Source organism: Mesorhizobium sp. Arg314 (assembly GCF_053714275.1).
Map to the genome: position 1 here is coordinate 1 of NZ_JBSKBP010000012.1, position 55,017 is coordinate 55,017.

53 protein-coding genes and 4 pseudogenes are annotated in these 55,017 nt (G+C 63.7%); 18 read left to right on the forward strand and 39 right to left on the reverse strand.

What is annotated here, in order from left to right; genetic code table 11:
- Window positions 1–123: 123 nt before the first annotated feature.
- From ACWGS9_RS14830 to ACWGS9_RS14870, 9 genes and pseudogenes are all read right to left on the reverse strand, one after another.
- The gene (locus ACWGS9_RS14830; protein WP_454505961.1) at window positions 124–831 is read right to left on the reverse strand and encodes a GntR family transcriptional regulator; all 708 of its coding nucleotides are present in this window, start codon (window positions 829–831) and stop codon (window positions 124–126) included.
- Between the two features lie 134 nt (window positions 832–965).
- Window positions 966–1,709, reverse strand: coding sequence for an aspartate/glutamate racemase family protein (locus tag ACWGS9_RS14835; protein ID WP_454505962.1), 744 nt, complete (start codon window positions 1,707–1,709; stop codon window positions 966–968).
- An 11-nt stretch (window positions 1,710–1,720) separates the two neighbouring features.
- Entirely contained in the window at window positions 1,721–2,443 is a 723-nt protein-coding gene (locus tag ACWGS9_RS14840; protein WP_454505963.1) for an ABC transporter ATP-binding protein, read from the reverse strand.
- Window positions 2,440–3,219: an ABC transporter ATP-binding protein gene (locus ACWGS9_RS14845; protein ID WP_454505964.1), complete on the reverse strand. Its 780-nt coding sequence runs from the start codon at window positions 3,217–3,219 to the stop codon at window positions 2,440–2,442. The genes ACWGS9_RS14840 and ACWGS9_RS14845 overlap by 4 nt, the downstream gene beginning before the upstream one ends.
- A 3-nt stretch (window positions 3,220–3,222) precedes the next feature.
- Entirely contained in the window at window positions 3,223–4,203 is a 981-nt protein-coding gene (locus tag ACWGS9_RS14850; RefSeq protein ID WP_454505965.1) for a branched-chain amino acid ABC transporter permease, read from the reverse strand.
- Between the two features lie 7 nt (window positions 4,204–4,210).
- On the reverse strand, window positions 4,211–5,077 hold the full coding sequence (locus ACWGS9_RS14855; RefSeq protein ID WP_454505966.1) for a branched-chain amino acid ABC transporter permease: 867 nt from the start codon (window positions 5,075–5,077) through the stop codon (window positions 4,211–4,213).
- 82 nt (window positions 5,078–5,159) lie between these two features.
- Window positions 5,160–6,362, reverse strand: coding sequence for an ABC transporter substrate-binding protein (locus ACWGS9_RS14860; protein WP_454505967.1), 1,203 nt, complete (start codon window positions 6,360–6,362; stop codon window positions 5,160–5,162).
- Between the two features lie 256 nt (window positions 6,363–6,618).
- Window positions 6,619–6,909 carry a hypothetical protein gene (locus tag ACWGS9_RS14865; RefSeq protein ID WP_454505968.1) on the reverse strand — a complete coding sequence of 97 codons (291 nt, stop codon included), beginning with the start codon at window positions 6,907–6,909 and terminating at the stop codon, window positions 6,619–6,621.
- Between the two features lie 89 nt (window positions 6,910–6,998).
- Window positions 6,999–7,163 (reverse strand): annotated as a pseudogene (locus ACWGS9_RS14870) (RNA polymerase sigma factor SigJ); the annotation flags it as partial.
- 143 nt (window positions 7,164–7,306) lie between these two features.
- Here ACWGS9_RS14870 and ACWGS9_RS14875 point away from each other — a divergent pair.
- Window positions 7,307–8,803, forward strand: a complete 1,497-nt coding sequence (locus tag ACWGS9_RS14875; RefSeq protein ID WP_454505969.1) for an HAL/PAL/TAL family ammonia-lyase — start codon at window positions 7,307–7,309, stop codon at window positions 8,801–8,803.
- Between the two features lie 69 nt (window positions 8,804–8,872).
- Here the strand turns inward: ACWGS9_RS14875 and ACWGS9_RS14880 are convergent, their stop codons facing one another.
- The 3 genes and pseudogenes from ACWGS9_RS14880 to ACWGS9_RS14890 all read right to left on the reverse strand — a co-directional run bounded on the left by ACWGS9_RS14880 (window position 8,873) and on the right by ACWGS9_RS14890 (window position 10,225).
- Window positions 8,873–9,067, reverse strand: coding sequence for an SDR family oxidoreductase (locus tag ACWGS9_RS14880; RefSeq protein WP_454506116.1), 195 nt, complete (start codon window positions 9,065–9,067; stop codon window positions 8,873–8,875).
- An 18-nt stretch (window positions 9,068–9,085) separates the two neighbouring features.
- Window positions 9,086–9,208, reverse strand: a pseudogene (locus ACWGS9_RS14885) (SDR family NAD(P)-dependent oxidoreductase); the annotation flags it as partial.
- Window positions 9,209–9,283: 75 nt separating this feature from the next.
- A complete protein-coding gene (locus ACWGS9_RS14890; RefSeq protein ID WP_454505970.1) occupies window positions 9,284–10,225 on the reverse strand; it encodes a LysR family transcriptional regulator in 942 nt (313 codons plus the stop codon).
- A 285-nt stretch (window positions 10,226–10,510) separates the two neighbouring features.
- Between ACWGS9_RS14890 and ACWGS9_RS14895 the strand changes: the two genes are divergently transcribed.
- Together ACWGS9_RS14895 and ACWGS9_RS14900 are read left to right on the forward strand one after the other, a co-directional pair.
- Entirely contained in the window at window positions 10,511–11,245 is a 735-nt protein-coding gene (locus tag ACWGS9_RS14895; RefSeq protein WP_454505971.1) for an SDR family NAD(P)-dependent oxidoreductase, read from the forward strand.
- Window positions 11,246–11,403: 158 nt separating this feature from the next.
- Window positions 11,404–12,003, forward strand: coding sequence for an NADPH-dependent F420 reductase (locus tag ACWGS9_RS14900; RefSeq protein ID WP_454505972.1), 600 nt, complete (start codon window positions 11,404–11,406; stop codon window positions 12,001–12,003).
- 142 nt (window positions 12,004–12,145) lie between these two features.
- Here the strand turns inward: ACWGS9_RS14900 and ACWGS9_RS14905 are convergent.
- From ACWGS9_RS14905 to ACWGS9_RS14935, 7 genes and pseudogenes are all read right to left on the reverse strand, one after another.
- Window positions 12,146–12,256, reverse strand: a pseudogene (locus ACWGS9_RS14905) (nucleotidyl transferase AbiEii/AbiGii toxin family protein); the annotation flags it as partial.
- 137 nt (window positions 12,257–12,393) lie between these two features.
- Window positions 12,394–12,741: a MurR/RpiR family transcriptional regulator gene (locus ACWGS9_RS14910; RefSeq protein ID WP_454505973.1), complete on the reverse strand. Its 348-nt coding sequence runs from the start codon at window positions 12,739–12,741 to the stop codon at window positions 12,394–12,396.
- A 23-nt stretch (window positions 12,742–12,764) separates the two neighbouring features.
- Window positions 12,765–13,787: a Gfo/Idh/MocA family oxidoreductase gene (locus tag ACWGS9_RS14915; RefSeq protein ID WP_454505974.1), complete on the reverse strand. Its 1,023-nt coding sequence runs from the start codon at window positions 13,785–13,787 to the stop codon at window positions 12,765–12,767.
- A gap of 39 nt (window positions 13,788–13,826) precedes the next feature.
- The gene (locus ACWGS9_RS14920) at window positions 13,827–14,627 is read right to left on the reverse strand and encodes a TIM barrel protein (protein WP_454505975.1); all 801 of its coding nucleotides are present in this window, start codon (window positions 14,625–14,627) and stop codon (window positions 13,827–13,829) included.
- 21 nt (window positions 14,628–14,648) lie between these two features.
- Entirely contained in the window at window positions 14,649–15,449 is an 801-nt protein-coding gene (locus ACWGS9_RS14925; protein WP_454505976.1) for an ATP-binding cassette domain-containing protein, read from the reverse strand.
- 2 nt (window positions 15,450–15,451) lie between these two features.
- The gene (locus ACWGS9_RS14930; protein ID WP_454505977.1) at window positions 15,452–16,573 is read right to left on the reverse strand and encodes an ABC transporter permease; all 1,122 of its coding nucleotides are present in this window, start codon (window positions 16,571–16,573) and stop codon (window positions 15,452–15,454) included.
- A gap of 131 nt (window positions 16,574–16,704) precedes the next feature.
- Window positions 16,705–17,652, reverse strand: a complete 948-nt coding sequence (locus ACWGS9_RS14935) for a sugar ABC transporter substrate-binding protein (RefSeq protein WP_454505978.1) — start codon at window positions 17,650–17,652, stop codon at window positions 16,705–16,707.
- Window positions 17,653–17,871: 219 nt separating this feature from the next.
- On the opposite strand from ACWGS9_RS14935, the gene ACWGS9_RS14940 reads away from it, so the two are divergent.
- The gene (locus ACWGS9_RS14940; protein WP_454505979.1) at window positions 17,872–18,864 is read left to right on the forward strand and encodes a LacI family DNA-binding transcriptional regulator; all 993 of its coding nucleotides are present in this window, start codon (window positions 17,872–17,874) and stop codon (window positions 18,862–18,864) included.
- A gap of 521 nt (window positions 18,865–19,385) precedes the next feature.
- Window positions 19,386–19,628: pseudogene (locus ACWGS9_RS14945) on the forward strand (transposase); the annotation flags it as partial.
- Between the two features lie 584 nt (window positions 19,629–20,212).
- Here the strand turns inward: ACWGS9_RS14945 and guaA are convergent.
- The 4 genes from guaA to ACWGS9_RS14965 all read right to left on the reverse strand — a co-directional run bounded on the left by guaA (window position 20,213) and on the right by ACWGS9_RS14965 (window position 24,493).
- A complete protein-coding gene (gene guaA / locus ACWGS9_RS14950) occupies window positions 20,213–21,787 on the reverse strand; it encodes a glutamine-hydrolyzing GMP synthase (protein WP_454505980.1) in 1,575 nt (524 codons plus the stop codon).
- Between the two features lie 72 nt (window positions 21,788–21,859).
- Window positions 21,860–22,501, reverse strand: a complete 642-nt coding sequence (locus tag ACWGS9_RS14955) for a 5'-methylthioadenosine/S-adenosylhomocysteine nucleosidase (protein WP_454505981.1) — start codon at window positions 22,499–22,501, stop codon at window positions 21,860–21,862.
- 146 nt (window positions 22,502–22,647) lie between these two features.
- Window positions 22,648–23,109, reverse strand: a complete 462-nt coding sequence (locus ACWGS9_RS14960) for a PaaI family thioesterase (protein WP_454505982.1) — start codon at window positions 23,107–23,109, stop codon at window positions 22,648–22,650.
- Between the two features lie 94 nt (window positions 23,110–23,203).
- Window positions 23,204–24,493, reverse strand: a complete 1,290-nt coding sequence (locus ACWGS9_RS14965; protein WP_454505983.1) for an RsmB/NOP family class I SAM-dependent RNA methyltransferase — start codon at window positions 24,491–24,493, stop codon at window positions 23,204–23,206.
- Between the two features lie 331 nt (window positions 24,494–24,824).
- On the opposite strand from ACWGS9_RS14965, the gene ACWGS9_RS14970 reads away from it, so the two are divergent.
- Window positions 24,825–25,502: an MIP family channel protein gene (locus ACWGS9_RS14970; RefSeq protein ID WP_027164332.1), complete on the forward strand. Its 678-nt coding sequence runs from the start codon at window positions 24,825–24,827 to the stop codon at window positions 25,500–25,502.
- A gap of 69 nt (window positions 25,503–25,571) precedes the next feature.
- On the opposite strand, the gene katG is transcribed toward ACWGS9_RS14970, so the two are convergent.
- Entirely contained in the window at window positions 25,572–27,782 is a 2,211-nt protein-coding gene (katG, locus tag ACWGS9_RS14975) for a catalase/peroxidase HPI (RefSeq protein ID WP_454505984.1), read from the reverse strand.
- Between the two features lie 166 nt (window positions 27,783–27,948).
- On the opposite strand from katG, the gene ACWGS9_RS14980 reads away from it, so the two are divergent.
- Window positions 27,949–28,857, forward strand: coding sequence for a hydrogen peroxide-inducible genes activator (locus tag ACWGS9_RS14980; RefSeq protein WP_454505985.1), 909 nt, complete (start codon window positions 27,949–27,951; stop codon window positions 28,855–28,857).
- A 174-nt stretch (window positions 28,858–29,031) separates the two neighbouring features.
- On the opposite strand, the gene ACWGS9_RS14985 is transcribed toward ACWGS9_RS14980, so the two are convergent.
- The 6 genes from ACWGS9_RS14985 to ACWGS9_RS15010 all read right to left on the reverse strand — a co-directional run bounded on the left by ACWGS9_RS14985 (window position 29,032) and on the right by ACWGS9_RS15010 (window position 35,939).
- Complete coding sequence (locus tag ACWGS9_RS14985) at window positions 29,032–29,655, reverse strand: poly-gamma-glutamate hydrolase family protein (protein WP_454505986.1); 624 nt, start codon at window positions 29,653–29,655, stop codon at window positions 29,032–29,034.
- 82 nt (window positions 29,656–29,737) lie between these two features.
- Window positions 29,738–31,504, reverse strand: a complete 1,767-nt coding sequence (locus tag ACWGS9_RS14990) for an AMP-binding protein (RefSeq protein ID WP_454505987.1) — start codon at window positions 31,502–31,504, stop codon at window positions 29,738–29,740.
- Between the two features lie 74 nt (window positions 31,505–31,578).
- On the reverse strand, window positions 31,579–32,280 hold the full coding sequence (gene hisG / locus ACWGS9_RS14995; protein ID WP_454505988.1) for an ATP phosphoribosyltransferase: 702 nt from the start codon (window positions 32,278–32,280) through the stop codon (window positions 31,579–31,581).
- Window positions 32,277–33,395, reverse strand: a complete 1,119-nt coding sequence (locus tag ACWGS9_RS15000; protein WP_454505989.1) for an ATP phosphoribosyltransferase regulatory subunit — start codon at window positions 33,393–33,395, stop codon at window positions 32,277–32,279. The genes hisG and ACWGS9_RS15000 overlap by 4 nt, the downstream gene beginning before the upstream one ends.
- Window positions 33,396–33,573: 178 nt before the next feature.
- Window positions 33,574–35,070: a histidine--tRNA ligase gene (gene hisS / locus ACWGS9_RS15005; protein ID WP_454505990.1), complete on the reverse strand. Its 1,497-nt coding sequence runs from the start codon at window positions 35,068–35,070 to the stop codon at window positions 33,574–33,576.
- 230 nt (window positions 35,071–35,300) lie between these two features.
- Complete coding sequence (locus tag ACWGS9_RS15010) at window positions 35,301–35,939, reverse strand: DNA-3-methyladenine glycosylase I (protein ID WP_454505991.1); 639 nt, start codon at window positions 35,937–35,939, stop codon at window positions 35,301–35,303.
- 217 nt (window positions 35,940–36,156) lie between these two features.
- Here ACWGS9_RS15010 and ACWGS9_RS15015 point away from each other — a divergent pair, with 217 nt between their 5' ends.
- Both ACWGS9_RS15015 and ACWGS9_RS15020 read left to right on the forward strand, forming a co-directional pair.
- Entirely contained in the window at window positions 36,157–36,897 is a 741-nt protein-coding gene (locus ACWGS9_RS15015) for a L,D-transpeptidase (protein ID WP_454505992.1), read from the forward strand.
- 372 nt (window positions 36,898–37,269) lie between these two features.
- Window positions 37,270–38,190: a bifunctional 5,10-methylenetetrahydrofolate dehydrogenase/5,10-methenyltetrahydrofolate cyclohydrolase gene (locus ACWGS9_RS15020; protein WP_454505993.1), complete on the forward strand. Its 921-nt coding sequence runs from the start codon at window positions 37,270–37,272 to the stop codon at window positions 38,188–38,190.
- A 312-nt stretch (window positions 38,191–38,502) separates the two neighbouring features.
- On the opposite strand, the gene glcF is transcribed toward ACWGS9_RS15020, so the two are convergent.
- The 5 genes from glcF to ACWGS9_RS15045 form a co-directional block, all read right to left on the reverse strand.
- Window positions 38,503–39,831 (reverse strand): glycolate oxidase subunit GlcF, encoded by a 1,329-nt coding sequence (glcF, locus tag ACWGS9_RS15025; RefSeq protein WP_454505994.1) that lies wholly within the window; start codon window positions 39,829–39,831, stop codon window positions 38,503–38,505.
- 9 nt (window positions 39,832–39,840) lie between these two features.
- Window positions 39,841–40,218 (reverse strand): DUF4870 family protein, encoded by a 378-nt coding sequence (locus ACWGS9_RS15030; RefSeq protein WP_454505995.1) that lies wholly within the window; start codon window positions 40,216–40,218, stop codon window positions 39,841–39,843.
- Window positions 40,215–41,471 (reverse strand): glycolate oxidase subunit GlcE, encoded by a 1,257-nt coding sequence (gene glcE, locus ACWGS9_RS15035; RefSeq protein WP_454505996.1) that lies wholly within the window; start codon window positions 41,469–41,471, stop codon window positions 40,215–40,217. The genes ACWGS9_RS15030 and glcE overlap by 4 nt, the downstream gene beginning before the upstream one ends.
- 257 nt (window positions 41,472–41,728) lie before the next feature.
- Window positions 41,729–43,225, reverse strand: a complete 1,497-nt coding sequence (locus ACWGS9_RS15040) for an FAD-linked oxidase C-terminal domain-containing protein (protein ID WP_454505997.1) — start codon at window positions 43,223–43,225, stop codon at window positions 41,729–41,731.
- A 300-nt stretch (window positions 43,226–43,525) separates the two neighbouring features.
- Window positions 43,526–44,848, reverse strand: coding sequence for a DUF3422 family protein (locus tag ACWGS9_RS15045; RefSeq protein ID WP_454505998.1), 1,323 nt, complete (start codon window positions 44,846–44,848; stop codon window positions 43,526–43,528).
- Window positions 44,849–45,056: 208 nt separating this feature from the next.
- Here ACWGS9_RS15045 and ACWGS9_RS15050 point away from each other — a divergent pair, with 208 nt between their 5' ends.
- The 3 genes from ACWGS9_RS15050 to ACWGS9_RS15060 all read left to right on the forward strand — a co-directional run bounded on the left by ACWGS9_RS15050 (window position 45,057) and on the right by ACWGS9_RS15060 (window position 48,016).
- Window positions 45,057–45,860: a FadR/GntR family transcriptional regulator gene (locus ACWGS9_RS15050; protein WP_454505999.1), complete on the forward strand. Its 804-nt coding sequence runs from the start codon at window positions 45,057–45,059 to the stop codon at window positions 45,858–45,860.
- Between the two features lie 20 nt (window positions 45,861–45,880).
- On the forward strand, window positions 45,881–47,017 hold the full coding sequence (locus ACWGS9_RS15055; RefSeq protein ID WP_454506000.1) for an alpha-hydroxy acid oxidase: 1,137 nt from the start codon (window positions 45,881–45,883) through the stop codon (window positions 47,015–47,017).
- A gap of 231 nt (window positions 47,018–47,248) precedes the next feature.
- Window positions 47,249–48,016, forward strand: a complete 768-nt coding sequence (locus tag ACWGS9_RS15060) for a metallophosphoesterase (RefSeq protein WP_454506001.1) — start codon at window positions 47,249–47,251, stop codon at window positions 48,014–48,016.
- 44 nt (window positions 48,017–48,060) lie between these two features.
- On the opposite strand, the gene ACWGS9_RS15065 is transcribed toward ACWGS9_RS15060, so the two are convergent.
- Both ACWGS9_RS15065 and ACWGS9_RS15070 read right to left on the reverse strand, forming a co-directional pair.
- Window positions 48,061–48,192 (reverse strand): hypothetical protein, encoded by a 132-nt coding sequence (locus tag ACWGS9_RS15065; RefSeq protein ID WP_263498119.1) that lies wholly within the window; start codon window positions 48,190–48,192, stop codon window positions 48,061–48,063.
- A 356-nt stretch (window positions 48,193–48,548) separates the two neighbouring features.
- A complete protein-coding gene (locus tag ACWGS9_RS15070) occupies window positions 48,549–49,247 on the reverse strand; it encodes a type 1 glutamine amidotransferase (RefSeq protein WP_454506002.1) in 699 nt (232 codons plus the stop codon).
- Window positions 49,248–49,333: 86 nt separating this feature from the next.
- Here ACWGS9_RS15070 and ACWGS9_RS15075 point away from each other — a divergent pair, with 86 nt between their 5' ends.
- Window positions 49,334–49,969, forward strand: coding sequence for a hypothetical protein (locus ACWGS9_RS15075; RefSeq protein WP_454506003.1), 636 nt, complete (start codon window positions 49,334–49,336; stop codon window positions 49,967–49,969).
- Between the two features lie 6 nt (window positions 49,970–49,975).
- On the opposite strand, the gene ACWGS9_RS15080 is transcribed toward ACWGS9_RS15075, so the two are convergent.
- Window positions 49,976–50,371: a GFA family protein gene (locus tag ACWGS9_RS15080; protein ID WP_454506004.1), complete on the reverse strand. Its 396-nt coding sequence runs from the start codon at window positions 50,369–50,371 to the stop codon at window positions 49,976–49,978.
- Window positions 50,372–50,510: 139 nt separating this feature from the next.
- Here ACWGS9_RS15080 and ACWGS9_RS15085 point away from each other — a divergent pair, with 139 nt between their 5' ends.
- The 5 genes from ACWGS9_RS15085 (at window position 50,511) to ACWGS9_RS15105 (ending at window position 54,505) form a co-directional block, all read left to right on the forward strand.
- Window positions 50,511–51,245 (forward strand): 16S rRNA (uracil(1498)-N(3))-methyltransferase, encoded by a 735-nt coding sequence (locus tag ACWGS9_RS15085; RefSeq protein ID WP_454506117.1) that lies wholly within the window; start codon window positions 50,511–50,513, stop codon window positions 51,243–51,245.
- Between the two features lie 205 nt (window positions 51,246–51,450).
- Window positions 51,451–52,824 (forward strand): glutamate--cysteine ligase, encoded by a 1,374-nt coding sequence (locus ACWGS9_RS15090; RefSeq protein WP_454506005.1) that lies wholly within the window; start codon window positions 51,451–51,453, stop codon window positions 52,822–52,824.
- A gap of 161 nt (window positions 52,825–52,985) precedes the next feature.
- Complete coding sequence (locus ACWGS9_RS15095) at window positions 52,986–54,017, forward strand: DUF937 domain-containing protein (RefSeq protein WP_454506006.1); 1,032 nt, start codon at window positions 52,986–52,988, stop codon at window positions 54,015–54,017.
- Between the two features lie 28 nt (window positions 54,018–54,045).
- Window positions 54,046–54,297: a type II toxin-antitoxin system HicA family toxin gene (locus ACWGS9_RS15100; protein ID WP_454506007.1), complete on the forward strand. Its 252-nt coding sequence runs from the start codon at window positions 54,046–54,048 to the stop codon at window positions 54,295–54,297.
- Entirely contained in the window at window positions 54,281–54,505 is a 225-nt protein-coding gene (locus ACWGS9_RS15105; protein ID WP_095819825.1) for a type II toxin-antitoxin system HicB family antitoxin, read from the forward strand. The genes ACWGS9_RS15100 and ACWGS9_RS15105 overlap by 17 nt, the downstream gene beginning before the upstream one ends.
- A 176-nt stretch (window positions 54,506–54,681) precedes the next feature.
- On the opposite strand, the gene ACWGS9_RS15110 is transcribed toward ACWGS9_RS15105, so the two are convergent.
- On the reverse strand, window positions 54,682–54,972 hold the full coding sequence (locus tag ACWGS9_RS15110; protein WP_454506008.1) for a DUF1127 domain-containing protein: 291 nt from the start codon (window positions 54,970–54,972) through the stop codon (window positions 54,682–54,684).
- Window positions 54,973–55,017: the final 45 nt, after the last annotated feature.

The following is a 55,017-nucleotide window of genomic DNA, read 5'->3' on the forward strand; positions in this document are numbered from 1 at the left end:
CGACGCGCTTTTAAGTCCTTGTTTTTATGCATGTCGTTGTCCCAGAACCGCGTACACTTCTGGGCGACATGCATTAGCCGGCTTCCACGGCGGCTCGGCAATCAGTTGAACCGCCTCATCTTCCTAGGCGCGAAGCAGATCCGCCAGGCTGTCGGACTTCTCGACCTTGTCGGTGAGATCCAGTCCTGACAGCAGGTCGACCAGGTGGCTGTTCATCAGGGCGGCGGCGTTGGCGCTGTCGCCGGCCTCGATGGCGTCGACCAGGGCGTGATGGGCGTGCTTCTCACAGGTCGCGTCACGGCGCTTCCAGTAGAGCGCGATGATCAGCGAAGAGTGCGAAACGAGATCGCGGACAAAATTGGTGAACACCGAATGCGCCGCGATCTCGGCGATGCCGACATGGAAGCGCGCCGACAGCATGATGGCATCGCTGTCGCGGCCGTCATGCAGCGCCTCGTGCTCCTTTTCGAGATGCTGGCGCAATTGCACGATGTCGGACGGCACCGCTACTTTGGCGGCGAGCGCGGCGACCTTCGGCTCGATCAGGGCGCGCGCCTCGAACACCTCGCGGGCCTCGATCTTCGACGGCTGAGCGACAAAGGCGCCGCGATTGGGCTCCAGCCGCGCCAGCCGGTCGTGCGCCAGCGCCTGCAGCGCTGCACGAATGACGGTGCGGCTTACCGAATAGATCGACGCCAGTTCGTCTTCCGGCAGCTTGGTGCCCGGGGCGAGGCGGTGGCTGACGATGGCGTCCCTCAGCCCAAAATAGATCGGCGACCAGCGCGCCGCCGGCTTGTCGTCTCGATCTTCTTCCCTGAGTACCGTCAACATACTTTTCGATGCGCGGGCCCCGAAATGGCCCGATCTGCCCCAAATCGCCAGCAGCCCGCCCAATCTAGTATCGCTCGCGCAGCGGTCAATCCCACCTGTCCGGGCGCCGGCCGGTCGTCGGGCAGCAAAGCCGCCTAAACGATCTCGGCTTCCGTGGGCGACAGCGGCGCGAACATGCCGGCGAACCGCTTGCCGCGCGGAGCCGCATAACCGCCGATCTTCGATGTCTTCAAGCCGACCTTGAACAGGCTCTCAGCCAGCGTGACGGCACAGACGACGCCGTCCAGTACCGGAACGCCATGTTCTTCGGACAGACTATGCGCGAGGTCGGCCATGCCGGCACAACCGAGCACGATCGCCTCGGCCTTGTCCTCGCTGATGGCGCGAGCGATCTCATCCGAAATCCGATGTCTCGCATTCGAGCCTGGACGTTCGAGCTCGAGCACGGCGACTTCCGACGAGCGCACCTTGGCGCAGCGCGACGCGAGGCCGTATTTCGCCAGATTGTGCTCGATAGCCGGAACCGAGCGGGCAAGCGTGGTGACGACGCTGAACTTGCCGGCGACAAGGCTCGCCATGTGGAACGCCGCCTCGCCGATGCCGATGACGGGAGCCTCGGTGGCGCAGCGGGCGGCGTCCAGCCCGGTGTCGTCGAAGCAGGCGATCACATAGGCATCGGCCGCCGGCGCCTTGCCCATCTCCGCGATGATGCCGGGTATGGCGAAGACCTCGTCGAAATAGCCCTCGATGCTCGGCGGGCCGTCTGCCGGATTGACGGCGATGATCCGGGTCGCAGCGGAGGCGACGCTTGCCGCCGCCTCGCCGATCTTGGCGGTCATCGATGCGGTGGTGTTGGGATTGATGACGAGTATGCGCATTCCAATCAGCCTCAGATCTCGCCGCCGAGATAAAGACGCTTGACCCGGTCGTCGGTCAGCAATTCGGCGGAGTTGCCGCTCAGCGCGACGCTACCGGTGGTCAGCGCATAGGCGCGCTGCGAGATGCGCAGCGCCATGCGCGAATTCTGCTCGACCAAAAGAACGCTGACCTTCTCGTCGCGGTTGATGGCGACGATCGAGCGGGCAATGTCCTGGACAAGCTTGGGCGCGACGCCGAGCGACGGCTCGTCGAGCAACAAAAGCTTCGGCTTCGCCATCAGCGCGCGGCCGATGACCAGCATCTGCTGCTCGCCGCCACTCATCGTGCCGGCGGCCTGCGAGAAGCGCTCCTTCAACCGCGGAAAGCGCCCCAGCACCATCTCCATCGACGCGGCGATCTCGGATTTGCTGGTGCGCGTGAAGGCGCCCATCAGGAGATTGTCCCTGACCGTCATGAACGGGAAGACGCGGCGCCCTTCCGGCACCATGGCGATGCCCATCTTGACGATCTCGTCGGGGGCGGCGCCGTCGATACGCCTGCCGCCATAGTGGATCTCGCCGGACCGGATCTTGCGAAGGCCGGTGATGGCGCGAAGGATCGACGACTTGCCGGCACCGTTGGCGCCGATCAGCGCGACAGTCTCGCCCTCGTTGACCTCGAGCGAGACGCCCTTCAGCGCGTAGACGTGGTCATAGTAGAGTTCGACATTGGCGAAGTTCAGGATCTGGTTCATAGGCCGATCGCCTCGTCCTCGCTGCCGAGATAGGCTTCGATCACCTTCTCGTCGGCCTGGATTTCCGACGGGGTTCCCTCGGCGATCTTCTGCCCGAAATTGAGCACGACGAGCCTGTCCGAAATCTTCATCACGGCCGGCATGTCGTGCTCGACCAGAAGGATGGTGAGACCGCGCTCGCGCAGGCGCCGCACCATTTCCACCATGCGCATGGTCTCGTCGTGGTTCATGCCGGCGAAAGGCTCGTCGAGCAGCAGGATGGAGGGGTCTGTGGCAAGGCCGATGGCGATGCCTAATGCCCGCAAATGGCCGTGCGGCAGGTTGCGGGCAGTCTCATTGGCGAGCGAGGAGAGACCAAGCAGCGCCAGGATCTCGTCGGCCGAAGCGCCGAAGGCGGCCTCGTCGGCTTTCGCCGCGCCGGTGCCGAGGAAGAAGCCGAAGAGGCTCGCCTTCGAGCGCAAATGGTGCGCGATGATGACATTGTCGCGCACGCTCATATTCTTGAAGATCGTTGTCTCCTGGAAGGTCCGCACCACGCCCCTGCGGGCGGCGATATGCGGGGCGAGGCCGGAGATGCGTTCGCCCTTCAGGCGCACCTCGCCCGTTGTCGGCCGCAGGAACGACGCGATCAGCTTGAACAGCGTCGACTTGCCGGCGCCGTTGGGGCCAATGACCGACAGGATCTCCCTTTCGCGCACCGAAAAGGAAACGTTGTTGACCGCGACGAGACCGCCGAAGCGTTTTGTCAGGCCGGAGACTTCGAGCATTTCGGCCATGGCTCACCCCTTCTTCCGGGTCATTTCGGCAAGGCTGAGCAGGCCGTTGGGCAGCACCAGCATCAGGACGATCATCAGGCCGGAATAGATGAGCAACTGGAACTGACCGGTCTGGAACAGTAGGTCCCAGCCGAAATAAAGCACCAGCGTGCCGAGCATCGGACCGAACACATAGCCGAGGCCGCCGAGGAAGCAGTTCAGCATGAAGTTGACGGAATCGGTGACGGTGAAGCTCGACGGGTAGATCGACTGCGAGATGGCGGCAAAGATGGCGCCCGAAACGCCGCCGAAGAAGGACGACACGGCATAGGCGATGACGCGCAGATAGGCGATGTTGACGCCGATCGAGGAAGCGAGCTCCTCATTCTGCTGCAGCGACTGGCAAAGCTTGCCGATGCGCGAATTGACCAGCCGGTACATGACCGCGAAGCAGACCACCATCAGCGTGGCCGCCAGCAAATAGAAGGCGAGCCGCGAATTCTGCAGCGTGGCGAAATCGGGGATCAGCGTGATGCCGAAGACCGACAGGGCGCCCGGCAACGGGATGCTGACGATGCCCTTGGCGCCGTTGGTGAGCGGCAGCGCCAGGGCGAGCAGGCGCGCCACCTCGGTCAGCACCAGCGTGACCATTGCGAAATAAACGCCGCGCAGCCGAAGGATCGGCAGGCCGATCAGCACGCTGGCCGCGGCGCAGAACAGACCTGCGACGGGGACCGTCAGCCAGAACGACCAACCGTGGTTCATCACCAGGATAGCCGAGACATAGCCGCCCGTCAGCGCATAGGCGCCCTGGCCGATGTTGATGCGGCCGATGTAGAAGGTGAGCCAGACACCGGCGCTGGCGATGCTGAGCAATGCCACCGAGGTCAGCGTGTAATAGAGGTCGAAGCGGCCGCTGGCCGAGATCGCGGCCGGCACGGCGATGAAGACGATCGCGAGGAAGGCGACCACCGCGGCGATCTTCATGTTGCGATTGAGGGTCATGGCGCGATCAACCCCACGGCTTGCCCATCAGCCCGTTGGGTCGGACCGACAGGAACACCATCAGGGCCGCGAAGATGACGAGGTAGGTCACATCGCCATATTCGCGCAGCACGGTGAGGCCGACCGACTCCATCATGCCGAGGATGAAGCCGCCGGCGATCGCACCGCCGACGACGCCGGCGCCGCCGATCATCACCATCAGGAAGGCCTTGATCGAGATCGGTCCGCCGATGCCGGAATTGACGCCGGTGATGGTGACCAGCAGCCCACCGACTACGCCCGCGAGCATGGCGCCCATGGCGAAGCCAATCATCGAATAGCGGTCGACCCTGACACCCATCAGCTGGGCGGCGACGCGATCCTGCGCGAGCGCCCGCATGGCCCGCCCGACCCGACTGTATTGCATGTACAAGACGAAAGCTGCGATGAAGATGATGGCTAAGGCACCGACGACCAGCCGGTCGTAAGGCATGATGATGCCGGCGTCGTTGAAGACGCCCTTGACGATCTTGGGAACGCCGCGCTGTTTTTCGCCGAAGATGAGCAGGATGACGGCGTCGAAGAAGAAGGCGGTGGCCGCCGCGAGCAACATGGTGCTCTCCTCGCGGTGGCTTCGCCTGATGACGGTTCGAAAGAGGAATTTCTCCATCAGCGCGCCGATGACGGCGAGCGTGACGCCGGAGGCGAGCAGCGCCGCCACGAAAGGCAGGCCGAGCTGGCCGTAGACGGTATAGGTGATGAACCCGCCCAGCACATACATCTGGCCGTGGGCGAAATTGAGCACGTTCATCAGGGCGAAGATCAGGGTTAAGCCCAGCGCGATCAGCGCGTATTGGGCGCCGAGATAGAATCCGTTGGCGATGACCTGTTCCATGGACACCTTCGATCTGCCATGGGGTCCGGCCTATTGTCCGGACCCCGCCGCAAGCTGGAGGAAGTGACGCTCGAAGGTAATGCTAGTCGACAGAGCCGACGAACAGGGTCTGGAAAGCGCCGTCCTTGTATTCGTTGACCACCATCGGCACCGAAAGCTGGCGCTTCTGCCCGAAGGAGGTCGAGCCGACATAGCTCAGCTTGGCGTCGCCCTTGAGGAAGGGATTGGGCGCCGTGAAGCTGTCCATGGTCTTCTTGAATTCCGCGACGTCGTTGATTGCCGACGGGTTGGCCTTCAGCGTATCGAGGATGTATTCCAGCGCGTAGACCTTGGTGTTGGACTCGTCGTTGTATTCGCCGAACATCTTGGTGTAGCGGGTGACGAACTCCTTCATCGTGTCGGAGGCAATCTCGGGCGTGGATGCACCACCAACCGAGATGAAGCCGTTGGCGTATTCGCCGGCACCTTCCGCCAGGACCTTGGCGTCCTGCGCCGTTTCGGTCGAGATCAGGCCTTCATAGCCAAGTTCGCGGGCGGCGCGGATGAGCAGCGGCGCGTTGGCCGGCGCCACGCCAGACAAGACCAGCAGGTCGGGCTTCAGCGCGACGATCGGCGTCAGCACCGGTGTGAAGTCGCGTGTGTCGTTCTGGTAGGTGTCGTTCTGGGCGACGATATCGAGGCCGAGCGCCTTGGCCGCCTCGACGCCGCCGTCGCGCTGGCTGAGCGGATCGGATTCATTCGCAGCGACAAAGGCGATCTTCTTCACACCTTTGTTTTCCTTGAGATATTTGTAAATCGCCGGGCCAGACTGGTAGTTGGCGATCATGCCGAGCACTGCATTTGAGGCGGGCTTCTGGTAGAGAGCCTTCGGGAAGGCGTAGGGGAAATAGATGATGCCGTTGGCCTCGGCGACAGGGCGCACCGCGGCGGCGCCGTCATCGACATTCGGCCCGACGACATAGTGGACGCCTTCCTGCGCCATTTTCTCCATGCCGGCGATGGCACGCTTGGGATCCTTCTGGTCGTCGAAGGTGACGATGTTGATATTGTAGGTGTCGTTGCCGATCTTGACGCCGCCGGTCTCGTTGAGCCATGCGGCGCGGGTCTGCATCGAGCGCACGTTCGAGGTGCCCCAGGCGGCCGCCGGACCGCTGGTGACGCCGACAAAACCGATTTTCAGTTCCTTGTTTTCAGCCTGCGCGGACGAAATGCCGACAGCGGCAATGGCCAGGGTCGAGGCGGCGCCGAGCGCCATTGATTTCAGAGTCGAGCGACGGTTGATCATATCTGCAGTTCCCCTTGGTTATCGCGCTTTGTGTTTGGCTCGTAGGCTGCGCGTATAGGGTAAGGGAAACCGGCTGCGGCCGATTGTCAACATCTTTCTTATGTTTTGTATACAATGTTTTGGCGGATGTGTTCGAGCGACCTCTAGCGCCAAACAGCGACCGACGGAAGCCGCCGCTGAGCAGCGTCAGTCGTCCTCGAACGCAGTGAAATGATCGAAGGCTATCGATCGCCGGCCAAGGCGCGGCTGACGACGGCTACTTCCCGCAATGGTGGTCGTTGATCTTGTTTATCGCATTCGCATCCGGTCCGACGCGGTCGTAGGAGCAGGCGCCCGCCGCAGTGGTGGACAGTTGCAGGTCGTAATAGCGCGGACCGCCGAACAACTGGTAGAGGATATCGTCGCTGGCCGGAACGTAGCGCTCATGCTCGACCGCCGGCAGATGACGATGGTGGCGATGATGATGCCGTTCGCCCGCTACCGCCGGGGCGGACATGCTCGCGGCCGTGGCAAGCACGAGAGCGCAGAGAGCTAGGTGTTTCATCATCGACGGCAGCCTTCTGGCGGTTTGGGCCTGCAGCATACCCAAAATCGCCAGCGGCGCAAAAGTTCCCGCACGCGTTGGTCCGCGCACCGTTAATGCAAGTGCCGCAGCTTGTCTGGATTGCGCATGACATAGATCGCCGTGATCTTCCCATCCTCGATGTCGAGGGCCGTGGTCTGCAGCTCGCCGTCGACCTCGAGCGTGACGAAGCCCGGCAGGCCGTTGACGAAGCCGTAGCGGACCAGCTTCGAGCGGTTGTCCTTCAGCCATGGTGCCGCTTATCCGGATCGCCGAAAAGTAACGGCAATCCCGACGGCGGATTTTCGACAATGGCAGGCTCCGATGCCGGATATCCTGCATTCGTTCGGCCACCATTCCCGGAGGCCTAAGGAATAGCCCGATGACAGCTAGAGCGATAATTCTCGACGCCAAGCCGCTCAGCACGGCCGATGTCGCCGAGGTAGCGCGCCGCGGCGCCCGCCTCGTGCTCGGCGAGGAAGCCATGCGCCGCATCCGCGCAAGCCGCGCCCTCATCGAGCATCTCACTCAGCTCGGCAAGCCGCTCTACGGCGTGACCACCGGCCTTGGCGCCTGTGTCGACACGCCGCTTGCAGCAGCCGACCTGATCGCCTTCCAGCACAGCGTGCCGCTCAGCCACTCCATGGGCGCCGGCCCGTCGCTGCCGATCGAAGCGGTGCGGGCACTGATGACCGCGCGGATCTGCGGCATGGCCGCGGGCGGCACCGGCACCTCGGAGGGCGTGGTGCTCGGCCTGGTCGCGGCGCTCAACGCCGGCGTCCACCCGATCGTTCCGAGCTGGGGATCGGTGGGAGCCGCGGATCTTGCGCCTCTCGGCCATCTGGCACGGGCGCTGGGTGGTGACGGCGAGACGGAATATCGCGGCAAGGTCATGCCGTCGACCGAGGCGCTACGGCTCGCCAAGCTCAAACCGCTCGATCTGCGCGAGAAGGACGGCCACGCCATCATCGTCGCCAACAGCCTTTCGACGGGAACGGCGTGCCTCGCCCTTGAAGACGTCGCATGCCTGATCGATTGGTCGCTCGCGGCTGTGGCGCTGAACTACGAAGCCTTTCGCGCGTCGCTCAAGGCCATCGACGAGGATGCCCTGGCGGCGCGGCCGGCCTTTGGCCAGCGCGAGATCGGCGCGAGGCTCAGGGCAGAACTTTCGGGAAGCGGGCTCTGGCAGGAGAACGCCGCTCGGCGCCTGCAGGATCCGCTGAGCTTCCGCTGCGTGCCGCAAGTGTGGGGCGGCCTGCTTCATGCGTATGAGCAAGCCAGGCTGGCGACGGAGATCGAGCTTGGCCATTCCGGCGACAACCCCGTCATCCTGCCCGAGGCCGAGCGCGTCGTTTCCAACGGCAATTTCGACCTGACGGCGTTCACGCTGACCTGGGAAAACCTTGGCCAGGCGCTGGCGCATTGCGCTGTCGGCACCGCCAACCGCTCGATGAAGCTGATGTCGCCGACGGTGGCGGAGCTGCCGCGCTTCCTGTCGGCCAAAGGCGGCAGCCGCCAGGGCTATGCGGAACTGCAGAAGCCGGTCGCCGCGCTCGAAGCGGAGATCCGGCATCTGGCCAATCCGATGTCGCTCAGCCCGCTTGCGATCTCCGACGGCGTCGAGGACCAGTCGTCGATGGCACCGCGCGTGGTGGCCAAGACGGCGGGAATCATCGAGCGCCTGCGCTATATGGTTGCGATGGAACTGATCTTCGCGGCGACCGGCGTGGAATTGCGCGGCGTGCTGGACAGCATGGGCGAGGGCCCGAGGCGCAGCTATGAAGCCGTGCGGGCACTGATCGCCCCGCTCGACGACGACCGCGAGATGAGCGCCGACATGGCGCGGGTCGCCAGGATGGTGGCGGGGCCGCGGCTGTAGAGTGGGCTCAGAGGCCCACTACCACGCTGCGTCGGTCGGCGCGGACGCTCCTTCGGGATGCCCCGGGCGTCAATGGTGGTAGATGCCGCCGTCGACGTTGAGCGCCTGCCCGGTGACGAAGGCCGACAGGTCGGACGCGAAGAACTGCACCGGTCCGACGACATCCTCCGGCGCGCCGAGGCGCTTCAGCGCTGCGACATCCTCCCAATGGCGGATCGCGGCTTCGCTGCCGAGATTGTTCTTGCCCATCTCGGTCAGGATGATGCCGGCGGCAGATTGCGTTCACGGTGACGCCGTCCATGCCGACTTCTTGGCGCGCATATGCGGTAGCACCGCCTGGCACATCATCAGCACGCCCTTGGCGTTGACATCGAAATGCGCGTCCCAGTTGGCCTCGTCGAGGTCCTGGCTTGTTTGTCGTTAAGAGGGCCAGGTAAACGGATTTGTCAACATCTGGGTCGATTGAGCGGCTTCAAGCGATCACTGCTGGGCTTTCGACCGGATTACGGCAAGCGTCGCCGACGACCTGTCGCGCGATATGGACAGCCCCGCCAGAAGCGGAGCGTGTGCGGCGAGCCTGCGGGATACGAACTCCGTGAAGAGCCGCACGCGCTTGGTCTTGCGTGTCTCTCCCTGCGTGAGAAGCCAGAGCGTTCCGTACATGTGCAGGTCGGTGCCCGGCACCCTCACCAGCAGGGGGTCGGCATCTCCGACGAAGCACGGCAGCGTCGTGATCCCGAGCCCTTGCCGTACAGCAACGATCTGCGCCTCGGCGTCCGTGGTCCTGAATGGAACCCCCGTGGTGCGAACCTCACCCTCGCTGGCCCAATCCGGAATTCCATGAATGCTTATGACGATCCACCGGATGGGATCTGGCGCGCCCGCACGCCACGCGGCTAGTCGATTGCAGGACATGTAGATGCCGCCGAACAGCTCCGGTCCCTTCAGGCCGTGAAGATTGAGCGGCAGGGTTTTGCGGTCGTAGACGACGCGGATCGCCACGTCGGCCTCTCGGTTGGTCAGATTTGCCAGCTCGCCGGACGACAGGATTTCCATCTCGATGTCCGGATGCAGACGCGCGAAATCGGCGAAGTCCGGCATCAGCAGGTGTGTCGCGAGGGGCGGTGCCAGCGTCACCCGCAGAAGCCCGCGCACGCTCTGGTCGCGCCCGAAGACACGCGTCTCCAGCTGATGCGACGACGCTTCCATCTGGTTCGCGAGCTCGAGGACCTCTTCGCCCGCAGCCGTCAGGCGGTAGCCCGAAGGCAGCTTTTCGAACATCTGCGCCCCGAGGCGTTCCTCGAGCTGTGCGATGCGTCGCAGCACGGTCGAGTGGTTCACGCCGAGGCGCTCGGCGGCAGCCCGCACCGAGCCTCCGCGCGCGACGGCGAGAAAGTAGCGAACGTCATCCCAGTCGATCATGGTGCAATCCCGCACCGCGGGGTGCGCTTCCCAATACCCGTGTCCAATACCATCGAATAGCGTCTCGTCCTCGGACAAGTGGGGCGGCGACTTTGGCGCCTGGGGGCGTCGCTCACCGCGGACACCGCATGCGTGGCTGAAGCTATTAGCTCACCTGGTTCGATTTTGCACCACCGATGTGCGAACTTCCGCACTGCACGCCTGACGCAGCCGGACCCATTTCAACGTCGACACGATCCCCGGACGAATGCTCGGGGCAACTGAGGAAAGCCGAAAGGATAAGTCATGGGAAAGCTCGAGGGTAAGGTTGCAGTCATCACGGGCGGATCGAGCGGCATGGCGCTGGCGAGCGCCAAGCGGTTCGTTGAAGAAGGCGCCTATGTTTTCATCACGGGCCGGAGGCAGGAGGCGCTCGACGAGGCCATCAGGCTGATTGGCCGGAACGTGACCGGCGTGCGCGGCGATGCGGCCAATCTCGACGACCTCGACCGCCTGTTCGATACAGTCAAGCGGGAAAAGGGCAGGATCGACGTGCTGTATGCGAGCGCCGGCACGGGCCAAGCCGTCCCACTGGGCGAGATCACCGAGCAGCATTTCGATGCGACTTTCGGCCTGAATACGCGCGGCACGCTGTTCACGGTGCAAAAGGCGTTGCCGCTGTTCAACGATGGCGGATCGATCTTCATGACCGGATCAGTTGCTTCGCTGAAAGGTTTTCCTGGTTACAGCGTGTATGCGGCGAGCAAGGCGGCGTTGCACGCATTCGCACGCGGGTGGCTCAACGAGCTGAAGGGCAGGAATATCCGGGTGAACGTGCTGCACCCGGGGCCGATCGCCACACCGATGCAGGACCAAGTTCTCGACGAGGAGGGGAAGCGGATGTTCGAATCCCTGATCCCGCGGGGAACGATGGGGCGTCCTGAGGAAATTGCGACGGCCGCGCTGTTTCTTGCTTCAGACGATTCGAGCTTCGTGAATGGGCTGGAGTTGTCTGTCGACGGAGGCTTCTCGGCCATCTGAAATCGCGCCGGATCACGGGAAGTGGCTGATCGGCGGGAACTAGCACGTCCATGGTGGAACGACCGGGCGTCTACGCAAAGGTCGCCACACGGCAGAATGGATAACCCGGCGCCATTGAAGGCCGGGGAATCAATACCAACACGGATCGGAGAAGCATCATGAGCTACGCGATTGTAGGATTCGGTAAGATAGGCCAGGCCCTCGCCCACGCCTTCGCCCGCAAAAACATCGACGTGACCGTCGCAAGCCGCCAGCCGCCCGAGGCGTTGGCGCCGCAGGCCCGGGCGATTGGACCCACGGTCGTCGCCAAGTCGCTGCGGAAGGCACTCGAGGCCGACACGATCATCTTGGCAATCCCGTTCTGGGAGCACCGCGAGGTTGCGAAGGCTCTGCCGAACTGGGAAGGCAAGACAGTCATCGACGCGACGAACGCGTTTCCAGCCCCTGAAGAGCTCGACGGTCTCCCGTCCTCCGCTTTCGTCGCGAAAGCGTTCACCGGCGCCAAGCTCGTGAAAGGATTCAATCACCTGATCGCGGCCACCCTGGCCGCCGATCCGATCGTCGAGGGCGGCCACCGGGTCGTCTTTCTGTCGAGCGACGACGAGGACGCGATCGCTCCCGTGGCGGCCTTGGCCAAACAACTCGGGTTCGCACCCGTCAAGCTGGGAAAGCTCAACGAGGGTGGCGCGCTGGTGCACGCACGCGGCCGCGTTTGGGGCCAGCTCATCTTCCAGGATTTGTTCAAGAAGGAGCAGTAATCGGTTTACGACCGTGTGATTTGGCCCGAGAAGTACGATCCTAAAAACGTCTGCCATCTCCTCAGTATCTATTGACCGCAATCGATGGCTCACGAATCGCTTCGGTATCCGCTTCTATCCTATTCTATCCACAGCATCCCGTGGGAAAGTCCAGCATGGATGGACAGTCCAGCATCTCCGCGACGGGCTCGATCGCGTCGCCGAAGCCAATGTCGATCGTCAGACTGATCCGGGCGCCACTAATCCGAGGAATTGCAACATTCTCTGAGAATAATGGAAGACCCATCGGCATTCATGTTGCGATCTCTTTGCAGATGCAGCGCTGCATACTCGAACCAGCCGAGAAAAATCCTTCAGGATTCGAGACCCGGAGGCACTAGACTGCCGGTCTCAGGCGGCGTTGGGGTGTTGGTTGGCTATGGCGCCCAAGGCGGACACCTGCGGTTCTGCTCGTCTGGCGTCAATTTCATGACGCCGGCGCAGCTCCTCGCGGAAAACGCTTCTGGCCTCCTTCAAGCTGCGTTTACCGAGTAGTCTGGCGAACCTGGCGACGGTCGTTTTCGAGACGCCGGTGCGGGCAGCAATCTTGTCCGCACTTTCAAAGGCCAGAAGGTCAGGATGCTCGAACGCGACGCACGCCAGTTTCTCGACCTGCGGCGGGAAAACAAGCTCGCGACAAGCAACCCATTTTTTCAGGTCCGCGAAGGTCGCAGACGGATTGGTGCCGTGATCCGACATGTCCCCCACCTTCACGCAATCCGTCAGATTTCGCTCATCGATACGGTGCGCCTCTCTTCCACCGACTTGATGCAGGCAAGAGCGATTGCAAGTGCGGTGCGCGCGTCCTGACCGGTCGGTCCTTTGACCACGCCGCTGCGAACCGCGCCGACGAAGGCGGCGAGCTGCGCGGTGTAGCCATGCACGAAATGATCGGTGTCGCGCCGCCAGGTGTCGCTGGAGACGCCGTTCTTGTCGAACAGGGTCATGCTCGAGCGGCGCACGTCGCCCATGGTGATCATGCCGCCCGAGCCGAACACTTCGCCGCGAATGTCGTAGCCGTACATGGCGGAGAAATTGGCTTCGGCCACGGCAATCGAGCCGTTGTCGAAGCGGATGGTGACGACCGCCGTATCGTGGAAGCCCTTGTCGCTGAAATCGGGGCGCACGAGCGCGTCGGCGATGGCGGTCACCTCGACGGGCCTGGCATTGGCGTTGAGCCAGACAAGCGTGTCGAAGTCGTGGATCAGCGTCTCGTAGAAGATCGTCCAGCGCGGCGTCCTTTCCGGACTGCCGCCATAAGGGCCGGGATCGCGCGTCAGCGACCGGATCAACTGTGGCGTTCCCACCTTGCCCGCATCGATGGCGGCGCGTCCTTCGGCGAAAGCCTGGTCCCAGCGACGGTTGAAGCCGACCTGCAGTGGCACGCGGGCACTGGACGCGGCGCCTATGACGCGATCGACCTCTTCAAGGGTCAGCGCCATCGGCTTTTCGCAAAAAACGGCCTTGCCAGCCTCGGCCGCCTGAACGGCAAGGCTGGCGTGGAAGCGCGCCGGCGAAGCAATGATGACGGCTTCGACCGCCGGATCGGAGAGCACTACCGAGACGTCGGTCACTGCGCCGGGTACGTCCAGCTTTGCGGCGAGCGCTTCCGCCGCGCCCTGGGCCGGGTCGGCGATCGCGACCAGATTTGCGTCGACAAGCCGGCGCACAACGGTTTCGGCGTGGAAAGAACCGATGCGGCCAGCCCCGATCAGGGCGATATTCACAGGGCGTTGGGCAGGCATTTGATGCTCCGAAATTCGAACGTTGAGAAAACGGCGGACTTAGACGGTGAAAGCCTGGCGGAAGCGGCTGAGCGCCAGCTCGTCGTCGCCCGACGGCCAGGCTTCCATTCCGATGACGCCGCGATATCCCATCTGGTCGAGAGCGCGGGCGATGGCTGGATAGTTGATTTCTCCGGTGCCCGGCTCGGTGCGGCCGGGAACATCGGCCACCTGGATCTCGCCGATGTGGGGAAGCGCGAGGCGGCAGAGTTCGATCAGATTCCCTTCACCGATCTGCGCGTGGTAGAGGTCCAGATTGAGTTTGAGCGACGGTCGGTTGATGGACGAGACGAGCGCGATCGTGTCGGCCGCCCTGGCGAAAGGTGTTTTCGGGTGATCGACGGCCTCGTTGAGGTTTTCGAGGACGAAAGTCACGCCTTCCCGCTCGCCGAGATCGGCGATGCGCTCGAGCGTGTCGCGGGCCTTGAGCCACATCGCGCCGGTCACCACCTCCGACTTCACGACCGGAAGACCCTGCCCGTCGAGCCCGGTGCCGTGCAGGTTGAGTCGCGGGCAGTTCAGTTGCTTGGCGACAGGAATCGAGAGTTTCGCCGTCCTGATCAGCTCGTCCGCGCCGGCGTCGTCGGCAAGTGTCCCGGCGACATAGCCGGTCATCGAGGAAAATGAGGCACCGGACTTCGCCAGCGCCGCTATGTCGTGCTTCGTCCAGTCCCAGATTTCGGCGACGAAACCGAGTTCGGTGATCCGCTTGAGACGGCCGAGCACGGGCAACGAGCGGAACACCATTTCAGCGCAAACCGCCAAGGTGAAGGGTCCCGAAGTTGCCGGAGGCGTTGTCATCATCAATATCCTGTTTCGAGGTTAGATCGTGCCGCCGAGTTCGTCGGACAGGGTCTGCAGTTCCTTGCCGCCGGCCATCATGTTTTGCAGCTCATCGATACTGATCTCGCCTTTGGCGCAGGTGCCCAGCGTCTTGCCGCGATTGAGCACGGTAAAGCGGCTGCCGACGGCATAGGCATGGCGGACATTGTGGGTGATGAAGATCACGCCAAGGCGCTTCTGCTGCACCTGATGGATGTATTTCAGCACCATCGAAGTCTGAGCGACGCCAAGCGCCGATGTCGGTTCATCGAGGATCAGCACCTTGGCGCCGAAGTAGACGGCGCGCGCGATGGCCACGCATTGCCGCTCACCGCCCGAGAGCGTGCCGACCGCCTGATTGGGATCGCGGATGTCGATGCCGATCTTGCGCATCTCCTCATGCGTCACCGCGTTGCAGTGCTTGAAGTCGATGTGACGGAATGGCGGGATGCCTTTCAGCGGCTCGCGACCCATGAAAAAATTGCGAGTGATCGACATCAGCGGGATCATTGCGAGGTCCTGGTAGACCGTGGCGATGCCGGCATCGAGCGCGTCGCGAGGGCTGTTGAACGTGACGGGTTTGCCTTCGACGAGGAAGTCGCCGCTGGTCGGACGGACCACACCGGAAAGCGTCTTGATAAGCGTCGACTTGCCGGCGCCATTGTCGCCGAGCAGACACAGCACTTCGCCTTGCGAAACCTTCATCGAAACGCCCGAGAGCGCGATGACGGAACCATAGTGCTTGACGACGTTGTTGACCTCGATGACGGGTGGCGAGGTCACTGTTTTGCTATCTGCCATGATCAGCGCTCCCCTGTCACCTTGCGGCGGATGAAGTTGTTGAAGAGGACGGCCAGAAGCAGCATCGAGCCCAGGAACACCTGGAACCAGTCGGAATCGAACTGGGTATATGTCAGGCCGATGGAGACGAGGCCGAAGATGATGGCGCCGAAGAAGGCGCCGATCGCCGAACCATAACCGCCGGTCAGCAGGCTGCCCCCGATGACAGCGGCGATGATCGCCTCGAACTCTTTCTGGAAACCGCGGCGCGCATCCGTCGAGCCGGCATCCAGCACGGTGATGATGGCAACAAGTGCAGCCGCGCATGCCGTCAGGGCGAAAAGCCCCGTCTTCACGCGGTCGACCGGCACGCCGGAGTTTCTCGCGGCAACGGGATCGCCGCCAGCGGCGAAGATCCAGTTGCCGACGCGCGTGCGCAATAGCATCCACGTGGCGAGCCCGGTAATTCCGACGAACCAGAGAACGGAGACCGGCACGCCCGTCACCTTGGGCACGCCATTGTCGAATTTCTCGATGAGATCGAGTTCAGCCAGCCAGTTGAACAGAGGCTGGAATGCGACACCCGAAAACACCTGTTTCAGCAATCCGTCGCCAACGACATCTTCTATTCCGCGCAGCTGCGTCGAGCCACCCGTCGCCCATTTGAGACCGACCAGGGTCAGGCCGCGCAGGATGAACAGAAAGGCTAGTGTCACGATGAACGACGGCAGCCGCGTTCGGATGACGATCTGTCCGTTGACCGCGCCCATGAAGGCTGCAAGCAGCAGCGTGAAGATGATGGAAATCCAGAGCGGCTGGCCGAAATTGGTCAACAGCGCGCCGAAGATCAGGCCGGCGAAGGCCACCATGGAGCCGATCGAGAGATCAAACTCGCCGCCGATCATCAAGAGCGAGGCGGCGATGGCGAGGATCCCCAGTTGCGACGCCGGCGCCAGGATGGTCATCAGGCCGGAAAGCGAGAACATCGAGGGGTCGGCGGTGAAGAAGAAGAACACCACCACCAGGACGAGCCCGGCGACGGCGCCGAGTTCGGGCCGGCGCATCATATGCGTGAGAAAGCCGACCTGCCGGACCCGTTCGTCGGATTTTGCGGCAACGGCTGTTTTTTGTTCGATTTGAGCCATGATTCCTCCTCCCATAGCGTGCTGCCGAAGCGGCGGTACCCGACGGTACTGATCTTTCGTCTGGCAGGCCGAGCGCCCTCCCCGAAACCGGGGAGGGATCTTCGACAATCACGGGACGCGGTAACGCTTGATCATCGGATGCCCTTGGCTGACAGTTCGACGACCTGCGCCGCCTTGTCCTTGGTGATCAGGTTCGGGCCGGAAGGCACGTTGCCGCCAGAGATCAGGCCGTACTTCGCATAGTTCGCCAGGAAGACGACGGGCAGATATCCCTGCAGGAACTGCTGCTGGTCGATGGCAAAGGCAGCATCGCCGGCCGCGACCGCCTTCAGGAAATCCGCCGAAAGGTCGAAGGTGGCGACATTGATCTTGCCGATCTTGCCGACGTCCTTGACGGCGGCCAGCGACGGTTCGCCGGCGGTGCTGGCACCAAGCGCCATGATGGTGTCGATGTCGCCGTTCGCGCTCAGCGACGCCTTCACTTTGGCGCGGACGTCGGCGGGATCATTGGAAACCGGCAACACCTTCACGTTGCCCTCGAAGCCATCGCCGAAGCCCTTGCAGCGCTGGTCGAGCGCGACATTGCCGACTTCCTGGTTGACGCAGATGGCCGTCTTGCCGCCCATTTCCTTCAACTTCATTCCGGCCGCCTTGCCGGCGCTATACTCGTCCTGACCGACATGCAGGAGGGCACCGAGCGACTGCGAGACATCGGAGCCGGAGTTTATCGAGATGACCGGAATCCCGGCGGCAACCGCCTTCTTGATCGACGGCCCTAGCGCGGAAGCGTCCGGAATCGAGACGATCAGGCCGTTCGGCTTCTGGTTGACGGCCGCATCGATCAGCTGGCTCATCGCCACCATGTCGAACGTCTCGGGCGCGCGATAGTCGACCTTGACACCGACATCCTTGGCGCCCGCCGTCACACCATTCTTGACCACGGACCAAAACGGATCGTTGGCCTGCCCGTGGCTGACGACGACGATCTTGACGTCCTTCGCCGAAGCCATCTGGGCGCCGCTCATCAGGCCGCCGAGCACGGCCGCGCCGAAGGCAAGCTTCCTCAATATCGATTTCATTTCGATTCCTCCAAATGGGCGCGGCTTTGCGGCGCCCCTCCTCCATGTTTCGGCGCATTCACATGTGCCGGTGCTCCCGTCTGCCTACCAATCATGTCTTTGCTACCGGTAGCAAACGTAGATATTCATAACGGAGGGGGCAAAGGAATGTCAATGTTCATTTCATTTTGCAAAAAAATGAAATAGGCGTTCCATATGGCGGCGCAGACGGGAAGAGCGATGACCAAGAGGGCGACTGCAAGAGACGTCGCGGAACAGGCGGGAGTCTCCAAATGGACGGTCATCCGCGCCTTCACGCCGGGGGCTTCGATCACCGAAACCAGCCGCGCCAAGGTGATGGCCGTCGCCGAGAAACTGAACTACCGGCCCAACCTTCTGGCCCGAAGCCTGGCGACCAATCTGACGCATCAGGTCGCCGTTCTCGTCGACGACTTCGAGAATCCCTACAAGCTGTCATTCCTCGAGCGGCTCACCCTGGAACTTCAATCGGAGGGTCTGGTTGCCGTCCTGATCAACATCAATGAGCACTTCGACCACGTGCATGCGCTTCTGAACGCCGACCAGCGCCAGCTCGATGCGGTGGTCATGTGCGGCACCGCATTCAGGACGGAAATGCTGCAGGATATCAGGCTGGACGGAGCGGCCCCGATGTTCGTTCTCGCGCGCGACAGCCAGATCCCGGGTGTGCCCGCCATCAACTGCGACACGACATTGGCGATCAACGAGCTATGCACGCATCTGCATAAACAAGGATACAGGCGACCTGGCTTCATGGCCGGAGCAAAGACGCTATCGACCGCGCTTGGCCGCCAACGGGCGTTCAAGGCATTCTGGCAGCTTCACGGCATCGAGGAGGTTCCGGAACTGACGGCACACTCCTACAGCGCGACCTCGGGCGCGGCCGCCACACGGGACTATTTGAACGAAGTGTCGCCGGCAGACCGTGTTGATGTTCTCCTGTGCGAAAACGATGTCCTGGCTTTCGGGGCGATGGACGTCATCCGCAGCGAGTTCGGGTTGAGAGTGCCGGTAGACATCGCCGTGGCGGGATTCGACAACACGCTGTTCGCTGCCGCGCCAGCCTATGATCTCACGACCTACGAACAACCCATCGAGGCGATGGTGAAGGCGACCGTCGGCATGATCCTGGGCCGCGAGCCCAACAGGACCGTAACTATGCCGGGACGATTGGTCGTGCGCGGATCAGCTTGACGACAAGCAGGGCGTCCGGCAGCGCCACGCGTGCCTTAAGGGCTTCGGTGAAGAATATCAGGTGTTGCTTATGTGCTACAGCGCATCCCTTTAGCCACATATAAGCTGTTGCGGGCGCTTGCTGGACCCATAGGCGGACCGTCAGCGAAAACGCTGTGAAAAGGTGAAACCCATGAAGAAGACCTACGAAAAGCCTGTTCTAACGAAGCGCGAGCGCCTCGGGACTGTGGCCGCAGCAGCCGTCGTCCTTTCGGGACCGCCGGCCTGAGTCGCGCCACACGGGGGTGGCACGACCTTATTGTTCGTCGCTGTCGTTTTCGTCGGATTGGCTGTTCCGACTTGCGTCATCCGCTTGTTCTTCGACATACGCTTGGCAGCCTTCGTTGAACGATCGACTGTCCCCATCGCAGTCCCGCTCGCCAGCGATGTCATTCCTTGCCGCCCAATCGTAGCCGGCCTCATGCCCAGAGCAGTCGTCAGTACAATCGTAGCCATGGAATGTCTCTTGGGCGTTTGCCGGGGTGCGCCGCGGTGGGCGCATCGTCTCGGTCGCCGTCATCATCGCCGTCGGCGTCAACGCGGACGGCCGGCGCGAGGTCCTGGGCATGGGGATTGGCGCCTCGGAGGCCGAGCCTATCTGGACGGAGTTCCTGCGCAAGCTGACACGTCGCGGCCTGCGCGGCGTCAAGCTCGTCGTCTCCGACGCGCACGAAGGCCTCAAGAGCGCCGTCACCAAGGTGCTGTGCGCCACTTGGCAGAGGTGCATGTGCGGTGCCGGCAAGGGCGTCGACAAGGCCGAAGCCCTGGAGTTCCGCTTCGACAAGCGACCGGCTGAGTCCGGCGCTGGTCAGTCGCCCGGCTAGGTCGATTCGAAACGTGGCCTAGCGCGCCCCCCTCGGCGTAGCGTCCGAGTCGGAGGTTAGGGGCTTGCTGTTCGGCTTCGGTCATTTGTTTGCGGCCCTGTCCGCCGTCCACGGGACACCGGCAATCACCTCGTTGCAAGACGGGGTTGTTTCGTCTTCGGGTCTCAATGCCTTGAGGGCGGCGTCCGTCAGCGTCCGTATTGCCTCCTGAAAAGTACCGTCAGCGCAATTTCACGGGCTCGTGGCGGAGATTTCCTTTTATCTTCAATGCGTTAAGGCAAAAAAGTACCGTCACGAGCCTGATTGGCCGTGACGGTACTTTCAAAAACTTGTCCGAGCAATATGCCGAAGGTCTGTCAGTCAGGCAGCCAAAGCCAACTCGGCGCGCCGATAGGCACCGATTCCCTTAGAGAGGATTTATTTTTGCTTTCAATGGCTTGCGTCGCATTTCGGCGTAGATTCGGCGGCGTTTGGGTAGGCCAAAATCATTCCCACTCGATGGTTCCAGGCGGCTTCGACGTCACGTCGTAGACGACCCGGTTGATGCCCTTCACCTCGTTGATGATGCGGGTGGCGGCGGCGCCGAGGAAGTTCATGTCGTAGTGATAGAAGTCGGCCGTCATGCCGTCGACGGAAGTGACGGCGCGCAGCGCGCAGACGAATTCATAGGTGCGGCCGTCGCCCATGACGCCAACGGTCTGCACCGGAAGCAGCACCGCGAAGGCCTGCCAGATGGCGTCGTAGAGGCCGGCCTTGCGGATCTCGTCGAGATAGATGGCGTCGGCCTCGCGCAGGATCTCCAGCTTCTCGCGGGTGATGCCGCCCGGGCAGCGTATCGCAAGGCCGGGGCCGGGGAAGGGATGGCGGCCGATGAAGCTTTCGGGCAGGCCGAGCTCCTTGCCGAGCGCCCTCACCTCGTCCTTGAAAAGCTCCCGCAGCGGCTCGACCAGCTTCATGTTCATGCGCTCGGGCAGGCCGCCGACATTGTGGTGCGACTTGATCGTCACCGACGGGCCGCCGGAGAAGGAGACGCTTTCGATGACGTCGGGATAGAGCGTGCCTTGCGCGAGGAAATCGGCGCCGCCGAGTTTCTTCGCCTCTTCCTCGAACACCTCGATGAACAGGCGGCCGATGGTCTTGCGCTTCTTTTCGGGATCGGCCTCACCTTCCAGCGCCGAGATGAAGCGGTCCGAAGCATCGACCAGGATCAGCGGCAGATTGTAGTGCTGGCGGAACATCTCAACCACGCCTGCCGCCTCGTCCTTGCGCATCAGGCCGTGGTCGACGAGGATGCAGGTCAACTGGTCGCCGATCGCTTCATGGATCAGCAGCGCCGCGACGGAGGAGTCGACGCCGCCCGAGAGCGCGCAGATGACCTTGCCCTTGCCGACCTGCTTGCGGATCAATTCCACGGCGTGTTCGCGATAGGCGCGCATCGTCCAGTCGCCCTCGATGCCGGCGATGTTGTGGACGAAGTTCCTCAGCAGCCTCGCGCCATCCGGCGTGTGCACCACTTCCGGATGGAACATGATGCCGTACATCTTGCGCTCGATATCGCCGAAGATGGCGAAGGGCGAGCTTTCCGACTTGCCGAGCACCTTGAAGCCGGGCGGCAATTCGATGACGCGGTCGCCATGGCTCATCCACACCTGGTGGCGCTGGCCGGGCGCCCACAGGCCTTCGAACAGCGGGCTGTCCTTCTCGATCTCGACGAAGGCGCGGCCGAATTCGCGATGGTTGGAGCTTTCGGCGACGCCACCCATCTGCACGCAGAGCGCCATCTGGCCATAGCAGATGCCGAGCACCGGCACGCCCGCGTCGAAGACGATCTGCGGGGCGCGCGGGCTGCCGATGTCCGTGGTCGAAGCCGGACCGCCCGACAGGATCACCGCTTTCGGATTGATGCGCTTGAAGGCGGCTTCCGCCGATTGGAACGGCACGATCTCGGAAAAGACGCCGCTCTCGCGGATGCGGCGGGCGATGAGCTGCGTGAACTGGCTGCCGAAATCGATGATCAGGACAGTGTCGGGCAGAACGGCTTTGGGATTGGCTGTCGTCATGGCGAGCCTTTAGAGAAAGAAACGAGTCGACGCAATGGGCTCGGCGCTGCGGCTTTCAGTCCTTTTCCAGCTTTAAGCGAGGCGGACCGCGCCGGATGCGATCGCCTGCTCCAGGAAGCCGACGGCAGAGGCCAGCTTCTCGTCGATGACGTGCAGATATTCCGTCCAGTCGTTGACGTGCCTGAGATCGGCGGCGCCATCGGAAATGCCGCGCAGCCCGATCAGCGGCACGCCGAACAGCTGGCAGGCGCGCAGGCAAGCGAAGGTCTCCATATCGACCATGTCGGCATCGATGGCGTCATAGGCAACACCGGAGATGATCGCGCCACCGGTCGAGAGCGCGGCGGTCTTGATGCCCGGAATAACGAAGGGCAGCGGCACCGCCACCGGCAGGTCGAGGAAAGGCGTCGCGCCCTTCTCGAAGCCGAGCGGCGACGCATCCATGTCGCGATAGCTCACCGACACGGCCTGGTAGATTTCGGCCTGTTCCAGCTTGCGGCTGCCGGCCGAGCCCAGCGAAACGATCAGGTCGGGAAGCGCTCCTTCGGCCTTCAACGCCGCAAGCTCGGCGCCCAGCCTGACACCGGCCTCGACCGGACCGACGCCGGTCATCAGCGGCGTGAGCAGGTCCTTGAGGTGCGGGCCGTATTCAGCCTCGACCGCCATGACGAAGAGAACGGATTTGCCCGACAGGCGCGACATTTTGACAGTCATGACGACGCTACCCCCCTATTTGTTGCCACGAAAGGGAAAGGGGGCAACGTGCCGCTCGCCGCCTGGCGGCCCTTCGCCATGGCTCCGGACGTTCGCCGCTCGAAAAGCCCATTTGGGGGCTTTTCGTCCGCTGCGCGGACCGCTCCTCACCCCTCAATCCCGTCGCGGCCGACCACCGTCATCATCGTGCCGGTCATGGTGGCGATCAGCTTGGCCTCGCCATCGGCGGCGAAGGCGTAAGCCTGGCCGTCGGCGACGATGATGGTGCGGCCGGGCTTTGTCACCGAGCCGCGGAAAAGGAAGCGCTCGCCCCTGCCCGGCGCCAGAAGGTTCACCTTGAACTCGATGGTCAGCACGCTGGAATTCTGCGGCATAAGCGAAAAGGCCGCGTAGCCGCAGGCGGAGTCCAAAGCTGTGGAGATGACGCCGGCATGCAGGAAACCATGCTGCTGGGTGAGCGAGGCCGAGTACGGCATCTCGATCTCGATGATGCCGGGCGTCACCAGCGTCAGCTCGGCGCCGATCGTCGCCATTGCCTCCTGCCGGGCAAACGACGCCCTGACGCGTTCCTCGAAGTCGGAAGCGGGTACGATCTTGGCTGCTGCCATGGCGCTTTGCCTCATATTTGCTGGCGAAGCTTATTGCAGAGCCATGCAAGACAGGCAATCTTTTATGTTGCAGCGCAACAAAGGCCAGATGTCCTCAAGCAGTCCTGCGCAAGGCATGGAGATAGAACCCGTCGGTGCCGCTGAGCGCCGGCGACAGCGAGATCCCGCCGGTGCCGGCAATACGCGCGGCTCCTTGATGGCCGGGCAAGCGGCTATCCCAAAGCTGGCGATGATCGACCGGCGCAAAGCCGTCATGGCGCGCGCGAAAAGCCGCGACCTGCTCGCCGTTTTCGGCATCGAACACCGAACAGGTGATGTAGACCAGCAAGCCGCCGGGTTTGACGAAGGCCTGCGCCGTATCGAGGATCGCCTGCTGCTCTCCCTTTCGGGCGTCGAGCTGCCTTTCCGTCAATCGCCATTTGGCGTCGGGGCGCCGCCGCCAGGTGCCGCTGCCGGTGCAGGGCGCGTCGATCAGCACGAGGTCCATATGGTTGGTGAGCGGCGCAAGCTCCGCAGGTTTGCTGACGACCTGGACGTTGCGGTTGTGCGAGCGGCGGATGCGCTCGAAGATCGGCGCCAGCCGCACCTTCTCCGCATCATGGGCAAAGAGCTGGCCTGTATTGCCCATCTCCGCCGACAGCGCCAGCGTCTTGCCGCCGGCGCCGGCGCAATAGTCGAGCACCTGCATGCCGGGCTCGGCGCCAGCGAGCGCCGCGGCAAGCTGTGAGCCCTCATCCTGCACTTCGAACCAGCCTTTCTGGAAGGCCGGCTCGGCCTGCACGTTCGGGTGACGGCCGTCGCCGTCGATCGGCGGGATACGGATGCCGTGCGGCGCGATTGCCGCGGGCGCCGCGCCCGTACCCTGGAGCTCGGCCAGCACCTTGGCGCGATCGGCCTGGAGCGTGTTGACCCTCAGATCCAGCGGCGGGCGCTGCGCGAGAGCCACGCCTTCCTCGACCCAGGCGTCGCCATAGGCTTGCTCGAGCAGCGGCGCGCACCAGTCCGGCACATCCGCCCGCACGGCCTCGGGCGCCTCGTCAAGCCTGCGCTCGGTCGCCGCCTTCAGCTCGCCGGTGCCGAGCAGCGGCGGTGCGAATTTGTCGCCGTCGAGGGCGTCATTCAGCGACTGCGCAGTCTGCCCCCATTCCAAGAGAAGCGCGCCGAAGCCGATGGCGCGCGGCGTGTCCTCGCCAAACAGCCAGCCGGCCGAGCGTTTGCGGCGCAGCGCGTCATAGACGATGTTGCCGATCGCCGCGCGATCGCCGCCGCCGGCGAAGCGATGCGACAGGCCCCAATCGCGCAGCGCGTCGGCCACCGGCCGGTGACGCCGGCCGATGTCTTCCAGAACCTCTATCGCCGCCGCCAGCCTTCCGCCCAGTCGCATCCCGTTTTCCGCTTACACCACAAAATTAGCTCCAGCCCGCTCTTAAAGCGTTTCAGGCCAGGATTGAAAGGGTTCTGTTCGACTTGCCTGTGAAACCACGTTTTCAAAACCAGGCGATTTCGCCGAACGGTTTTTCAAAGCAGGCGACGCTGTCGAAAAACAAGACAATCGACCAGAATATGAAAGTTCTCTAATGCTTTTGACTGGCGAGCACAAGCAAGCCGGCTGGCTTAACCTCTCAGCTTTCCAAGTGTTGCCGGCGGGAATACTCTTCCGGCAGTGATTCGCGGCGCGAGAAACGCGGTTTGACGGATCCTGTGAGGAGAGGGCAATGAAGACTTATCTGGCAGAAGTTCTGGGCACGTTTTTGTTGGTGTTCATCGGCACGGCCTCCGTAGTCACGGGCGGTTTCGGCGGCGCGCTGCCGCTCGGACAGGAAGGCATCGGGCTGGCGTTCGGCATCGGCCTGATCGCCGCGGCCTATGCGATCGGCCCGATCTCGGGCGCGCATCTCAATCCGGCGGTGACGCTCGGCGTGTTCCTGGCAGGGCGGATGCCGGCCAAGGATGTCGTCCCTTACTGGATCGCGCAAATCATCGGCGCCATCATCGCTTCGCTGGCGCTGTGGATCATCGTTTCCGGACAGGCCGGCGGCCACACCGGCGGCTTCGGCGCCAATGGCTGGGACGAGGCGAAATGGGGCATGAGCTCGGCCTTCCTGTGGGAGCTGATCGGCACCTTCACCTTCGTCACCGTGATCCTCGGCGTCACCAACGCCAAGCACACCACCGCCTTTGCCGGCCTGGTCATCGGCCTGACGCTGGCGGGCATTCACTTCGCCATGATCCCGGTGACCGGCACCTCGGTCAATCCGGCGCGCTCGATCGGTCCGGCGCTGTTTTCGGGTGGTGCCGCGCTCAGCCAGCTCTGGCTGTTCATCGTCGCGCCGCTGATCGGCGGGGCGATTGCCGGCGTCGTCGCCAAGGCCGGCATTTTCGAGAAAGACTGATCCGTCTTGAAGGAATGAACTAAAAAGGCGCGGGCCTGGCCCGCGCCTTTTTATTTGGGAGGTACGACCTTATTTCGCGATGTCGAAGCGGTCGGCGTTCATCACCTTCGTCCATGCCTTGACGAAGTCCTTGACGAACTTGGCCTTGGCGTCGCCCGAGCCGTACACTTCGGCGAGCGCGCGCAACTGCGCGTGCGAGCCGAAGATCAGGTCGGCACGGGTGCCGGTCCATTTGACCTCTCTGCTCTTGCGGTCACGCGCCTCGTACACCTCGTCCGAGCCCGGCTGGGAGCCGGCCGCCGCATCCCAGACGGTCGCCATCGAGAGCAGGTTGACGAAGAAGTCGTTGGTCAGCGTGCCCGGCCTGTCGGTGAGGACGCCGTGCTTCGAACCGCCGGTGTTGGCGCCGAGCACGCGCAGGCCGCCGACCAGCACCGTCATTTCCGGCGCAGTCAGCGTCAGGAGTTGGGCGCGGTCGACCAGCATCGCTTCGACCGACATCGGCTGCTTGCCTCTGCTGTAGTTGCGGAAGCCATCGACGGTCGGCTCGAGGGCAGCAAAGGAGTGGGCGTCCGTCTGTTGCTCGGAAGCATCCATGCGGCCCGGCGTGAACGGCACCTTGACCTCCTGGCCGCCGTCCTTCGCCGCCTTCTCGACCGCGGCGACGCCGCCGAGAACGATCAGGTCGGCCAGCGACACCTTCTTGCCGCCGGTCTGCGCCGCGTTGAACTCCTTCTGGATCGCTTCCAGCTTGCTGAGCACCTTGGAAAGCTGGGCCGGCTGGTTGACCTCCCAGTCCCTCTGCGGCTCAAGGCGGATGCGGCCGCCATTGGCGCCGCCGCGCTTGTCGGAGCCGCGGAAGGTCGAGGCCGAAGCCCAGGCGGTCGAGACCAGCTCCGACACCGACAGGCCGGAGGCCAGGATCCTGGCCTTGAGCGAGACGATGTCGGCCTCGCTCACCAGCTCATGGTCGATCGCCGGGATCGGATCCTGCCAGATCAGCTCTTCTTTCGGGACGAGCGGGCCAAGATAGCGCACGGCCGGACCCATGTCGCGGTGGGTGAGCTTGAACCAGGCGCGGGCGAAGGCGTCGGCGAATTGCTCCGGATGCTGGTGGAAGCGGCGCGAGATCTTTTCGTAAGCCGGATCGAAACGCAGCGCGAGGTCGGTGGTGAGCATGGCCGGTGCCTGGCGCTTCGAAGCGTTGTGCGCGTCCGGAACGGTGCCGGCGCCGGCGCCGCCCTTCGGCGTCCACTGATGGGCGCCCGCCGGGCTCTTCGTCAGTTCCCACTCATAGTTGAAGAGGTTGTCGAAGAAGTTGTTGCTCCATTTGGTCGGCGTCGTCGTCCAGGTCACTTCGAGGCCTGAGGTGATGGCGTCGCCGGCGATGCCGGAGGCATATTTGCTCGACCAGCCGAGGCCCTGCGCCTCGATGCCGGCGCCTTCCGGCTCGGCGCCGACCAGCGAGGCATCACCGGCCCCATGGGTCTTGCCGAAGGTGTGGCCGCCGGCGATCAGCGCCACGGTCTCCTCGTCGTTCATCGCCATGCGGGCGAAAGTTTCGCGGATGTCGCGCGCCGCGGCGATCGGGTCCGGCTTGCCGTTCGGGCCTTCCGGATTGACGTAGATCAGCCCCATCTGGACGGCGCCGAGATGGCCGCTCAGCTCGCGGTCACCCGAATAGCGCTCGTCGGCAAGCCATTTGCTTTCCGAACCCCAGTTCACATCCTGCTCCGGCTCCCACACATCGGCGCGGCCGCCGGCGAAGCCGAAGGTCTTGAAGCCCATCGATTCCAGCGCGACGTTGCCGGTGAGGATCAACAGGTCGGCCCAGGAAATCTTGCGGCCGTATTTCTGCTTGACCGGCCACAGCAACCGGCGCGCCTTGTCGAGGTTGGCATTGTCCGGCCAGCTGTTCAGCGGCGCGAAACGCTGCTGACCGGCGCCGGCGCCGCCGCGCCCGTCGCCGATGCGATAGGTACCGGCGCTGTGCCAGGCCATGCGGATGAAGAGCGGCCCGTAATGGCCGAAGTCGGCCGGCCACCAGTCCTGCGAATCCGTCATGACCTTGTGCAGGTCCTTGACCACCGCATCGAGGTCGAGACTCGCGAACTCCTCGGCATAGTCGAAATCCTCGCCCATCGGGTCCGAGAGGTTCGACTGCTGGTGGAGAACGGCAAGGTCGAGCTGGTTCGGCCACCAGTCACGGTTGGTCCGGCCGGCGGATCCATGCGCGACAGGGCATTTGCCAGCGCTGTTGTCGTCGGTTTTCGCGTCCATCTTAGTCTCCGATTCTGCCGAGGTTTTTGCCGAGGTTGAATTTTGCCGAGGTTCCCGAGTTTCGGGAGGCGGCCATTGGCTGCGCCAACCTGGAATGATTCCAGACTAGGCCGACCGGCCGATAAAGACAAATTGCCTTTGCTGTTTGTTTTGATAACCTTTGCTTATGATTGGCCTCACCGTCCGGCAGATGCAATATTTCGACGCGCTGGCGCAGACGCTGCATTTCGGCCGCGCCGCGAAGCTCGCCGGCGTCAGCCAGCCGGCCCTTTCCGCGCAGATCGCCGAGATGGAAGAGCGGCTGAACTGCCTGTTGTTCGAGCGCGGCGGCAGGACGGTGGGCATGACCGACGAGGCGCTTGCCCTGCAGCCGCGTATCGAGCGCATTCTGGCCGATATCCGTGACGTCGAGACGACTGCCCGGCGCGGCCGTCCGACCATGGAGGGACGCTTCCGGCTGGGCATCATCCCGACGGTCGCGCCCTATCTGCTGCCGCATGTGCTGCCGGAGCTGAAGAAGCAATATCCCGCCCTGCAGCTCGAACTGCGCGAGGCGGTGACCGCATCGCTGGTCGAGGACGCGACCTCCGGCCGGCTCGACGCCTTCATCGCGGCCTTGCCGCTCGATCAGCCGGCGATCGTCACTGACGAACTTTTCCCCGACCGCTTCTTCCTCGCGGTGCCCGCCGGCGATGCGGCCTTCGCTTCGCCGCCGGTGCCGCCGGAGAGCCCGGCGCTGGAGCGGCTGATGCTTCTGGAGGAAGGCCACTGCCTGCGCGAGCAGGCTTTGGCCGTCTGCGGCAATGTGCGGCCTGTGGCGATGGCAAGCTATGGCGCGACCAGCCTGACGACACTCTTGCAGATGGTGGCGCATGGTCTCGGCGTCACGCTGGTGCCGGAAATGGCGGCACGCGCCGCCGGCGTCATGCCGGACCTGAGGATCGTGCCGTTCCAGGAACCGATGCCGCAGCGCCTGATCTGCATGGCCTGGCGCCGCAACAAGGTAAGGCAGGACGAGTGTGTGGAACTGGCCCGGATCATACGGGCGTTGGATCGGGCGGTGCTGGGGGCGTGAGGCGGTGGTGAAGAGCCGGCCGGCAACGTTTGCTGGCCTGGATAAGACCGCCTGCTGAATGGCGACGCTGCTCCAGAGCAGTTCAGCGTTCGATAGAAACGCTGGCCTGCTCCAGCTCTTTAGTTTCTACGCGATTCCGGAGGGAAACCGCTACGCACTTTTCCTGGAATTGCTCTAAGACAAGGTCCAGGATTGAACACCATTTCGGGCATCGGATATCTCGATTGCCTTGCGGACCGCCCCACAGAATTTTTCGAGAAGTTCCGGCTCGTTCCCCAGTCGCTGGCGCAGCGAGAAAGGTACTTCCAGCTGTGCTCCCTTCCCCGTCAGTCCCCGGTTGACGATGTTCGAATCCTGGATACCCGGAAACGGATGGTTGTCTTTTTTCGTCTGGAAGCCGGCTTCCTGCAGACGCCAGGCTATCTCTGAAACCAAGGGGGCGTCCTTGCCGCCCAGGTAGACCGTCGAGGGATCGTCCCGGTCCTGACGACCGTGGACAGCAACGACCGTGGACTTCGTCCGCAACAGTTCGAGCGCGGATTCCTCGTCAAAGTTCCTGGACGTTATGTGCAGCTCTCGATTGCTTTCCGGCATAAGCCCTTCAAAGCAATACATATCGAGATCGCGCCCTGCTATCGTCTCGGTGATCAAGGAGGTGCGGGGTTCGATTTTGCCGCCATGCGGGGCCATGACGATCGCATTGCCGGTTCGCGCGCCGCGCCGGACGACTATGCGATAATCTATGTTTTCGGCTTTGGCGGTTCTCAGCGCCGCGAAATTCGGAAACTCGTTATCCATAACCTGTCCAAATACGCATAGTGGAGCGTTTGCGCCCTCTGGGGCGTTTCCAAACGATGAATATCTCCCGGTCCGTCCCCCGTCACGCCGTCTTCTGCGCCACCAACCCCAATTCCTCGACCATCGCATCGCGCATCAGGAATTTCTGCGGCTTGCCGGTCACCGTCATCGGCAGTTCGGTGCGGAAGCGGATGTAGCGCGGCACCTTGTAGTGCGCGATCTGGCCGGCGCAGAAGGCCTTGATCTCCTGCTCGGTGGTGATTTGACCCGGCTTCAAGACGATCCAGGCGCAGAGCTCCTCGCCATATTTGTCGTCGGGAATGCCGAAGACCTGCACTTCCTTGATTTTCGGATGGCGATAGAGGAATTCCTCGACCTCGCGCGGATAGACGTTCTCGCCGCCGCGGATGACCATGTCCTTTACCCGGCCGACGATGTTGCAATAGCCCTCGGCATCGATGGTGGCGAGGTCGCCGGTGTGCATCCAGCCGTCGGCGTCGATCGCTTCGCGGGTCTTTTCGGCATCGTCCCAATAGCCCTTCATCACCGAATAGCCGCGCGTGCAGAGTTCGCCAGGCTCGCCGACCGCGACGGTGGCGCCATCGGCGCCGATCGCCTTGACCTCGACATGCGGATGGATGCGGCCGACGGTCGAGACGCGCTTTTCCAGCGGATCGTCGACGCTGCTCTGGAAGGAGACTGGGCTGGTCTCGGTCATGCCGTAGGCGATGGTCACTTGGCCCATATGCATCAGTGACACCACCTTCTTCATCACCTCGATCGGGCAAGGCGAGCCCGCCATGATGCCGGTGCGCAGGCTGGAAAGATCGAAGCCGGCGAAATCGGCATGGTCGAGCATGGCGACAAACATGGTCGGCACGCCATAGAGACCGGTGCAGCGCTCCTGCGCCACCGCTTTCAACGTCGCGCCGGCATCGAAACCTTCGCCCGGGAAAACCATGGTGGCACCCTTGGTGACGCAGCCCATCGTGCCCATCGACATGCCGAAACAGTGGTAGAGCGGCACCGGGATGCAGAGACGGTCGTCGACGGTGAGCCTGATCGCCGAAGTGACGAAATTACCGTTGTTGACGATGTTGGAGTGCGTCAGCGTCGCCCCCTTCGGCGCGCCGGTCGTGCCTGAGGTGAACTGGATATTGATGGCATCGCCCGGCTTCAGGCTTTCGGAGATGCGGTCGAGGCTGTCATGTTCGTCGCGGCCGGCCATGGCGAGCACATCGCCGAAATTGAACATGCCGGGCGAATTGTCGTCGCCCATACGGATGACGATCCCCAGCGCCGGCAGCTTCTTTGCCTTGAGCTTGCCGGGCTCGGCGGTGCCAAGTTCGGGCGCCAGCGTCTCGATCATGCCGAGATAATCGGAGGTCTTGAAGCTGACAGCGGTGACCAGCGCTCGGCAAGCGACCTTGTTCAAGGCATATTCCAGCTCGGTCAGCCGATAGGCCGGGTTGATATTGACCAGGATGAGGCCGATGCGCGCGGTGGCGAACTGCGTCACCAGCCATTCCCAGCGGTTCGGCGACCAGATGCCGACGCGGTCGCCCTTCTCCAGGCCGAGCGCCAGGAAGCCGGCGGCCAGCGCGTCGACCGTGTCCGACAGCTCGCTCCAGCTGAAGCGCTTGTCCTGGCCGACGAAGACAGCGGCGTCGAGCGTGGCGTATTTGCTGACCGTGTCGGAAAACAGCTCCGGAATGGTCTTGTCGAGCAGGGGCACCGAACGATCCCCCGAGACATGCGCCTTGCCGCCCAGCGGGGCAACGAAGGTGCCACTGGCGCCACGCGCGCGCAGATTGGTGGCGTTCATGAGCTCGTCGAGTTTGATCGCCATCGCCGTCTCCTCCCGGGATGAGCCAGCCTATCAGCCGATGGCGGCGGTGGAAATCCGCCAAAGGTCCCCCTCCCTCAACGGGGAAGGAGGGCGCTCATCTTGGCGGCGATCCCCTGCAACAGCGCCTCGTCCCCCGCATCACGCTGCTTCTTCGAAGCGACGAGACAGGCCTGCGACTTCAGGATTGTTCCGTCGCCCAGCACTTTGAGGTGGTTGGCGCGCAGCGTCGAGCCGGTGGTGGTGATATCGACGATGACGTCCGCCAGCCCCGCCGCCGGGGCGCCTTCGGTGGCGCCGAGGCTTTCGACGATGCGGTAGACCTGGATGCCGTGCTTGAGCGAGAAAAACTGCTGTGTCAGCCGCCAGTATTTGGTGGCGATCCGCAGGCGCCGGCCGTGGCGCTGGCGGAAATCGGCGGCGACATCGTCGAGGTCGGCCATGGTCTCGACATCGAGCCAGATGTCGGGCACCGCGACAACGACATCGGCATGTCCGAAGCCGAGTCGGGCGACGATCTCGGCGCGGGCTTCCCAGTCGGCGAGGTTTTCGCGCAGCAGGTCCTCGCCGGTGATGCCGAGATCGACCGCGCCCTGGCCGATCTCGCCGGCGATCTCGGACGCGGAAAGGAATGCCACCTCGACATTGTCGAGCCCGTCGATGCGGGCGCGGTATTTGCGGTCGTCCTCAGGCAGGGTGACGGCCAGGCCGGCCTTGGCCAGCACTTCGAGGGACTGCTCCTTGAGACGGCCTTTCGACGGGACTGCCAGCGTGATCATCGCGCGCTCTCCCGCAAGGCTTCGATACGGTCGAGCCAGACCGAGAAGCCGACACCCGGGATCGGTTTCTTCGCGCCAAGCAGCGTCAGCAACCGATCGTAGCGACCGCCGCCGACCAGCGGGCGATCGCCCCCCTGGACCGCTACCTCGAAGACGAGGCCGGTATAATAATCCAGCGGACGGCCGAAGGCGGCGTCGTAGCGGATTTGCGCCGAGGACAGGCCATGCGCCTCTATCGCCTTGGCGCGGGCGGCGAAATTCTCCAGCGCCGGTCCCAGCGACAGGCCGGCATCGGCGGCGAATTTTTCGAGCGCCGCGGTCGCGCCGCTGAGCGCGACGTCGATCTCGAGAAAGCCCTTCAGCGCCGAGAAGGCCTCGTCGGACAGCCGCACGCTGCGCAGTTGCGCTTTCTCGATCAGCCGCCGCGCTATGTCGGCCGGCGCGCGGCCGGACGATGCCGATAGCCCGGCCTCCTCCATGCCGGCAGAGATATGCGCGGCAAGGCCTTCCGCATCGCCGTCGAGCACCAGCAGGGCAACCGGACCTGAGAGCTGGCTGTTGCGCGGCGGGTTGGCGAGATCGGCAAGGGCGGCCTCCAGCATCGGCGCCGAGCCGAAGGCGCGCGCAAGGCGCATGCGCCAGCCACGCGGCAGGCCAAGGGCCGCCAGCACCGCCTCGAACAGGGTCTGGTCGCCGAGCGTGATGGCGAGCTTCTGTCCAGGCAAGACCAGCGAAAGCAGCGCATGCGCGTCGACCAGCGAACGGGCATCGGCGGCGGCCGTGTCGCGGTCGCCGAGATCCTCGATGCCGGCCTGGAAGAATTCGTTGTCGCCCTCACGCCGCTGGCGGAACACTTCGCCGAGATAAGAATAGCGGCGCGGCGTGCCGGCCTGGCTGGCGATGTGGTCGAGGCAGACCGGAATGGTGAATTCGGGTCTGAGGCACAGCGTCTTGCCGGTCTCGCTCTCGGTCAGGAAGATGCGCCGGCGCAAGTCTTCGCCCGCCATGTCGAGGAATGGATCGGCCGGCTGCAGCACGGCAACTTCGACGGCGTGCGTGTCGCGGGTGGCGAAGAGTTTTGCAATGTCGGCGGCGATGGCGGGGCGGGAGGTCATAGAGCGCCGCCTCCCCTTCTCCCCTTGCGGGAGAAGGTGGCCGAGCGAAGCTCGGTCGGATGAGGGGTGTTGGAAGAAATGAGGCGTTGGTGTTCCCTGGAACACCCCTCATCCGTCTCGGCGCTACGCGCCGATCCACCTTCTCCCACAAGGGGAGAAGGCAAGGACGCAGCGCTCGTCACTTTGACCGCTCCTCGGCCTGCGCCGCCAGGATCTTCTTCACTTCGGCAACCAGCTCGCCTTCCGCCACCGTCACCTGGGCAGGCCTTGCGGCGCGCCATTCGGCGTTGTCGGTGATCTCGGCCGACAGGCGCGCGCCTTCGATGAGGTCCTTGATCTGCAGCTCACCCTTGGCGCGCTCGTCACCGCCCTGGATGATGGCGACCGGGCTGCCGCGGCGGTCGGCATACTTGAGCTGCGCTTTCATGCCGGCGCCGCCGAGATATAGTTCAGAGCGGATGCCGGCGGCGCGCAGGTCGGCGACCATCTTCTGGTAGCGGCCGAGGCTTTCGGTGTCCTTGTCCATGACGAGCACCACGACCGGCGCAATGACATCCGAGATGTCGAGCTTGCCGAGGTTCTTCAGCGCTGTCATCAGCCGGGAGACGCCGATGGAGAAGCCGGTCGCCGGCACCGGCTCGCCACGAAAGCGCGAGACCAGCCCGTCATAGCGCCCGCCGCCGCCGACCGAGCCGAAACGTACGATCTGGCCTTCGTCGTTGGGGATTTCCGCCAGAAGCTCGGCCTCGAAGACGGGACCGGTGTAGTATTCGAGGCCGCGGACGACGGAACGATCCATTGCGATGCGGCTTTCGCCATATCCTGCCGCCCTGACAAGAGCTTCAATCGTTGCAAGTTCGCCGACGCCTTCCTGATACACAGCGTTGGCACTGACGCTGGCATCCTGGCCGGCCTGTGCGCTCCTTGCCGTTGCGAGAAGAACCGCTTCGGCCTGTGCGTCATTCAACCCGGCGCCCTTGGCGAAATCGCCTTCGCCTTCCTTGCCGCCGTCCCATCGTCCTGGGCCAAGCAGAAGCTTCACGCCTTCCGGGCCCAGCTTGTCCAACTTGTCGATCGCCCTCAGCACCGTCAGCCGGCGGCCGGCATTTTGCTCACCGCCGAGGCCAATCGCCTCCAGCACGCCGTCCAGCACTTTGCGGTTGTTGACGCGGATGACATAGTCGCCGCGCTTGATGCCGAGCGCCTCCATGACGTCCGCCATCATCATCGCCATTTCGGCGTCGGCGGCGACACCGGGCGTGCCTATCGTATCGGCGTCGAACTGCATGAACTGGCGGAAGCGGCCCGGGCCGGGCTTTTCGTTGCGGAACACCCAGCCGGAGCGGTAGCTGCGATAGGGTTTCGGCAAGCGATCGTAGTTCTCGGCGACGAAGCGGGCCGTCGGCGCGGTCAGGTCGTAGCGCAGCGACAGCCACTGCTCGTCATCGTCCTGGAAGGAAAAGACGCCTTCGTTCGGCCGGTCCTGGTCGGGCAGGAATTTGCCCAGAGCATCGGTGTATTCGATCATCGGCTGGTCGACCGGCTCGAAGCCGTAGAGCTCATAGACCGAGCGGATGGTCGCCATCATCTTTTCGACGGCGCGGATGTCCTCGGCGCTGCGGTCGGCAAAACCGCGCGGCAGCCGCGCTTTCGTCTTTTCCGATTTGTCGGCCATGGATGATCTTCTCTGGTAGTGGGCGCGCGTTTCCTAAACGATGCGGCTTGGAGCGGCAAGGGTGGGGCCTCTCCTTCTCTCCGTGTGGGAGAAGGTGGATCGGCGCGCAGCGCCGAGACGGTTGAGGGGTGTTCCAGGGAACGGCAGCGTCCCACTCCGCTGGATCACCCCTCATCCGCCCGAGCTTCGCTCGGCCACCTTCTCCCACAAGGGGAGAAGGAAAAGAGCGCTCATTTCGGCCGCTTCAGCTTCTTCCTCTCGGCTTCCACCTCGGCGCGGCAGTAGCAGCCTTCGAGATGATCGTTGACCAGGCCCATCGCCTGCATGAAGGCATAAACGGTGGTGGGGCCGACAAAGCTCCAGCCGCGCTTCTTCAATTCCTTCGATATTCTGACCGACACGGCCGTCGTCGGATTGGCGCGCAGATGCGCCAGGTCGACGACTGACGGCCGCTCGTCCGCACCCGGCTCGAATTTCCAGAACCAGGCGGCCAGGGAGCCGAATTCGTCGACCATCTCACGGGCGCGCCTGGCGTTGTTGATGGTCGAGACGATCTTGCCGCGATGGCGGATGATGCCGGCATTGCCGAGCAGGCGCTCGACGTCCTCGTCGGTGAAGGCCGCCACCTTGTCGAAGTCGAAACCGGCAAAGGCATCGCGAAAATTCTCGCGCTTGCGCAGGATGGTCAGCCACGACAGGCCTGACTGGAAGCCTTCCAGGCAGATCTTCTCGAAAAGCCTGCGATCATCCGTTACCGGCCGGCCCCATTCATGATCGTGGTAGCGGAGATAATCCGGCAGGTTGCCGTGCCAAAAGCAGCGCGCCTTGCCGTCGGTGCCATCGAGAATGCCGGCATTTTCAGTTGCCATCGTGAGCAGATCCATTCGTTAATGCGCGTCAGCGCCAAGTTTACCGTGGCTTTACCAGATTCCTGAACCGGCCGGTAACCACACCAAAAGGTTTACTGACAGTTCCGCATTTTACGCATTCCGATTCATGTTTTGCTTGCCGCTCCGCGCCAAGGATCGCGAAACCGAGGGCCGCCCTTTCCGCCCCGGATGAGGTCGACGATCAAGGTGCGTTCCGATGAAGACAGCGTTTTGTTCCCTGCTAGGTGCTGCGGCCATTTTTGCCGCCGGCGCCAAGACCACGCTCGCCAATGACCGCTATGCCGACATGCCGCCGGTGATGGTGAGCCCTGACCTTTCGGCGCCCTGGGTGCTGCAGCTTGGCCATGCGCCGGGCATCGTGCGCCCGACCCGGCAAGCAACGCAGCAGCCACTGCGCCGGCTGTTCCAGGCGCAGCCCGACCAGCAGCGCACGGCGGCCGTGCAGCAGCCGGCCAAACGCATGGTGATGCGCCCGCAGATTGACCCGATCTATTTGCCGCAGGAAGTCGCTTATGACGGTCCGCAGAAGCCGGGCACCATCGTCATCGACACCCACCAGAATTTCCTCTTCCTGATCGAGAAGAACGGCAAGGCGCGTCGCTACGGCGTCGGCACCGGCAAGCCGGGCTTCGAATGGTCGGGCACGCACAAGATCACCAACAAGCGCGAGTGGCCGGATTGGCGCCCGCCGGCGCAGATGATCAAGCGCGAGGCGGCCAAGGGCCGTTATCTGCCGACCTATCTGGCCGGCGGCATCGAGAACCCGCTCGGCGCGCGCGCGCTTTATCTCGGCGCCACAGAATACCGCATCCACGGCACCAACCAGCCCTGGACGATCGGCGGCTCGGTGTCTTCCGGCTGCATCCGCATGCGCAACGAAGATGTCGTCGACCTCTACGAGCGCGTGAATGTCGGAACCACGGTCGAGGTGATATAGTCGCGCAGCGAATCAGCCGGTCAGACGGCGTAGCATTTTTTAATCTCATGCTGTTGCCGCCAAGTCATAGTGCAATCCCGCGGGATGTGCTTAAACCGGTGAAGAGTTTACGGGGGACGGGCCGTGTGGGGATACGGTCGGTCACGAGAAGGCAGCGCAGGGAAACCGCGCTGCCTTTTTCGTTTTTGAGTTTTTTGTTTGATGCATGGCGCGGCAAGTCGTCCCGAAAGCAGGGCGTTTCGCTTCCGGGGCTGATTTCCCGGCGCGCCTCTGCTATTGCAGTGCACAAATCTCAGTTGTTAGGCAATTCCAGACGCAAAGCCGCCAGCGCGCTTTTCCGCGAATTGCTCCAGAAGGCAAAAGGTGCCAGCCATGACCCGGACCGACGACAGCCGCTACCTGAAAGGTGGCCCGGTCGCCCAGCGCATCATCGCTTCGGTGCGCGAAGACGCAGCGATTGCCACCGCGGAAGGCTTTCCGCCGAAACTGGTCTCGATCACCGTCGGCGATACCGATGCGGTCGATGTCTATGTGCGCAACCAGCGCGCCAAGGCCGCACTCGCCGGCATCGGCTTCGAGGAGCGGCGCTTTGGCGCCGACATCACCGCCGGTGAATTGGAAGCCGCGATCCATGGCCTCAACGCCGATCCGCGCGTCACCGGCATCATCATCCAGCGGCCGGTGCCGGCGCATATCCCGATCAAGACGCTGCAGGCGGCGGTGCATCCGCTGAAGGACGTCGAAGGCATGCACCCGGCCTCGATCGGCAACATCGTCTACAACCAGCTCGATCTGGCGCCCTGCACGGCGGCCGCCTCGGTCGAGCTGCTGAAGGAGACCGGCCTCGAGCTCAAGGGGCTCGAAGTGGTCGTCGTCGGCCATTCCGAGATCGTCGGCAAGCCGATCGCCTTCCTGTTGATGAGCGAGGGCGCGACGGTGACGGTGTGCCACCACATGACGCGCTCGCTGGCGGCGCATGCGCGGCGCGCCGACGCGCTGTTCGTCGCCGTCGGCAAGCCGCGGCTGATCAAGGCCGACATGGTGAAGCCGGGTGCCGCCGTCATCGACATCGGCATCAATTCGGAGATCGGCCCCGACGGCGAAAGCCGCATCGTCGGCGACGTCGACACCGACAGCGTCAAGGAAGTGGCGTCCTGGATCACGCCGGTGCCGGGCGGCGTTGGCCCGCTCACGGTGGCGATCCTGCTGCGCAACACGATGGTGGCGCTCAGCCGCCAGCGCGCGCTCTACCGCGCGACCTACGGCGTGGCGGATCAGATCGCGGCGGAATAAAGACCAGCACGGCAAGGCTATTGCTTCAACCAGTTTTTTGCTGAGGCGCCAACTGTCGAAGCCGGCGCCGCCCCTCATCGCCCTGCCGGGCACTTCTCCCCCGTATAGTGACTGGGAGAAGGGGCTGACCGCAACGACGGCGCCTGTCCTGCTACGTTGATGATTAGCGAAAGCGGCGATGAGAGCGTCCTCTCCCCGTCACTATACGGGGAGAGGACGCCGGCAGGCAGGTGAGGGGCAGCGCCAGCACTCGGAAGAGTGTTTGGCGAACTCGAAACCTGGAGCAACTACCTTGGTCACTACGCCTGAGCGTCACCCTGTCGCCATCAGCTTGGCGTCGGAAACGCCCTCCGGCTTCGGGCCGCCATAGGCCCAGTCGAGCAGCTTGATCGTATGCACCACCGGCAGCTTCGCGGCGGATGCGATCTGCGTGATGCAACCGATGTTGCCGGTCGCTACGATCTCGGCCCCGGTGGCCTCGATGTTCTTCACCTTGCGGTCGCGCAGCCTGGCTGAAATCTCCGGCTGCAGGATGTTGTAGGTGCCGGCGGAGCCGCAGCACAGATGACCCTCGCGCGGCTCGCGCACGACGAAGCCCGCCTTGGCCAGAAGCTCCTTCGGCTGGCGGGTAATTTTCTGGCCATACTGCATCGAGCAGGCCGAATGGTAGGCGACGATCGTGCCCGGCTTGCGCACCGGCTCGGGCAGGTCGAGGCTTGCCAGATATTCGGTGATGTCCTTGGCAAGAGCCGACACCCGCGCGGCCTTTTCGGCATAGGCGGGATCGAGGCGCAGCATGAAGCCATAGTCCTTGATCGTCGTGCCGCAGCCCGACGCGGTGATGACGATGGCGTCGAGCCCGCCCTTCTCGATGGCGCGCGTCCAGGCGTCGATATTCTCACTGGCCGAGGCAAGCGCCGCCTCTTCCCGCCCCATATGATGGACGAGCGCGCCGCAGCAGCCCTCGCCTTCCGGAACGACGACCTCGACACCCAGCCTTGTCAGCAGGGAGATGGTCGTTTCGTTGATCGCCGGATCAAGCACAGACTGCGCGCAGCCGGTGAGGATGGCGACACGGCCGCGTTTTTTGGTCCCCTGCCCGGCATGCGTGCCGGGCGAAGCCATCGGCGATGCCGGCGGGATCGACGAGGGCGCGAGCTTCAGCATGGCCGCGACCGGCTTCAACGCCGGCAGTTTCTCGAACAGGCCGATGCACGCCCGGCCAAGCCCGGCCAGTTTCAGCGCGGCGCGGAAACGGCTTGGGTAAGGCAGCACGAAAGCCAGCATGGCGCGCGTCAGGCGGTCGAGCAGCGGCCGCTTGTAGCTCTGCTCGATATGGGCGCGGGCATGATCGACTAGGTGCATGTAGTTCACGCCAGAGGGGCATGTCGTCATGCAGGCAAGGCAGGACAGGCAGCGATCGATATGGGTGACGATCTCCTTGTCCGCTGGCCGGCCGTTCTCCAGCATGTCCTTGATGAGGTAGATGCGGCCGCGCGGTGAATCCAACTCGTTGCCTAAAGTGACATAGGTCGGGCAGGTGGCGGTGCAGAAGCCGCAATGCACGCATTTGCGCAGGATCTTTTCCGATTCCGCGACATGCGGGTCGGCGAGCTGGGCAAGGGAGAAATTGGTCTGCACGCAAAATCCTTACTGTCCCAGAAACCAGCTTTGCGGGTTCTTGACCGGCTCGCCGCGCTGCAGCGCCTGCAGCCCGAGAATGCAGCGGACGATGAACCAGACGGCCACCGCAAACATCAGCAGGAAACCGATCACGAGCATCATCAGGACCACGCATATCAGCGCGTAGAGAAGGCCGATCCAGAACGTCCTGACCAGGAATGTATAGTGGCTTTCGACGAAGCCGCCCGCCTTGCCGCGATTGATGTAGGCAAGCACGATGCCGACAATGCCGGTGACGCCGATGACGAGACTGGCAAGGTAGAGAATGTAGATGACCAAGGCGTTGGTCTGGCCCGGCTCCAGCCAGCGATCGGTCTGGCGCGGTCCTGGATCGGTGTTGCTCATGATATTGCTCCCTCCGTTGATCGGGGGAGAGTAGCAGAGCCGGCACCCGGAGCCATGCGGCCAGGGTTGAGAATGTGCTTGGGGTCGAACTCGGCCTTGAGCCGCGCCGACAGCGCCGCCAGATGCGGCGGCTGCGGTTCGAACACCGGCAGCGCCGCGCGATGCGAGGGCGAGGCGCGCACCAGCGTCGCGTGGCCGCCGCCATGCTTTCGTATCAATCCGCGCAGCAGCGCGGCCTCGGGGTCGTCCTCGCGCATCGAGAGCCATACCAGCCCACCCTGCCAGTCATAGAAGGCGTCGACCGCCGCCTGCATGCGCAGCGCCATCACCATGTGATGCGCCTGCGACGGCGCCATCGAGACGCGCCAGACCGGCCGCACGCCGCCATCGGCGAAGGGGATGCAATCGCGAATGCCGCGCCATATGGCCTTCGAAGCCTCGCCCGCGATCTCTTCCAGCGGACCGGCCTTGCCGAGCAGTTGCTTGAGCGCCTCGACGCGATAGGCGACCGATGGACCAAAGCCCTCGACGCGCAGCAGCGTCGCGGCATCGCTGCCCAGGCGGCCGGCCGCGACGCGCGCGGCGATCCGCTCCGGCAGATGCGCGGCGCTTGAGATTTCGGCGCTGGAACCCAGCGCCAGCGCCATGGCGGCGACAGCGGTATCGTCGAGCAGGCCGCGAATGGCCAAGGTCACCTCGGTTTCGGCCGCGGGGAGGACCTTGAAGGTGATATCGGTCAGAACGGCCAGCGTGCCCCAGCTGTTGGCCATCAGTTTGGAGAGGTCGTAGCCGGTGACGTTCTTGACCACGCGGCCGCCGGACTTGAAGGCCTCGCCACGGCCGGAGACGGCGGCGACGCCAAGGATATGGTCGCGCGCCGCACCTGCCTTCAGCCGGCGCGGACCGGACAGGTTCGAGGCCAGCACACCGCCGATGGTGCCCTTGCCCGGTTCGCCGCCCAAGAGCGGGCCGTAATCCATCGGCTCGAAGGCGAATTGCTGGCCGTTTTGGGCAAGCAGCTTCTCGATTTCGACGAGCGGCGTGCCCGCTCTTGCCGACAGCACCAGCTCGGCCGGCTCGTAGAGGGTGACGCCGGCGAGCTTGGATAGGTCGAGCGTGTGCTCGGTCTGTAGCGGACGGCCTATGCCGCGCTTGGAGCCATGGCCGAGGATTTCCAGCGGTGTTTCCTCCGCCGCCGCCCATTGGACGATGGAGAGGACTTCGGTGGCGGTTGAGGGGGTGAAGGTGGTCATAAGTGCGCGCCCTTCCTCGCCCCCGCAAAGCGGGGGAGAGGTGGCTCGGGCGAAGCCCGAGACGGGCCGAGTTCCTTCGCGCCCCCCTCTGTCCTGCCGGACATCTCCCCCACAAGGGGGGAGATTAGCAGCATCAGCGCCCCGCCTTCCTGCCAACGTTGAAGATTGGCGAAAGCCTGCGCGATATCCAATCTCCCCCCTTGCGGGGGAGATGTCCGGCAGGACAGAGGGGGGTGTTCAAGCGCCAACGTAGCCACTCAAAACCTCGGAATATCCGGAAACGCCACCTGCCCCCTGTGCACATGCATGCGCCCCAGCTCGGCGCAGCGGCGCAACTGCGGGAACACCTTGCCGGGGTTGAGCAAATGGTTCGGGTCGAAAGCGCATTTGACGCGCATCTGCTGGTCGAGGTCGATCTGGTTGAACATCTCCGGCATCAGGTCGCGCTTTTCGACGCCGACGCCATGCTCGCCGGTCAGAACCCCGCCGACCTGGACACACAGGCGCAAAATGTCGGCGCCGAAACTTTCGGCCTTGTCGAGCTCGCCCGGCACGTTCGCGTCGTAGAGGATCAGCGGGTGCAGATTGCCGTCGCCGGCATGGAAGACGTTGGCGACGCCGAGGCCATACTTCTCCGAGAGGTCACGCATGCCGGCGAGCACGCGCGGCAGTTCCTTGCGCGGGATGGTGCCGTCCATGCAATAATAGTCGGGCGAGATGCGGCCGACCGCCGGGAAGGCCGCCTTGCGTCCGGCCCAGAAGCTCAGCCGCTCCTGCTCCGACTGCGAGATGCGGCAGGTGGTCGAGCCGTTCTTGTAGGCGATCGCCTCGACGAGGCCGATCAAATGGTCGACCTCGACGCCCGGTCCGTCGAGCTCGACGATCAGCAGCGCCTCAACGTCGAGCGGATAGCCGGCATGGACGAAATCTTCCGCGGCGTGGATCGCCGGGCGGTCCATCATCTCCATGCCGCCCGGGATGATGCCGGCGCCGATGATGTCGGCGACGCATTGGCCGCCCTCTTCGCTCGTCGGGAACCCGATCAAGAGCGCACGCGCCGTCTCCGGTTTCTTCAGGATGCGCACCGTGACCTCGGTGACGACGCCGAGCAGGCCTTCGGACCCGATCATGACGCCGAGCAGGTCGTAGCCCTCCTGGTCGAGATGGCCGCCGCCGAGGCGCACCACCTCGCCATTCATCAGCACCATCTCGATGCCCAGCACATTGTTGGCGGTAAGCCCGTATTTCAGGCAGTGCACGCCGCCGGAATTCTCCGCGACATTGCCGCCGATCGAGCAGGCGATCTGGGAGGATGGATCGGGGGCGTAATAAAAGCCCTCCTGCTCGACGGCGGTGGTGATGCCGAGATTGGTGACGCCCGGCTGGGCGACGACGATGCGGTTCGGGTAGTCGATCGCGAGGATGCGGTTGAAGCGGCTCATCACCAGAAGCACCGCATCTTCCAGCGGCAGCGCGCCCCCGGACAACGAAGTGCCGGAGCCGCGCGGCACGACGCGGATGTTGCGCTCGTTGCAGTACTTCAAGACCCGCGAGACCTGCGCCACCGTTTCCGGCAGCACCACGACCAGCGGCAGCTGCCGATAAGCGGTGAGGCCGTCGCTCTCGAAGGCGCGCATTTCAGTGGCCGTGTCGACGACCCCCTCGCCCGGCACGATGATGCGCATGTCGGCGACGATCTCGGCGCGGCGGCGCAGCGTTTCGGCGACTGGCTTGGGCATGGCTAGGCCGGACATCGGGGCGGACCTCATCTCGCTTGACTGGTCAAAATCTTTTACCAGCTTGACGCATCTGTTGCAAACGCTGCTTTGGTCGCATCCAGCGACGAACGCAACCGCGAGTTTCCGCAGCGGCAATCTGCCGCTGGCGTTCTCCCCCGCAAGGGCCCTTGAGGGGGAGATGGCAGCGAGGCGGCCAGAGGGGGTCGTCTCACGTACATCGCCGACGTCTTCTGTCGTCGAGGAAGGCGTTGGCGCTCCACGCGACGCGACCCCCTCTGTCGCCTCCGGCGACATCCACCCCTTCAAGGGGGGAGATTATTCGCCCGGATGCTTCGCCGGCTCGGAATGCATCTTCCGCACGCGCCGGACGCCCCACCAGACGAGCAGGATGGCGACAGGCACAGACGCCGCGGTGACGACTTCGGGCGCGAAAGCATGACCGAAGACCGAAGCGCCCTTGGCGACATAGCCGATGAGGCCGACGACATAATAGGACACGGCGGCCACCGACAGGCCTTCGACGGTCTGCTGCAGGCGCAGTTGCAGCCGGGCGCGGTTGTTCATCGAAGCAAGCAGGTCGCGGTTCTGCTTCTCGACATCGACATCGACCCAGGTGCGCAGAAGCGTGGTGGCGCGGGTGAGTTTTCGCGACAGGTTGGCCTGGCGCTCCTCGACCGAGCGGCAGGTGCGCATGGCCGGCGCCATGCGCCGCAGCAGGAAGCCCGCCCAGGTATCAAAACCCTGCACCGGCTCTTCATCCAGCGCCTCGAGCCTTTCGGTGACGATGCCGTCATAGGCGCGGCTGGCGCCGAAACGGTAGAGGCTTGACGCGGCGTCGGCCTCCAGCTCGGCGGCGAGTTCGGTGAGATCGGCGAGCAAGGTCTGGCTGTCGCGGGTTTCGACCGCCTTCATTTCCAGCGTGGTCTGCGCCAGGCGATCCTCGATGCGACGGGCGCGGCCGGACAGCGTCAACGCCAGCGGCAGCCCGAGCATCGCGAGCGTCCGATAGGTTTCAATGTCGATCAGCCGCTGCGACAGGGCGCCGGTGCTGGCCGGCGTCAGGCCGCGATCGAGCACCAGCATGCGGGTCAGGCCGTCGCCGTCCTGCCGGAAATCGGTGATGATGGCGGCGGCGCCGCGCCCGACCAGCGAATGGCACAGGCTGGTCGGGTCGAAGCCGGCGATCAGCTTTTCGCTCGCCTGCGTCCATTTGCGGATTTCGAGCCGGATGCCGGAAATCACCGTGCCTGGTGGCGAGAAGCCATTGCCGAAGGGCGAATCCTCCTGCCCCCGGCTGTTCTCCGCCAGCGGCCCTTCCCAGAGATAGGTCGAGAATTCCGTATGTCGTTCCCAGCGCAGCGTGCCCTTGCCCCATTTCATGGCATGATGGCGCGCGGAACGGTCGGGCGCGGCGATGCCCAGCCGCCGCGACAATTCCGAGAGCACGGCATGGTCGACGCTGGAGCCGCCCTCGGTCATGAAGGAAAGCTGGACGAGCACGCGCGGCTTGTCGACCAGCGGATGCGGACGGGCGTGGACCTCGCCCAATGCGCCTGGCCGCCCCTCATACGCCGGAAAGCCCATCACGCTGCCCTGGGCGCGCGGCTGGAATTCGAGATTGGACGCCTCGTCCGACACGGCTGGTCCCCCTGGTTTCGACCCTTCGTGCAACCCGGTGGTCTTGCGGCAATCGACAAGGCGCGTAAACAGCAAATTTTAGCAGGCGCCGATGAAACCGCGCGGCTCCGGAATTGAATGGATCCGACGAATTGGATAAATAATTTGACCAGTTGGCGCCAGACGCTTTAATCTGGACGACATCCGTTCCGTTCTCCAGGCACCTCTCTTGAGCGACATTTTCTCCAGGATCGAGCATTCGCGCACCGCCGACGAGGTGGTGCAGCAGATCGAGAGCCTGATCCTCGAAGGCGTGCTGCGCACCGGCGACCGGCTGCCGGGCGAGCGCGAGCTGGCGCGCCAGTTCGACGTGTCGCGGCCGATCCTGCGCGACGCGCTGAAGGCAATGGAGGGGCGCGGCCTGCTGACGACCAAGGCCGGTGGCGGCACGCATGTCGCCGACGTCATCGGCCAGCTCTTCACCAAGCCGGTAACGGACCTCATCTCCACGCACCGCAAGGCGGTGACCGACTATCTGGAGTACCGGCGCGAGATCGAGGCGGTGGCGGCCGAATACGCGGCGCGGCGGGCGACGCCGGAGGATCTCGCGCTGCTCGACCGCATCATGGCGCGCATGGACGAGGCGCACCGGACCGGCGACTTCGACGACGAGGCGGAAATCGACGTCGAATTTCACCACGCCGTCTGCGAATGCGCGCACAACATCATCCTTCTGCACACGCTGCGCTCCTGCTACCGGCTGCTGTCGGAAGGCGTGTTCCAGAACAGGCTTCTGGTGTTCGGCGTGCCCGGAGCGCGCGAGGCGCTGTTGCAGCAGCACCGCGCAATCCACGCCGCGATCAAGGAAGGCGATCCCATCTCGGCACGCAAGGCGGCGATGGACCACATCACTTATGTCGAGCGCTCGATGGCGGAAGCCGAGCGCAGCGGCGACTGGCAGCGTGTGTCCAGGTTGCGCCTCAAACAACGCTCGGACGCCGGCGATATCGAACCCACACCCAAACGCTCCTAGCCATCAGCGGGGAACCCATCATGAGCGAAATCCTTACCATCGCCGACCTCAAGGACCTGGCACGCCGCAAGGTGCCGAAGATGTTTTTCGACTATGCCGATTCCGGCGCCTGGACCGAGAGCACCTACCGGGCGAACGAAGAGGACTTCGCCAAGATAAAATTCCGCCAGCGCGTGCTGGTCGACATGAGCAACCGTTCGCTGGAATCGACCATGATCGGCCAGAAGGTGGCGATGCCGGTGGCGCTCGCACCGACCGGGCTTACCGGCATGCAGCATGCCGATGGCGAGATGCTGGCGGCACAGGCGGCTGAAGAGTTCGGGGTGCCGTTCACGCTCTCGACCATGAGCATCTGCTCGATCGAAGATGTCGCCTCGGTCACCAAGAAGCCGTTCTGGTTCCAGCTTTATGTGCTGCGCGACAAGGATTTCGTGCTCGACCTGATCGACCGGGCCAAGGCGGCGAAATGCTCCGCGCTGGTGCTTACACTCGACCTGCAGATCCTGGGACAGCGCCACAAGGATGTGCGCAACGGTCTCTCGGCGCCGCCCAAGATGACGCTTGCCAACATCGTCGACCTCGCCCTCAAGCCGCGCTGGTGCCTCGGCATAGCCTGCACCAAGCGCCGCACCTTCCGCAACATTGTCGGCCACGCCAAGGGTGTCGGCGACGTTTCTTCGCTGTCGTCCTGGACGACGGAGCAGTTCGATCCGCAGCTGTCGTGGAAGGATGTCGCCTGGATCAAGGAGCGTTGGGGCGGAAAGCTGATCCTGAAGGGCATTCTCGACAAGGAAGATGCGCTGATGGCAGCGCAGACCGGCGCCGACGCGATCATCGTTTCAAACCATGGCGGGCGGCAACTCGATGGCGCCGCCTCCTCGATCTCGGTGCTGGAAGAAATCGCCGAGGCGGTCGGCGACAGGATCGAAGTCCATATGGACGGCGGCATCCGCTCCGGCCAGGACGTGCTCAAGGCGCTCTGCCTCGGCGCCAAGGGCACCTATATCGGCAGGCCCTTCCTCTATGGCCTCGGCGCGATGGGCAAGGACGGCGTCACCAAGGCGCTCGAAATCATCCGCAAGGAAATGGACATCACGCTGGCATTGTGCGGCAAGCGTCTCGTCACCGACATGGGCAAGGAGCAGCTGCGTCGCTAGGCGCAGCTAGCGCCTGGTCGCCGACATGGCCGAGGATCAGCGCCTCGCTAGGCGCGGCTAGCGCCTGGTCGCCGACATGGGCAAGGATCAGCGCCATCGCTAGGCGCGGCTAGCGCCTTGTCGCCTCATGGGCAAGGATCAGCGCCATCGCTAGGGCGTTGTTCATCGATTGGTCCTAGCTTGCCCCGACGATCAACACGAAAAGACCGGCAACACGAAAAGACAGGTTCCTTGACCGAGACCGGCATCCACTATCTCGACGCGCGCGGGCCGGACGGCATGCGGCTCTATGCCATTGGCGACGTGCATGGGCGCCACGACCTGCTCGCCGCCATGCATCGGCATATCGAGAGCGAGCTGGAATATGCGCCCGCGTCCGACTGGCGCATCATCCATCTCGGCGACTATGTCGACCGCGGACCGGAGTCCAAAAGCGTCATCGATTTCCTGATCGAGGCCAAAAAGCGCGATCCGCGCAACATCATGCTCGCCGGCAACCACGATATCGGCATGCTCGAATTCCTTGCCGATGCCGAGCCGGACGGCTTGTTCATGAATTATGGCGGCGTCCAGACGGCGCAGTCCTACGGCGTGGATCTTACGCGGGACATGCATTGGTTCGGCAAGGCGGAGGCCATCGCGCGGGGACATATGGCCCTGGTGAAGGCGGTGCCGCCAAGCCATGTCGACTTCCTGCGCTCACTGACGTTCTCGGTGACCTTCGGCGACTTCTTCTTCTGCCATGCCGGGATAAGACCGGGCGTGCCGCTCGACCACCAGAACCAGCAAGACCTGATCTGGATCCGCGATGCCTTCCACGACCACTCAGGTCTTTTTTCCAAGGTGATCGTGCACGGGCACACGCCAGTCCCGGAAGCCGAGGTCATGGCCAACCGCGTCAATGTCGACACGCTTGCCTGGAAATCTGGAACGCTGAGCGCGCTTGCCGTCACCGGCGGCGACAAACGCATCCTGACCGTCCAGGGGAAAGCGCTTTAGAAGGCGCGATCCTGGCGCAGCCGCGCTTCCGATTTTATTGAGACTCAATCGAGCGAGGCTGTGACGCCGTAGCCGTCGACGGCCCGGTGGTTGGTCGCTGCATCGGCGGCATAGATACCCAGGCCGCAGAGCACGATGGCAGACAGCATGACAAAAGACAGGAGAGCTGCTTTCACGGACGTCATCTCTGGTTAAGCTTTCTGCATCTGGGCACGAGGCGGTTACCAATGCGTTGAAACGATAAAATGCGTCTCAATGTTTCGACGATTTCGCGCTTCTAAGCAGATTCCGTATCGCCGGTGTGTCGGCTGGATCACACAAAAGGTTCATGGCGGTTGCACCGACGATACAAGGCGCGCCCTCTTTCTCTTGCCCTGACGCAATTCCGGACGGAAAACCGCTTCGCACTTTTCCTGGAACGGCTCTCTAGGCGAGCGGCCGGACACAAACCAAGGATGAAAGGTGTTTTCCCCAGGCGGAAGCGCTGAGGCGTGCCAATTATGCCACGCCTCGGCCGATCAGGGGTTGATGGTCAGATCGTTGCCACCCAAGCGCGGGCTATCGCCAGGCCGGCTGCGTCCGCGTCGGGGCCGTTGCTGGCCAGTTCGTCGTCGAGCCGGTCGTTCCAGTCGGGATTGCGCTCGGCGATCGTTGCCGCGAACGAAGCGCTCCAGTCGCGCACCATCGGCGTATCCGCCTCGAAGTGGAACTGGAAGCCATAGACGGCGCGGCCGAGGCGGAAGGCCTGGTTTTCGGCGACCGCGCTGCCGGCCAGCCGCACGGCGTTCTCCGGCAGGCCGAACGTGTCGTCATGCCATTCGAAGATCGGGAATTTTTCGGGCAGCGCCGCCAGCACCGGGTCCGACTTCGCGTCCGGCGTCAGCGACACCTTGTGCCAGCCGAACTCGGTGGCGCCGCCGATCTGGTTCCTGCCGCCGAAGGCGCGCGCCAGAAGCTGGCTGCCCAGACAGATGCCCAGCACCGAGCGGTCCTTGCCGGCGAAATCGCGCGTCAGGTCGAGCAATGCGGGGAAGTAGGGGCAGATGTCGTCGTCGAGCGCGTTCTGGGCGCCGCCAAGCACCACCATGGCATCGTGCTCGGCGCTGTCGTCGGGCAATGTCTCGCCGCGATAGGGCTTGCGCAGGTCGATATCGGCGCCGGCTTCCACAAGTGCTGCGCCGATCTGGCCAAGGCCCTCATTGTCGAAATTCTGGACCACCAGCACCCGCATCGAAACCCTGCTGACATGAAAACGCTGGGGTGAGCGATACCATGCGGTCCGTATTTCAGCCAAGATGCGGATCGAGAGAGAAAACTATGCCACTGCAGAACCGGGTCGATCCCTTCGGCGCCATCCATGCCGTGCCGGAACGCGGCCTGTTCACCGGCAATCGCGGCATCATCCATGACCCTGAAACCAAGACGCTTTTGAAGAAGCGCTGGGCCTTGCCGGCCTGGATCATCTGCGTCTGCCAATTCCGCAATGTGCGGCGCGAGCCGATGGGCCGCAATCGTCCCGGTGGCAAAGCCGGCTGGACCGAGCTGTTCTTCCTCGACGAGGTGACGGCTTTGGCCGCCGGCCACCGGCCCTGCTTCTTCTGCCGGCGCGAACGGGCAACCGACTTCGTCAGTCGTTTCGGCGAAGCGTTCGGCATTGCCGAGCCGCGCGCGCCGATGGTCGACAAGCGGTTGCACAAAGAGCGGCTGGCCTCGGGCGGACAAGGGGCAAGGCTCGATCCGGCGGCGCTCGCCAGCCTGCCAGGCGGCACAATGATCGCCGTGGGCAACAAATCCTACGCGCTACTTGACGGTTCAGCGCTGCCTTGGAGCTTCGGCGGCTATCAACCGGCGATCCGGCTGGACATGCCGGAACTGGCCAATCCGGTCATGGTCACGCCACCGACAACCGTAGCCGTGCTCCGCGCCGGATATCGCCCTGTCTGGGCGGGCTGAGCGCGGTTATTTCAAATCCGATTGCGACATGATCGGCACCGCCGGCAGATCATAATAGTCGCCGGCCGATTCCGGATAGAGCTGGTGTTCCATCTTAAGACCGGTCTTGCCGTCGATGGTCCCGGCCCAGACAGATATGAAAGGACTGCCGAATCGGCGCCAGAACAGGTTGCCGCCGCATACGGAACAGAAGCCTCGCTCGGCATGTTCGGACGATTTGAACCAACGCAATGTATCGCCCGTAATTGCCGCCTGCGCCTGTTCGACCTGAGTGGCTGCCGCGAAATGACCGCTGGCCTTCCTGCAATGGCTGCAGTGACAGGCAACGATCGGACGCAATTCGCCACGCAACTCGTACTGAATGGCGCCGCATAGGCAACTGCCGCGTGTAATCTTGCTCATTGATCCCTCGGATCCCTCGCAATTTTCCGGCTCTCAGCTTGTATGATCGTGCGGCAAGCCGGCATTGGGGTTCCGACCTTTGCGTGTCGTCTTTTCCGTACGACTTGACGCCAGGGGGAGCCTCGCCCATTGGTCGGCCATGCGCGCCAACTACAAAATGCAGCGGCTGTTCGTGCCGGACGATCTTGGACCCGGCCTCGAATTCGATGCCGGCCGGCAGCAAAGCCATTATCTCGCCCATGTGCTGCGGCTGGGCGAAGGCGCCGCGGTCCTGCTTTTCAACGGACGCGACGGCGAATGGTCGGCTTCGATCGCCGCCAGGTCCAAGAAGGCGGTCCGGCTGCGGGTGCTGGAATTGCAGCGGCCGCAGCCGCCGCTGCCCGATCTCGTCTACTGCTTCGCACCACTCAAGCAAGGCCGGCTCGATTACCTTGTGCAAAAGGCAGTCGAGATGGGCGCCGGCATTATGCAACCGGTCGTCACCCAACACACGCAGGTGGCAAAGCCCGGTATCGACCGGTTGCGCGCCAATGTCGTCGAAGCGGCTGAGCAATGCGGCATCCTGGCGGTGCCTGATGTGCGCGAGGCGGAAAAGCTGGAGCGGCTGCTCGCCAACTGGGACAAGGAGCGGCGGCTGATCTTCTGCGACGAGGATGCCTCGACCAACAATCCGCTGCCGGCCTTGCAGGCGGTCAAGGAAAAGAAGCTGGCGCTGCTGGTCGGCCCGGAAGGCGGCTTTTCCGACGACGAGCGCAGGATGCTGAGGGCCCTGCCTTACGTCACCGCCATCCCGCTCGGGCCTCGCATCCTGCGCGCCGACACGGCGGCAGTGGCGGCGCTGGCCGCGATCCAGGCGACGATCGGCGACTGGTGATCAAATCCTGTTGAGGCCTGGCTCAGGATTTTTTGCTTGATCGGCTCCTGACATTTCGTCCATCTAGCGCCGGCGGCCGTCCGGCCCCTGCAGCTCCGAGCATGCTTTTCGAGGCACGAAGGGCGCTGTAACATTTACGTATCTGTGCAGGACGCCTTGAGGAAATCGATGCCGATTTCCGGGGCAATGCGCTCGGAGGGGCTTCATGGCGCGCGACACAACCGATTTCCGGCCGATCGAAGGCGTCGACGAACTCGTCGGCTACCTGGCTGAAGGCAATAAGCCACGCGACAAATGGCGCATCGGCACCGAGCACGAGAAGTTCCCCTTCTATGTCGACGGCAACGCGCCGGTGCCCTATGGCGGCGAGCGCGGCATCCGCGCCATCCTCGAAGGCATGCAGGAAAAGCTCGGCTGGGATCCGATCATGGATGCCGGCCGCATCATCGGCCTCGTCGAGCCGACGGGCCAGGGCGCGATCTCGCTGGAGCCCGGCGGCCAGTTTGAGCTTTCCGGCGCGCCGCTGGAGTCGATCCATCAGACCTGCCGCGAGGGCAACGCGCATCTGGCGCAGGTGCGCGAGATCGCCGAGCCGCTCGGCATCCGCTTCCTCGGCCTTGGCGGCAGCCCGAAATGGTCGCTGGCCGACACACCGAAAATGCCGAAGTCGCGCTACGAGATCATGACGCGCTACATGCCGAAGGTCGGCACCAAGGGCCTCGACATGATGTACCGCACCTGCACGATCCAGGTGAACCTCGACTTCGAGAGCGAGACCGACATGCGCCGCAAGATGCAGGTGTCGCTGAAGCTGCAGCCGCTGTCGACGGCGCTGTTTGCCAACTCGCCCTTCACCGAGAGCCGGCCGAACGGGCTGCAGAGCTGGCGCGGCGACATCTGGCGCGATACCGACAACCAGCGCTCCGGCATGCTCGAATTCTGCTTCTCACCGAATTTCGGTTTCGCCGACTATGTCGAATGGGCGCTCGACGTGCCGATGTATTTCGTCATCCGCGACGGCCACTATCACGACATGACGCACATCACCTTCCGCCAGTTCATGGCGGGTGCTGCTCGCAGTGAAGTACCTGATGGCCTGCCGACGATGGGCGACTGGGCAAATCATCTTTCGACCTTGTTCCCCGACGTGCGGTTGAAGCGCTTCCTTGAGATGCGCGGTGCCGACGGCGGGCCGTGGCGGCGCATCTGCGCCCTGCCGGCCTTCTGGGTCGGGTTGCTTTATGACGAGCAGGCGCTGGACGCCGCCGAGGCGCTGACCGCGAGTTGGACCTACGAAGAGGCGCTGGCGATGCGCGACGCCGTGCCGGAGCAAGGCATCGCGGCGCCGTTCCGCAACGCCACCTTGCGCGACGTCGCCCGCGACGTGCTCGCCATCTCGCGCACGGGGCTGAAGAACCGCTGCAAGAAGAACCGCGACGGTTATGACGAGACGTCGTTCCTCAACACGCTTGACGAGGTCGTGGCGCGCGGCACCACCAGCGCCGAGGAGATGCTGTCGGCCTATCACACGCGCTGGGGCGGCTCGATCGAGCCGGTGTTCATGGAATATGCCTATTAACCTGGCGGCATCCGCCTGGCGGTTGGTCCGCAAAAGCCGCTTCAATCCATGATGGAAAGTAGCTTTTGCTTTGGCGCATGATCCTCTCCGAAAATCGATTCCGATTTTCGGGGTCATGCGCTAGGCTCCCCTCCACGAGGACATCGCCGGAGGAGACCCCTATGCCTTCCCTGTTCGACATTTTCACCCAGGCCCAGAACGGCGCCGGCATGCAGGCGCTGGCCCAGCAATACGGGCTTTCGATGCAGCAGACGCAGGCCGCGGTCCAGGCGCTGCTACCCGCCTTCTCGCAAGGGCTGCAGCGCAATACCGCCGATCCTTACGGGATGGGCGCCTTCATGACGGCGATGGCGAGCGGCCAGCACGCCAAGTATTTCGAGGACGCCACGAGGGCCTTTTCGCCGCAAGGCATCGATGAGGGCAACGGCATTCTCGGCCATCTGTTCGGCTCGAAGGACCTCTCGCGCGCCGTGGCAAGCCAGGCCGCTCAGGCGACCGGACTGAGCCAGCAGGTGCTGCAACAGATGCTGCCGGCCATGGCCTCGATGATGATGGGCGGGCTGTTCAAGCAGACCAATAATCAACTGACTGGGGGGCAGATGCAGGCCGCCGGCGGTTTCGGTGGCGGCGGCAATCCGCTCGGCGAAATCATCGAGCAGATGATGCGGCAGGGCGGCCTCACGCCGACGCCGCAGACGCGCCAGGCGCCGCAGCCGGCGCCCAATCCCTATGGCGAGAACCCGCTCGGCAAGATGCTGCAGGACATGTTCGGCGGCGGCGCGCCGCAGCCGCAAAGCCAGCCCCAGCAAGCGCCCAATCCTTACGGCGAAAATCCGCTCGGCAAGGTGCTGCAGGATATGTTCGGCGGCGGCGCGCCGCAGCAGACGCAGCCGCAACCGACGCAAAGCCCCTATGGCGACAACCCGCTCGGCAAGATCTTCGAGGAGATGCTGCGCCAGGGCGGCGGCGGTTTCGGCCTGCCCGGCGGACAGCCGGCGCCGCAGCCGCAACAGCGCCAACCGCAGCAGAGCGCGCCGCAACAGCCGCAGCCCAACCCGAGCGGCCGGCCGCGAAACCCGTTCGACGACATTTTCGGCAAGATGTTCGAGACCGGCGCGCAGCAGCGCGATGAATATGAAAAGAACGTCGGGACGATCTTCGACCAGTTCAAGCGCGACATGGACCGGCGGTAAGCATCGAACGCCGCCGGAGCGACCTTCCGTGAGCAAGAGACTCGAACAAATGCGTCGCAACCCTCGCGGCGACTGGTCGATAAGAGATGTTAAGGCGGTTTGTGACGAGGCCGGAATTCAATGCGTGCCGCCAAGATCGGGCGGATCGCATTACAAGATCTACCATTCAGCGATGGCTGACATTTTGACGGTGCCTTTCAAACGCCCAATCAAACCCGTATATATTCGAAAACTCGTGGCATTTATCGACGAGGCAAATAAGCATGACGGACAAGCTTGAATATCCTGTCGTCATCGCACCACTCTCGATTGAGGACGGTGGCGGGTTCTCCGCTTATGTTCCTGACCTTCCCGGTTGCATGAGTGATGGAGAAACCCCTGAGGAGGCCATTGCGAACGTTCAAGATGCCATCGCAGCTTGGATAGAGGCGGCACATGAGCTTGGCCGATCGGTGCCAAGACCGTCGAGAAAATTGGCTTTCGCCTGATCCGCTGAAGCGGCCTAAAGAAAGGCGCAGCCTACAAAAAAATGCCCGGTCCTGAAGCAGAACCGGGCAATGTGCAGGCAGGCCGGCGGGGAACCGGCAGGGAGTGTGGGAGCCTGCATGAAGCTTGGTCGCGCCGAGCCTGGCAAAGGTTCACGGCGACCGAAAAGCTGAAGTCCTCAGCCAACCTTGCGGGCGAGATCCTCGATCGTGTCGGCGCGCTCGCTGGCAATGACGCGAAGCTTCGCCGTCGGATCGCGGCCGAAGGGCACGTCGATGGCGACATGGAGATCGGCCCGGGTCAGGCCGATATCGGCCAGTTCGGCATCCGACATCTCGCCAAGGCGATAGAAGGCGCGCCGGTTTTTCCAGGCGCGGTAGCTGTTGGCGAGAGCATTGACCACAAGCGTCGCAACGGCCGGACGCGTGGTGATGCGCGAGGTCTGGGAGGCGAATTCGATCGTGGTCATGTCAGTTTCTCCTTCGGGAGTCGAGCGGACGAAACCATGCAACCG

What these genes read in the sequence shown, in the direction of transcription:
- guaA (WP_454505980.1), bottom strand. Translation starts at nt 21,787, where the DNA reads ATGACGACAGCCAATCCCAAAGCCGTTCTGCCCGACACTGTCCTGATC.
- ACWGS9_RS15000 (WP_454505989.1), bottom strand. Translation starts at nt 33,395, where the DNA reads ATGACCTCCCGCCCCGCCATCGCCGCCGACATTGCAAAACTCTTCGCC.
- ACWGS9_RS14960 (WP_454505982.1), bottom strand. Translation starts at nt 23,109, where the DNA reads ATGGCAGCAGCCAAGATCGTACCCGCTTCCGACTTCGAGGAACGCGTC.
- ACWGS9_RS14955 (WP_454505981.1), bottom strand. Translation starts at nt 22,501, where the DNA reads ATGACTGTCAAAATGTCGCGCCTGTCGGGCAAATCCGTTCTCTTCGTC.
- ACWGS9_RS14830 (WP_454505961.1), bottom strand. Translation starts at nt 831, where the DNA reads ATGTTGACGGTACTCAGGGAAGAAGATCGAGACGACAAGCCGGCGGCG.
- ACWGS9_RS14840 (WP_454505963.1), bottom strand. Translation starts at nt 2,443, where the DNA reads ATGAACCAGATCCTGAACTTCGCCAATGTCGAACTCTACTATGACCAC.
- ACWGS9_RS14965 (WP_454505983.1), bottom strand. Translation starts at nt 24,493, where the DNA reads ATGCGACTGGGCGGAAGGCTGGCGGCGGCGATAGAGGTTCTGGAAGAC.
- ACWGS9_RS15075 (WP_454506003.1), top strand. Translation starts at nt 49,334, where the DNA reads ATGCCACTGCAGAACCGGGTCGATCCCTTCGGCGCCATCCATGCCGTG.
- ACWGS9_RS14835 (WP_454505962.1), bottom strand. Translation starts at nt 1,709, where the DNA reads ATGCGCATACTCGTCATCAATCCCAACACCACCGCATCGATGACCGCC.
- ACWGS9_RS15095 (WP_454506006.1), top strand. Translation starts at nt 52,986, where the DNA reads ATGCCTTCCCTGTTCGACATTTTCACCCAGGCCCAGAACGGCGCCGGC.
- ACWGS9_RS14970 (WP_027164332.1), top strand. Translation starts at nt 24,825, where the DNA reads ATGAAGACTTATCTGGCAGAAGTTCTGGGCACGTTTTTGTTGGTGTTC.
- ACWGS9_RS14890 (WP_454505970.1), bottom strand. Translation starts at nt 10,225, where the DNA reads ATGATCGACTGGGATGACGTTCGCTACTTTCTCGCCGTCGCGCGCGGA.
- ACWGS9_RS14860 (WP_454505967.1), bottom strand. Translation starts at nt 6,362, where the DNA reads ATGATCAACCGTCGCTCGACTCTGAAATCAATGGCGCTCGGCGCCGCC.
- ACWGS9_RS14990 (WP_454505987.1), bottom strand. Translation starts at nt 31,504, where the DNA reads ATGGCGATCAAACTCGACGAGCTCATGAACGCCACCAATCTGCGCGCG.
- ACWGS9_RS14845 (WP_454505964.1), bottom strand. Translation starts at nt 3,219, where the DNA reads ATGGCCGAAATGCTCGAAGTCTCCGGCCTGACAAAACGCTTCGGCGGT.
- ACWGS9_RS14850 (WP_454505965.1), bottom strand. Translation starts at nt 4,203, where the DNA reads ATGACCCTCAATCGCAACATGAAGATCGCCGCGGTGGTCGCCTTCCTC.
- ACWGS9_RS15110 (WP_454506008.1), bottom strand. Translation starts at nt 54,972, where the DNA reads ATGACCACGATCGAATTCGCCTCCCAGACCTCGCGCATCACCACGCGT.
- ACWGS9_RS14925 (WP_454505976.1), bottom strand. Translation starts at nt 15,449, where the DNA reads ATGGCAGATAGCAAAACAGTGACCTCGCCACCCGTCATCGAGGTCAAC.
- ACWGS9_RS15015 (WP_454505992.1), top strand. Translation starts at nt 36,157, where the DNA reads ATGAAGACAGCGTTTTGTTCCCTGCTAGGTGCTGCGGCCATTTTTGCC.
- hisG (WP_454505988.1), bottom strand. Translation starts at nt 32,280, where the DNA reads ATGATCACGCTGGCAGTCCCGTCGAAAGGCCGTCTCAAGGAGCAGTCC.
- ACWGS9_RS14865 (WP_454505968.1), bottom strand. Translation starts at nt 6,909, where the DNA reads ATGATGAAACACCTAGCTCTCTGCGCTCTCGTGCTTGCCACGGCCGCG.
- glcE (WP_454505996.1), bottom strand. Translation starts at nt 41,471, where the DNA reads ATGACCACCTTCACCCCCTCAACCGCCACCGAAGTCCTCTCCATCGTC.
- ACWGS9_RS15030 (WP_454505995.1), bottom strand. Translation starts at nt 40,218, where the DNA reads ATGAGCAACACCGATCCAGGACCGCGCCAGACCGATCGCTGGCTGGAG.
- ACWGS9_RS15090 (WP_454506005.1), top strand. Translation starts at nt 51,451, where the DNA reads ATGGCGCGCGACACAACCGATTTCCGGCCGATCGAAGGCGTCGACGAA.
- ACWGS9_RS15040 (WP_454505997.1), bottom strand. Translation starts at nt 43,225, where the DNA reads ATGTCCGGCCTAGCCATGCCCAAGCCAGTCGCCGAAACGCTGCGCCGC.
- ACWGS9_RS14940 (WP_454505979.1), top strand. Translation starts at nt 17,872, where the DNA reads ATGACCAAGAGGGCGACTGCAAGAGACGTCGCGGAACAGGCGGGAGTC.
- ACWGS9_RS15020 (WP_454505993.1), top strand. Translation starts at nt 37,270, where the DNA reads ATGACCCGGACCGACGACAGCCGCTACCTGAAAGGTGGCCCGGTCGCC.
- ACWGS9_RS15055 (WP_454506000.1), top strand. Translation starts at nt 45,881, where the DNA reads ATGAGCGAAATCCTTACCATCGCCGACCTCAAGGACCTGGCACGCCGC.
- ACWGS9_RS14985 (WP_454505986.1), bottom strand. Translation starts at nt 29,655, where the DNA reads ATGGATAACGAGTTTCCGAATTTCGCGGCGCTGAGAACCGCCAAAGCC.
- ACWGS9_RS15070 (WP_454506002.1), bottom strand. Translation starts at nt 49,247, where the DNA reads ATGCGGGTGCTGGTGGTCCAGAATTTCGACAATGAGGGCCTTGGCCAG.
- ACWGS9_RS14915 (WP_454505974.1), bottom strand. Translation starts at nt 13,787, where the DNA reads ATGCCTGCCCAACGCCCTGTGAATATCGCCCTGATCGGGGCTGGCCGC.
- ACWGS9_RS14855 (WP_454505966.1), bottom strand. Translation starts at nt 5,077, where the DNA reads ATGGAACAGGTCATCGCCAACGGATTCTATCTCGGCGCCCAATACGCG.
- ACWGS9_RS14920 (WP_454505975.1), bottom strand. Translation starts at nt 14,627, where the DNA reads ATGACAACGCCTCCGGCAACTTCGGGACCCTTCACCTTGGCGGTTTGC.
- ACWGS9_RS15105 (WP_095819825.1), top strand. Translation starts at nt 54,281, where the DNA reads ATGACGGACAAGCTTGAATATCCTGTCGTCATCGCACCACTCTCGATT.
- ACWGS9_RS15010 (WP_454505991.1), bottom strand. Translation starts at nt 35,939, where the DNA reads ATGGCAACTGAAAATGCCGGCATTCTCGATGGCACCGACGGCAAGGCG.
- ACWGS9_RS14930 (WP_454505977.1), bottom strand. Translation starts at nt 16,573, where the DNA reads ATGGCTCAAATCGAACAAAAAACAGCCGTTGCCGCAAAATCCGACGAA.
- hisS (WP_454505990.1), bottom strand. Translation starts at nt 35,070, where the DNA reads ATGGCCGACAAATCGGAAAAGACGAAAGCGCGGCTGCCGCGCGGTTTT.
- ACWGS9_RS15080 (WP_454506004.1), bottom strand. Translation starts at nt 50,371, where the DNA reads ATGAGCAAGATTACACGCGGCAGTTGCCTATGCGGCGCCATTCAGTAC.
- katG (WP_454505984.1), bottom strand. Translation starts at nt 27,782, where the DNA reads ATGGACGCGAAAACCGACGACAACAGCGCTGGCAAATGCCCTGTCGCG.
- ACWGS9_RS14935 (WP_454505978.1), bottom strand. Translation starts at nt 17,652, where the DNA reads ATGAAATCGATATTGAGGAAGCTTGCCTTCGGCGCGGCCGTGCTCGGC.
- ACWGS9_RS14895 (WP_454505971.1), top strand. Translation starts at nt 10,511, where the DNA reads ATGGGAAAGCTCGAGGGTAAGGTTGCAGTCATCACGGGCGGATCGAGC.
- ACWGS9_RS14910 (WP_454505973.1), bottom strand. Translation starts at nt 12,741, where the DNA reads ATGTCGGATCACGGCACCAATCCGTCTGCGACCTTCGCGGACCTGAAA.
- ACWGS9_RS14980 (WP_454505985.1), top strand. Translation starts at nt 27,949, where the DNA reads ATGATTGGCCTCACCGTCCGGCAGATGCAATATTTCGACGCGCTGGCG.
- ACWGS9_RS15085 (WP_454506117.1), top strand. Translation starts at nt 50,511, where the DNA reads ATGCGCGCCAACTACAAAATGCAGCGGCTGTTCGTGCCGGACGATCTT.
- ACWGS9_RS14875 (WP_454505969.1), top strand. Translation starts at nt 7,307, where the DNA reads ATGACAGCTAGAGCGATAATTCTCGACGCCAAGCCGCTCAGCACGGCC.
- ACWGS9_RS14900 (WP_454505972.1), top strand. Translation starts at nt 11,404, where the DNA reads ATGAGCTACGCGATTGTAGGATTCGGTAAGATAGGCCAGGCCCTCGCC.